Source organism: Paraburkholderia sp. GAS448, assembly GCF_050435685.1.
In the GTDB taxonomy this organism is placed as follows: Bacteria; Pseudomonadota; Gammaproteobacteria; order Burkholderiales; family Burkholderiaceae; genus Paraburkholderia.
The window spans coordinates 573,607-625,876 of the sequence record NZ_JBNDKT010000002.1; the positions used below are offsets into that span (position 1 = coordinate 573,607).

Genomic DNA, 52,270 nt, shown 5'->3' on the forward strand with positions numbered 1-52,270 from the left:
AAACGCCCCGCATGAAGCGGGGCGTTGGGCAATCGTGCTCGTCGGGAGGTTCGCGCTGTTCAGACGCGCGCGGCGCTGGCCGCATGAACGTCGATCCCGGCTTCAGCGAACGCCGCGCGGATGCGCCGCGCGAACGCGAGTGCGTGCGGGCCGTCGCCGTGCAGGCAGATCGTCTGGGGGTTGAGCGGAACCCACTGGCCGTCGACGGCCTGCACGCGCCGCTCGCGCACCATCGCGAGCGTGCGCTTGAGCACGACGTCTTCATCGTCGAGCAGGGCGCCCGGCTCCTTGCGCGGCACGAGCGAGCCGTCCGCGCGATAGCCGCGGTCGGCAAACACTTCTTCGATGGCGGTCAGGCCGGCTTCACGCGCTGCCGTTACGAGCTCGCTGTTGGCCAGCGCGAACATCGCCACCGACGGATCGAAGTCGTGAACCGCCGAGGCAATCGCATCGGCGATCTTCGGGTCGCGTGCGGCCTGGTTGTAGAGCGCGCCGTGCGGTTTGACGTGCGCGATGCGGCCGCCTTCGGCCTGCGCGATCGCCGACAGCGCGCCAAGCTGGTACAGCACACCGGCATAGATGTCGCCTGCCGGCAGGTCCATCTCCTTGCGGCCGAAATTCTCCGGATCGTTGAAGCTCGGATGCGCGCCGATCGACACGCCTTTCTGCACCGCCCAGCGCACGCACTCGCGCATCGCGTTGGCGCCGCCGGCGTGCCAGCCGCACGCGATGTTCGCCGAGCTGACAAGATCGAGCAGTGCCTCGTCGGATCCGCATCCTTCGCCGAGATCGGCGTTCAAATCGATTTGCATGGTGTTCCCCTACTTCTCCTGGAGTGCCGCCAGCGCCGGTTGGCGCGCGCAGCGTTCTTCGTGCATCGCGATCGCGGCATCGATCTGCCGCAGATATGCGCGTTCTTCGTACAGCGACTGGCGCGCTTCTTCTGGTGTGGTCGGGATGAAGCGCACGGCGCCGTTCAGCCGCACCTGCGCGAGCTTCCACATGTCGGCCTGGATCACGGCGCCGATCTTCGGATAGCCGCCCGTCGTCTGTGCGTCGCTCATCAGCACGATCGGCTGGCCGTTGGGCGGCACCTGGATCGTGCCCGGCAGCACCGCATGCGACAGCAGATCGGTCTTCTGTGTCCGTTTGAGCGCCACGCCCGCGAGGCGGTAGCCCATCCGGTTGCTGTTCGGCGTGACGAGCCATTCGTCGGACCAGAAGGTTTTCTGTGCTTCAGCGGTGAAGCTGTCGTACTCGGGGCCCGGCAGCACGCGGATCGGCACCGCCCACGGCACATTCGACGGATGACGTCCGCGCCGCAGCGGCTCGTTGACCAGCACGAACTTGCACCAGGCCGGCGCCTTCACGCCGAACTCGGGCGCGTCCGGGCTGAACCAGGAGCCGGGGCGCGTGAGCGGCGCGCCGACCGGCAGGCGGTCGCCGTCGCGCAGCGCGCGGCCGCCGAGACCGCCGAAGCCGGCGGCAAGATCGGTGCTGCGCGAGCCGAGCATCGGCAGCACGTCGATGCCGCCGGCGACGGCCACATAGCCGCGCATGCCGCGCTTCGCCGGCTGCAGCGCGAGTTCCTGGCCGGCCTGCACGGGCAGGCTCCACCATGAGTAGACCGGTTGGCCGTCGAGCGTCGCGCTGAAGTCTGTGCCGGTGATCGCGATCCGTGTCGCGCGCGCAAAGCGCAGCGTAACGGGGCCCAGGGTGATTTCGAGGCCGGCCGCGTCCGGCCGGTTGCCGACGAGGCGATTGCCGACTTCGAGCGACAGACGGTCGAGCGCGCCGCCCATCGACACGCCGAGATGCCGGTAGCCGTGCCGGCCGAGATCCTGAACCGTGGTCAGAAGACCCGCGCGGATGATGTCGATCATGCTTCCACCCCCGCGACGACGAAGCGTACCTGGTCGCCCGGTTGCAGCAGGGTGGGCGGCGTGCGCGCCGGATCGAAGAGCGGCAGGTGGGTGCGCCCGATCAGCTGCCAGCCGCCTGGCGAGTTCGCCGGATAGACCCCCGTCTGCGCGCCGCCGATCCCGACCGAGCCGGCCGGCACCTCGAGCCGTGGCTCCGCACGGCGCGGCGTATGCAGCTTTTCGTCGAGACCGCCCATGTAGGCGAAACCTGGCTGGAAGCCGAGAAAGAACACGATGTACTGGCCCGCCGCGTGCCGCTCGACGACTTCCTTGGGCGACAACCCTGTGTGCTTCGCGACGACTTCGAGGTCCGGCCCGGCTTCGCCGCCGTAGTGCACGGGAATGTCGACTTCGCGGCCGGGGGCGGGGGCGTCGCTGGCGGCGTCCCAGGCGGCGCGCAGCTGGGCGGCGAGCGCGTCGCGGTCGGCGGCGAGCGGATCGACGACCAGCGTCAGGTTGTTCATGCCGGGCACGACTTCGAGCACGTGCGGCCAGCCGCGCGCCGCCTGGGCGGCCGCCCAGACGCGCCGCTGGCAATCGAGCGTCGCAGGGGGCGCCGACTCGCAGACAAGCGCGTTGTCGCCCAATGGATAGATTCGTGGCTGGTTCATGAAAGACCTGGTTCGAGTCGGAAATCCGACCGCCCGCGCTGATGCGGAAAAGACAGCCGGTTTCGCGTCATGCAATCTGGATAGCCTACATTCTCAATAAATTATCTACAATTTATCAATAAGCGTTTTTGCCAGGCCCACATCGACGGGCCGGTGCCGTACACTTCCGGCACATTCCCAACCTGTATCGAGAACCTTCGCCATGTCGCGTCAGCCCACCAAGATCGTCTCCTCAGAACACCTCGTGTCTGAAACAAGCGCGGAGCTATCCGAGCTGGAGTACGCCCTTATCATGGCCGGCAACGCGTTCAACCGCTGGATGGTGCGCTGCATGTCGGCGGCGGGCGACAAGGACATGACCGCCATCGAAGTGTCGCTGCTGCACCACGTCAGCCATCGCGAGCGCCGCAAGAAACTGGCCGATATCTGCTTCGTGCTGAACATCGAGGACACGCACGTTGCGACCTATGCGTTGAAGAAGCTCGTAGCTAGAGGGTATGTAAAAAGCGAAAAGACCGGCAAGGAAGTGTTTTTCTCGGCAACCCAGGCGGGCCGCGACCTGTGCATGAAATATCGTGAGGTGAGGGAGAGTTGTCTGATCGCGACGCTGAAAGAGAGCGGCCTGACGAATCAGCAGATCGGTGACGCCGCGCAGTTGATGCGCAACGCCTCCGGGCTGTACGACACGGCGGCGCGCGCGGCGGCTTCGCTGTAGGGCGTGCTCAGGCTTTAGTCACGACCTGCGCGACCTTCGGGTAGCGGTCGACGTCGGTAACGATCGCGTCCAGCGGAATGTCGTGCGCTTCACGGTGCAGCGCGTCCGTGCGGCATGCTTCATAGGCGATGCCCACCGTCACCGGCCTTGTTTTGCCTGGCCATCTGGCCAGCGTGCGGTCGTAGTAACCGCCGCCATAACCCAGCCGGTAGCCGTCTTCATCGAAACCGACACAGGGGATCAGCAGCAGGTCGGGAATCACGGCGTGTCCCGAGTCCGGTTCCGGAATCCTGTGATGTCCGGTCCTCATCGTCATCTCCGGCGCCCATGCATGAAACGCAAGCGGCTCACCGACTGCGTGGATCACCGGCAATCCGGCCTGTCGTTGCGGATCGGACGCGAGCCATGCGGCAATCGCATCGCGCGCGTCGAACTCGCCTGCAAGCGGCCAGTAAAACCCCACGCAGGCAGGTTGATAGCGCACTAGCGTGTCGAGCACGTGACGTTTCAGCGCATCGTTTGCCGCCGGCTCGCGAGCCGCGTCAAGACGGGCTTCCAGCAGCGTTTTACGCAGTTCCTTTTTCGATTTTGGGATGGGGTTGCATGCTATGCTTGGGCTCAATTCGTGCTCCAGAAACAACGATGTCCAAACGCCTTTTTCGAGTATATCGCGCGGCCGGTTCGGCGCTGGCTGCTGCAGCACTCGTCGCATGTGGCACGGCCTCCGCCGTCCGCCCCATCCCGGTCTCCCAGCTGTCCCAGCTCTCCGACGCAGATCAGACCTTCATCCAGCTTCGCGAAGCCGCGCGTAATAATGATGCGCCGCGCGCCGCCCAGCTGGCGAGCATGATCCCGGATTATCCGGCGCCGGCGTATCTGGAGTATTTCCAGCTCAAGCCACAGCTCTTCGACAGTTCAGGCCATGCGCGCATCGACGCGCCCGACGCGCCGGTGCTGGCGTTCCTGCAAAAGTACGACGGCCAGGCCATCGCCGACCGCATGCGCAACGACTATCTGGTCGTGCTCGGCGCGCGCCACGACTGGCGCAACTTCGACGAGCAATACGCGCGCTTCGTGCTGAACGACGACACGCAGGTGAAGTGCTACGCGCTCGAATCGCGTGCGGCGCGCGGCGAAAATGTCGCCGATGCAGCACGCGCGTTGCTCGTCGATCCGAAGGTGTACGGCGACGGCTGCGTCGATCTGATCACGTCGCTCGCGATCAACCAGCAGTTCTCCACCGACGACGTCTGGCAGCAGATCCGTCTCGCGTACGAGCAAAACGACACCAACACCGGCAGCAGGCTGGTCGATGCGCTCGGCAACCGGCCGCCCGATCCGGTGTTGTTCAATCAGGCCGCGAATGCGCCGCCGCTGTTGCTCGCAGCGGGCGTCAGCGCCGATCCTCAGTCGCATCAGCTGGCGCTGCTGGCAATCACGCGCATGGCGCGCAACGATCCGGCGATGGCCGCCGCGACCTTCGGGTCGGTGGCGCCGTCGCTCACAGCGGCTGAACGCGGCATCGGCTGGGGCACGATCGCCTATCAGGCGGCGGCGAAGCAGATGCCGGCCGCCGTCGACTGGTATCGCCTGTCGGCGAACGCGCCGCTATCGAATCCTGCCTACGAATGGCGCACACGCACCGCGCTGCTCGCGGGTGACTGGACGATGGTGCGCTGGTCGATCGAGCAGATGCCGCCGTCGCTGCGCAACCAGCCGGCATGGGTTTACTGGCACGCGCGTGCGCTGAAGCAGAACGGCGACATCGTGCAGGCGAATCAGGAATTCGAGCAGATTGCGCAGGGCTACAACTTCTACGGCCAGCTGGCCGCCGAAGAACTCGGCCAGAAGATCACGGTGCCCCAGAAGACCACCGTGACGGACGCCGAAGTCGCACAGGCGGGCAACACGCCGGGCTTGCAGCTGGCGCAGCGGTTCTACGGGTTGAACCTGCGGCTCGAAGGCAATCGTGAGTGGAACTGGCCGCTGCGCAACATGACCGACCGCCAGTTGCTGGCTCTGGCCGAATACGCGCGCCGCATCGAGTTGTACGATCGCACCGTCAACACCGCCGACCGGACGAAGACCGAGCACGATTTCTCGCTGCGCTATCTGTCGCCGTTCCGCGATATCGTCGAGCGCGACGCGCAGGCGACTGGCCTCGACGTCGAATGGGCTTACGGGCTGATCCGCCAGGAATCGCGCTTCATCATGAACGCGCGTTCCGAAGTGGGCGCGAGCGGCTTGATGCAGTTGATGCCAGGCACCGCGCAACTGGTCGCGAAGAAGATCGGTCTTGGGCCCATCTCGCGTGCGCAGATGAACGACATCAACACCAATATCCTGCTCGGCACCAACTATCTATCGATGATCTACAATCAGTTCGATGGGTCTGCTGTACTCGCTACCGCTGGATACAACGCCGGTCCCGGCCGTCCGCGCGCATGGCGGGAGGGTTTGGCGCATCCGGTCGAGGGTGCGATTTTTGCGGAGACGATCCCGTTCCAGGAAACCCGCGACTACGTCAAGAATGTGTTGTCGAACACGGTCTACTACGCGGCATTGTTTGAAGGCCGTCCGCAATCGCTGAAGGCGCGTCTGGGCTACATCGCACCATAATTTCCAGCGCCCGCGCCACGCCGCCGCGCCTCATGCGGCGGCCGCCTCGCCAGCTGTTGCCGCGGCTTCCACAAGGGGAGTCGAAAATGCGACATCAAGCCATCGCGATCGTCGGCGGTTCAGGGTTTATTGGCAGTCATCTCGTGAACGCGCTTGTCGAACTCGGCAAGGACGTACGCATTGCCACCCGCCGACGCTACAACGCCCGTCATCTCACGCTATTGCCCATCGACGTGATCGAAACCGATGTGTTCGATCCGGTCGAACTCGCACGCTTTGTCGAGAACGCGGATGCGGTGATCAATCTGGTCGGCGTGCTGCATTCGAGCCGCGGCAATCCGTACGGCCCGGACTTTGCGAAAGCGCACGTCGAATTGCCGACGAAGATTGTCGCTGCCTGCGAAGGCAAGGGCGTGCATCGGCTGATCCATGTGAGCGCGATCGGCGCGGATCCGAAAGGGCCGAGCATGTACCTGCGCTCGAAGGGCGATGGCGAAAAGGCCGTGCGTCAGGCCGCGCTGGCGTCGACGATTTTCCGGCCGTCGGTGGTGTTCGGGCCCGAGGATGCGTTTCTCAACAAGTTTGCGTTCCTGCAACGCGTGTTTCCGGTGATTCCTCTCGCGATGCCGGATGCGAAGTTCCAGCCGGTGTTCGTCGGCGATGTGGCGAAGGCGATCGTCAACGTGCTCGATCTGGACGCCGCCGTTGGCCGTACGTACGAACTCGGCGGCCCGACCGTGTACACGCTCGAGCAACTGGTCAAGTTCTGCGGCGACACGATTGGCCGTCATGCGAAGATCGTACGCCTGCCGGAGGCGTTGGCGCGCCTGCAGGCGCTGACGTTCGAACTGGCGCCCGGCGAGCCGGTGATCACGCGCGACAACCTCGATTCGATGAAAGTAGACAGCGTGCTGAGCGGGCCGCTCGCGCCGGAACTCGGCATCGAGCCCGCCAGCATCGAAACGATCGCGCCGGTGTATCTGACGGGCGCGTCGATGCGTTCGCGGTTCAATACGTTCCGCGCGAATGCAGGCCGGTAAATCTGATTTTTTCACTCTCTCCTGGAAGCATGAAGCTCATCATTGGTGACAAGAATTATTCGTCGTGGTCGATGCGGCCGTGGCTGCTGCTGAAGCATTTCGGTATTCCCTTCGACGAAGTGCTGATCCCGCTCTACGAGGCGAACACGAAGGCCGCGATCCTGGAACATGCGCCTTCGGGGAAAGTACCGTGCCTCGTTGCCGATGACGGCTCATCCATGTGGGATTCGCTCGCGATCTGCGAGACGCTCGCCGAGCGTTTCCCCCAGCACGCGATGTGGCCGCGCGATCCGGTTGTCCGGGCACACGCGCGCAGTGTCAGCGCCGAAATGCATTCGGGCTTTGGCGATCTGCGTTCGAACATGTGGATGAATATCCGTGCATCGTTTCCCGGCAAGGGTGCGACGCCGGGTGCGCTGGCCGACGTCGCGCGTATCGATGCACTGTGGCGAGACTGCCTTGAAAGGCATGGCGGGCCGTTCCTGTTCGGCGAGTTCGGGATTGCCGACGCGATGTATGCGCCGGTCGCGATGCGATTCAATACCTGGCAGCCGGCTTTGTCGGAAGCGTCTGCCGCTTACGCCCAGCGCGTGACGGCGCATCCGGCGGTGCGCGCGTGGATCGACGATGCGCTGCGCGAGACGCATCGTGTGCCGGTTTACGACACCTGCGCATGAATATCTACGCGGTAGGCGGCGCGATCCGCGACGAACTGCTCGGCGCGCCGGTACAGGACCGTGATTACGTCGTTGTCGGTGCGACGCCCGAGCAGATGGTGGCGCAGGGATATCGGCCGGTGGGCAAGGATTTCCCGGTGTTTCTGCATCCCGACACGCACGAGGAATACGCGCTCGCGCGCACTGAGCGCAAGACTGCGGCGGGCTATCACGGCTTCCAGTTCTTCTATGCGCCGGACGTCACGCTCGAAGAGGACCTGGCGCGTCGCGATCTGACGATCAACGCGATGGCGCGCGAAGTCCGGCCGGATGGTGAGTTGACTGGCCCGGTGATCGATCCGTTCAACGGTCAGGCCGATCTGCGGGCGCGCGTGTTCCGGCATGTCAGCGATGCATTTCTCGAAGATCCGGTGCGGATACTGCGGGTGGCGCGGTTTGCGGCGCGCTTCGCCGACTTTACGGTGGCGCCGGAAACGCTGACGCTGATGCAGAAGATGGTCGCTGCGGGCGAGGTCGATGCGCTGGTGCCTGAGCGCGTATGGCAGGAAGTGTCACGCGGGTTGATGGAGAAAAAACCGTCGCGGATGTTCGAGGTGCTGCGTTCGTGTGGGGCGCTGGCGCGGGTGTTGCCGGAGATCGATGCGCTCTATGGAGTGCCGCAACGGGCGGACTATCACCCGGAGGTCGATACGGGCGTGCACGTGATGATGGTGGTGGATCATGCTGCCGCGCAAGGTTATGCGCTCGCGGTGCGGTTTGCGGCGTTGACGCACGACCTGGGGAAGGCGACGACGCCGGACGAAGTTTTACCGCGGCATATCGGGCATGAGGGGCGTAGCGTCGATTTGCTGAAGCCTTTGTGCGATCGCTTGAGAGTGCCGAATGAGTGCCGCGAGCTGGCGGTGCTCGTGGCGCGGGAGCATGGGAATATTCATCGCGTGATGGAGACCGGCGCAGCGGGGCTCGTGCGGTTGCTCGAACGGTGTGATGCTTTGCGCAAGCCTGCGCGGTTTGCTGAGGCGCTGCAGGCTTGCGAGGCCGATGCCCGTGGGCGCCTGGGGTTCGAGGCGCGGGAGTATCCGCAAGCTGAGCGGTTGAGAATGGCGCTGGTTGCTGCGCGGGCTGTTGATGCGGGGGCTGTTGCACAGCGGTTCGCCGGCAAGCCGGAAATGATCAAGGCTGCTGTGCAGCGAGAGCGCGTTCGCGCGGTTGCTGGTGCTCTGGGTGAGCAGGAGTGAGTTTTTGGTTGTTTGGCTGGTTTTGGTGCCTTTCCTTGTTTTGCTTCTGGTTTATTGGCGTTGCCCCTGTGCGGGGCGGCACCTACTTTTCTTTGTCTTGCCAAAGAAAAGTAGGCAAAAGAAAGGCGCCGAAAGCGCGTCTTTTCTCAATGTGTCGCTGACCGGGAATGGCAACCCATGAAGTGTCGCCCTCGCAGGGGACACGACATGGGTCCGACACCAGACCATCCCTCGCACAGTACCGCCCGTGACAAAGGGCTCATTCATCCCGCTCCGCACTGCGTGTGTCGCGGAGCGGTCTGAATCGCGATGGTATGCCTTCAGCTGTGGGGGGAATCACTGCGGCGCATTTGCATCGATGGGCGCGCATGTTCGCGGGTAGGGTGGACTGGATTGATCGACACCCCGATGCGATTGGCGTGCTCGTTGCGTGAAGCAGTCAATCCGCGGCATGGTGCGAGCATGCCGTCATCAGTGCGTGCAGCTATGCCTGAATGACTACGCGATCATGCGGCTTCGCGCGCGGCCCAATTTGCCCACGCGACTGCGCAATACGTGGAAACACAGTCACGAGAGGTTTCGCAGAAGGTGCTCTGCCGCACTGCGACGCTTCGCGAGCCGCTGCCGCCTCAAATGCCACAACGATGCAAGCCATTCCGCGACGCACACAGTGCGGAGCGGGATGAATGAGCCCTTTGTCACGGGCGGTACTGTGCGAAGGACGGTCTGGCATCGGACCCATGCCGCGTCCTTTGCGAGGGCGACACTTCATGGGTTGCCGTTCCCGGTCAGCGACACATTGAGAAAAGACGCGCTTTCGGCGCCTTTCTTTTGCCTACTTTTCTTTGGCAAGACAAAGAAAAGTAGGTGCCGCCCCGCACAGGGGCAACGCCAATAAACCAGAAGCAAAACAAGGAAAGGCAAAAAAACCAGCCCAAAACAAAAACCAGCCCAAAACAAAAAAACTCAAATCACCCGAGCAATTGCCGACAAAACCAAAGACAAAATCAGAGTAGACATAAAAGGAAACGAATACTCTTTCCCAAACACCCGAAGGGTAATATCCCCTGGCATCCGCCCGATGCCAATCTTCCTTAGCCAGGGCCAGCAACTGGAAAGAATCGCGACCGCGATAAAGGTAGTGAGCAGCCAGCGGATCATGACAATGACCTCAAAGCGAGTACGACCGGTCGCCGCGGGCAAACGCGGCAATCCCGTCATCGATTCCGCGCGAAAAAGCGATCACCTTGAACAACTCGCCCATCTCGGCTTCGGAGAGCAGCTTCTGCACAGCATTCGCCGCAGGCAAAAACCGCACGGCGTCTGAAGGATCGAGGCCAGCCAGCGCCTCGGTAATCCCGGCATTCAACAGAAACCGCGCCTGCGACGTATAGCCCAGCAGATCAGCACCCGTCTCGACTCCCGCTTCCGCCACGCCCGAAAACTCGACATGCGCCGTAATGTCCTGCAGCCCGGGATAAACAAACGGATCGCCATGCGCACGATGCCGGTAGTGACACATCAGCGTCCCCTGCGCCCGTTGCAGGTGGTAATACTCGTGCCGCGGGAAACCATAATCGATGAAGAATGCCGCACCTCGCGTCAGCATCGTGCAGATCGTGCGCGTGAACGCAAACGCGGCTTCATGCGTCTCCGTCACGTAATCGCCGTCCACTTCGATCGAGGCCAGAAACGCTGCATCTGCCGCCGCGCTCACCGGCCGGTCATCGAAAGCGATCGCGCCGTCGCGCCACGCCACACCGCGCTCGTGCCACGCGCCATCGACATGCGCAAAGAGCCGCACCGGCATCGCGTCCAGCACTTCATTGCCGACCACCACGCCTTCGAACTGCGTGGGCAGCGCATCCAGCCACCGCACGCGCCCAGCAAGCAGAGGCGCCTCGGCTTCGATCGTTTCGCGCTGGCGCTCGCGTAGTTCCCCGGACAGATCAACTATCGAATACGTCTCGAACTCCGTGCCCTGCGCCACGAGCGCACTCAACAGCCCCGCGGCAAGTTTCCCGGTGCCGGCGCCGAATTCCATCACGTGGCGCGTCCCGCTCGCCTCGAGCGCTTCCGCAACAGGGTGCGCCAGCGTCGCGGCAAAGAGCGGCGACAGTTCCGGCGCCGTCACGAAGTCGCTGCCGTCCTCGGCCCGGCGGCCAAACTTGATGGCTCCGCCGCTGTAATAACCCAGCCCGGGTGCGTAGAGCGCGCGCTCCATGTAGCGATCGAACGGCAGCCAGCCGCCATTTGATGCGATCTCCGCGCGGATCTGCGCGACCAGCGCTTCCGACTGCGCAAGCGCGGTTGGGCCGGGAGCAGGTAAACTATCGGGTTCGTGAGCTTTCGGATTCATCCGCATATTGTAAATGACCGCCTCTTCCGACACTCCCGCCGACAGCCGAAGCCAGGCCGCGCCCGCGCGCGTCGTGCTGATCACCGGCGCCGCCCGGCGGATCGGGCGCGCGCTGGCGCTCGGCTTCGCGGCGAAAGGGTGGGACGTGGCGGTGCATTTCGGCGCGTCACGAGAGCATGCTGACGAAGTGGTCGCTCAGATCGTCGCGCTCGGACGCCGGGCCGTGGCGCTGCACGCGGATCTAGCCGTCGAGGCGCAGGTCGCCCGGCTCGTGCCGGACTGTATGGCTGCGCTCGGCCGGCCGGCGTGCATTGTCAACAATGCGTCCCGGTTCGAGGAAGACACGGCGCAGGATGTCGGCTACGGGCGTCTCCTGAATCTGACGGCGATCAATCTGGGCGCGCCGCTGGTGCTCGCACGCATGCTCTATGAAGCGACGCCCGAAGCGGCTCGCAGCGACGAAACGCTGCGCGGGGTCGTCGTCAATGTGCTGGACCAGAAGCTGTACAACATGAATCCGGATTACCTGTCGTACACACTGTCGAAGGCCGCGCTGCAGACGGCGACCGTTGCGCTTGCCCAGGCGCTGGCGCCGAAGGTGCGCGTCGTCGGTCTGGCGCCGGGGCTCACGCTGCAATCGGCCGACCAGACGCCGGAAAGTTTTGCCGCGGCTCATCAGGTGACGCCGCTTGGCCGCGCGTCGCGGCCTGAGGATATCGTCGCTGCAGCGCTGTATCTCGCTGACGCAGCGGGCGTGACCGGAACGACGCTGGTCGTCGATGGCGGTCAGCACCTCGTGCCGCTGCCACGCGATGTAATGTTTTTGAAGGGCGCCTGAACGCGCGCGGCCGCCTTGTCTTGCCACGGCCCCCACGCGAAACGCCCCTTGCGTGCCTGCCACGCTTTTATCGACTGGAATGAACATGTTTGCCGCTCTCTCGCATCCCCGACTCGCCGATTGTCGCCGGCTCTTTCTGCGCAATTACGAAGTGCACATCAACATCGGCGTGCATGACTTCGAAAAGCGCGGCGAACAACGCGTCGTGATCAACGTCGAACTGTTCGTGCCGCTCGCCTTGTCGACGCCGGTCGCCGACAGGCTGAGCGAAGTCGTCGATTACGATTTCATGCGCTCGACCATCGCACGCCGTGTCGAGCAGGGCCATATTCACCTGCAGGAAACGCTGTGCGACGATCTCGTGAAAACGATGCTTGCGCATCCGCAGGTGCGCGCGGCTCGCGTGTCGACTGAGAAGCCGGACGTCTATCCGGATTGCGACGCGGTGGGCGTCGAAGTCTTCCGCATCAAGGAGGATTGAGCCATGAACGCTCCTGACATCCTTGGCGCCGCCGCTGCCGAAGCCACAGTAACCGATGCATCCGCCGAAGGCACGGGCCGCAAGGTTGCACTCACGCGCCGCGAGCAGAAAGACGCATACGAGAACAACAAGCTGTTCAAGCGGCTTGCACGTCTGGTCGGCCAGGCGATCGGCGACTACAACATGATCGAGGACGGCGACAAGGTGATGGTGTGCCTGTCGGGCGGCAAGGACAGCTACGCGATGCTCGACATCCTGATGCGCCTGCGCGAGCGTGCGCCGATCAACTTCGACATCGTGGCGGTCAATCTCGACCAGAAGCAGCCCGGCTTTCCGGAGCACGTGCTGCCGGAATACCTGACGCAGCTCGAGATCCCGTTCCACATCGAGAATCAGGACACGTACAGCATCGTCAAGCGCCTCGTGCCGGAAGGCAAGACGACGTGCTCGCTGTGTTCGCGTCTGCGGCGCGGCATCCTGTATCGCGTGGCCGGCGAACTCGGTGCGACGAAGATCGCGCTCGGCCATCACCGCGACGACATCCTGCAGACGCTGCTGCTGAACCTGTTCTACGGCGGCAAACTGAAGGGCATGCCGCCGAAGCTGCAATCCGACGACGGCAAGAACATCGTGATCCGTCCGCTTGCATACGTGAAGGAAACGGATCTGGAGAAATACGCCGAACTGCGCGAATTCCCGATCATTCCGTGCAACCTGTGCGGCAGCCAGCCGAACCTGAAGCGCGCGGAAATGAAAGCGCTGATCCGCGACTGGGACAAGCGTTTTCCGGGGCGCGTCGAGAACATGTTCAATGCATTGTCGAATGTCGTGCCGTCGCATCTGATGGATCACCAGCTTTTCCCGTTCGGCAGTCTGCGCGCGAGCGGTGAAGCCGATCCTCAAGGCGATATCGCATTCGACGAAGAACCGTGTTCGACCGGTGCAGGTGATGCGGCGACGCAGAATGCGTCAGCGCAAACGATTTCGATCGTGCAGTTTGACGATATCTAACCTCTCGAGTGACGCCGGAAGCCTTCTGCCGCAGGCTTCCGGGCGCTTTCGGCGCGGGCGTCTTCCTGAATTCGTCGAGGTGCCCATGCTAGAATCGAACGCTCCAAACTCGACCCCCTAGTCGGCGCCATGAACATTGTGATTTTGGCGGCAGGCACCGGTAAGCGCATGCGTTCTGCGCTGCCCAAGGTGCTGCATCCCCTGGCCGGCCGGCCGCTCCTGTCTCACGTCCTCGATACTGCGCGCACGCTTGAACCGACCCGGCTCGTCGTCGTGATCGGCCATGGCGCGGAAGCGGTGCGCGCGGCTGTAGCCGCACCCGATGTGCAGTTCGCGGTGCAGGAACAGCAACTCGGCACCGGACACGCGGTGCAGCAGGCGCTGCCGCTCCTCGACCCATCGGTGCCCACGCTCGTGCTCTACGGCGATGTGCCGCTCACGCGCGCCAGCACACTCAGGCGCCTGACCAACAAGGCAGGGCGGGGCGGTTACGGCGTCCTCACCGTGACGCTCGACGACCCGACCGGTTACGGCCGCATCGTGCGCGATGCAAACGGCAAGGTGCTGCGCATCGTCGAACAGAAAGACGCGACGCCTGACGAGCAGAAGATCGCCGAGATCAACACCGGCATCATCGTCACGCCAACCGCGCAGCTGACCGGCTGGCTCGCGTCGCTGAGGAACGACAATGCGCAGGGCGAGTATTACCTGACCGATGTCGTCGAACTCGCGATCGAGGCGGGTCTCGATGTCGTGACCGCGCAGCCGGACGAAGAGTGGGAAACGCTGGGCGTGAACAGCAAGCAGCAACTGGCCGAACTCGAGCGGATTCACCAGCACAATGTGGCTGAGGCGCTGCTGGTTGCGGGTGTGACGCTCGCCGATCCGGCGCGCATCGACGTGCGCGGCACGCTGGAGTGCGGGCGCGACGTGTCGATCGACGTCAACTGCGTGTTCGAAGGCAAGGTCACGCTCGCGGACAATGTGACGATCGGCCCGAACTGCGTGATCCGCAACGCGACGATCGGTGCAGGCACGCGCGTCGATGCCTATACGCATATCGAAGGCGCCGAAGTTGGCGCGCAGGTGGTGCTCGGGCCGTATGCGCGGCTGCGCCCCGGCGCGACATTGAAGGACGAGTCGCACGTGGGCAACTTCGTCGAGGTGAAGAACGCGGTGCTCGGTCACGGCTCGAAAGCGAATCACCTCACGTACATCGGCGATTCCGATATCGGAGCCAGAGTGAACATCGGTGCGGGCACGATCACGTGCAACTACGACGGTGCGAACAAGTTCCGTACGATTATCGAAGACGATGTGTTCGTCGGCTCGGATACGCAGCTAGTGGCGCCGGTGCGAATCGGGCGCGGCGTGACGATCGCGGCGGGCACGACGGTATGGAAGGACGTCGAAGAAGGTCTTCTCGTGCTGAACGAAAAGACGCAGGTCGGCAAGACCGGCTACGTCCGCCCGACCAAGAAGAAGAGCTGAAGGCAGCCGGGCGCGCGCCCGGCGCTCCAAACCTGCAAAGGACCAAGAATCTATGTGCGGCATTGTCGGCGCAGTTGCGCAACGTAATATCGTCCCCGTCCTGATCGAAGGACTGCGTCGCCTCGAATATCGCGGCTACGATTCCTGCGGCGTCGCCGTGCTGGCGAAGGGCGAGCCGCGTCGCGCGCGCAGCGTCGCGCGTGTCGCCGATCTCGACGAGCAGGTGCGCGAAACGCATCTGGAAGGCGTCACGGGCATTGCGCACACGCGCTGGGCGACGCACGGCGCGCCGGTGACAGATAACGCACACCCGATCTTCTCGCGCGATGCGCTCGCGCTCGTGCATAACGGCATCATCGAAAACTACGAGTCCCTGCGCGAAATGCTGCGCGGCAAGGGCTACGAGTTCGTCTCGCAGACCGATACCGAAGTGATCGCGCACCTGATTCACAGCCTTTATCGCGGCGACCTGTTCGCGGCGGTACGCGAGGCCGTGAAGCAGCTGCATGGCGCGTATGCCATTGCCGTCGAACACAAGGACCAGCCGCATACGGTCGTCGGTGCGCGACAGGGTTCGCCGCTGGTGGTGGGGCTCGGCGAGGGTGAGAACTTCCTCGCTTCCGACGCGCTGGCGCTGGCGGGCAGCACCGATCGTTTCATCTTTCTCGAAGAGGGCGACGTCTGCGAGCTGACGCTCGAACGCGTGCGCATCGCCGATCGCGACGGCACGGACGTGCAGCGCGAAGTGCGCACGGTCACGGCATATGGCGGCGCGGTCGAACTTGGGCCGTATCGTCACTTCATGCAGAAGGAAATCTTCGAGCAGCCGCGCGCGATCGGCGACACGATCCCGAAAGCCGATGCCTTCGACGCCTCGCTCTTTGGCGAAGGTGCCGCGAAGGCGTTCGGCGAAATCGACAACCTGCTGATTCTGGCGTGCGGCACGAGTTATTACTCGGGGCTGACGGCGAAGTACTGGCTCGAGTCTGTCGCGAAGATCCGCACGCAGGTGGAGATTGCCAGCGAATACCGGTATCGCGACTCGGTGCCGGACCCGAAGTCGCTGGTGGTGGTGATTTCGCAGTCGGGCGAGACGGCGGATACGCTGGCTGCGCTCAAGCACGCGCAATCGCTTGGCCACAGGCACACGCTGGCCGTGTGCAACGTCGGCACGAGCGCGATGGTGCGCCTGACCGAACTGTCGTTCCTCACGCATGCGGGACGGGAGATCGGCGTGGCGTCGACGAAGGCGTTCACCACGCAGCTCGTCGCACTGTTCATCCTCGCGGCGACGCTTGGCAAGATTCGCGGGCATGTGAGCGTGTCGCAGGAAGCGGACTATATCCGCCAGCTGCGTCACCTGCCGGCGGCGTTGAATAGTGTGCTTGCGCTGGAGCCGCAGATCATCGCGTGGTCGGAAGAGTTCTCGCGCAAGGAAAATGCGCTGTTCCTCGGGCGCGGACTGCACTATCCGATCGCACTGGAAGGCGCACTGAAGCTGAAGGAAATTTCATACATCCACGCCGAAGCCTATCCGGCCGGTGAACTGAAGCACGGGCCGCTCGCGCTGGTGACCGAGGCGATGCCGGTGGTGACGGTCGCGCCGAACGATACGCTGCTCGAGAAGTTGAAGTCAAACATTCAGGAAGTGCGGGCGCGCGGCGGTCAGCTTTATGTGTTCGCGGATGCGGATACGCGGATCATCAATGAGGACGGCATACACGTGATCCGGATGCCGGAGCACTACGGGTTGCTGTCGCCGATTCTGCACGTGGTGCCGCTGCAGTTGCTGGCCTATCACACGGCGTGTGCGCGTGGGACCGATGTGGACAAGCCGAGGAATCTGGCGAAGTCGGTCACTGTTGAATGAAGTAAGGTGACTGCGCGACTTGTGTGTGTGCTGAGTTGCATTAATTTCGGTGACGAGGCATCGATTTAGTTTTGGTTACGGGGGCTGTGACCAGCCGCGCTGCCTTACCTGACAAGGCGTAACCAGAACTAAAGTCAAAGGGGCGCTGGAGCATTTTTTCAGCGCCCTTTTTTGCAATTGCACCTCAGATTTCTGGATTCGCGTAGGCTGGTCTGTTACGCCTTGATGTCGCGAGGCACTCAACACTCGTGTCGTCCACGTGGCTTCTTTTTATGGCTCTATCGGGCCAATCAGCCGGCGACGTCAACCGTTAGCCCGGCGCTCCGCAGACCTTAATTCAGAAGTCACTTCGCACGCACCGTGTGAGCTTGCTGATTCGGGGCGCATGCGCTGCCCCCTTTCATCCAGACGGAGCGGGGGACGCGCTTGAGAGGAAACCACGCCCCGGGCCCGTCGGGGAGCAGTACAACTGCTTACAAATCTCGTTGCCGCCAGGTGCACCGGTTCGTCGGCTGCGGCGTTCTTGCTGATACACATCAACGGAGCGCGACATGAGCACCAACTTGACTTCCAGTTCACCGCAGCGCAGTCGCATTCACCCTCTGGTCGCGGGTGCGGCCGTGGCGGTCATCCTGGCCAGCGCCACGGGTATCGCGGCGATGACCGGACTTCTTCCGACGTCCCGCGCGGTGACTGCGCCTCCGACGCAAGCTGTAGCGGCCGCCGCCCCAGTCGCCAGCGCGCCGGTCACTTCGCCGCAACCGTACGTTGAACAACGCGCGACGCAGGACGCGCCAGCCCAGCCGCGCGTCCGTCATCACCGTAGCGCTCCGGTTGAGCAGGCTCCGAGGTATGCGAACAACGATACCTATCAAAGTCAGGCTCAACCCGCTCCAAGGCCAGTAGCAGTTGACCCGAATGCCGGGGAGGTTGTCGCCGTCAACGCAGTCCAGGAATCCGAGCCGACGACGGGGCTCGGAGCCGTAGGCGGCGCTGTCGCCGGCGGGCTGTTGGGAAATCAGGTCGGTGGGGGACGTGGTCGAGTTTTGGCAACGATTGCTGGCGCAGTTGGTGGCGGGCTCGCGGGCAATGGTATAGAGCATGCGGTGCGCAAGGCGACGAGCTATCAGGTGCAGGTCAGGATGCAGGATGGCAGCTACCGGAATTTCACGTACTCGACGCAGCCGACGGTCCAGGTCGGCGAACGCGTCCATGTCTCGGGCGACTCCCTGACCGCGTCGTAATCGTTATCGGAACCGGCAGTACCTCACAGTGGGTTACTGCCGGTTACAGAATTGACATTTCAGCCGCACCTGCTTTCGCGCGCCACCTCTAAAATCCGCGTCGTCCGCCAATGTCTGGCACCCGCCAGAAGTGAGCAGGGCAGGAGAATTCCATGAAACGCGCTACCCTTTTTCTGGCGGTGGGCCTTTCCGCTACGTGCGCATCCAGCGCGGCTCTCGCTCATGCGGACATCGGAGTGTTTCTGGGTGTTCCGGGCCCCGTCTATGTCGCACCACCGCCGGTCGTGTACGAGGCGCCGCCAGTGGTCTACGCGCCAGCCCCGGTCTATGGCTACGGTTACCGCTATGAAGGGGATTACGACGAGCGCAGGTGGCATGACCACGGTCGCCACCGTGGATGGGAACACCATCATCATGGTGACGATGACGACTGATTCACCGATGGCTGCGCCCGATAGCGACTGTATGCTCGCGGACGAGTTTCGACGCACCCAAATCGGGTGTTCATCCTGTCAGCGCAAGCTCAAGCGCGTTCGAATTCCTCCTTGATGCGCGTTCGTCGGCATTGACCAGGCCGTCATTTGCCGCCGTGTTTCGCCTGCCATCTCTGCATAAAGCCAATTTCGTCGTGCTGGGCGTTGATGATATTTGTGGCCAACCGCTACAGCTCGGGGTCCTTGCCATATTTCAGTTCAATCTTTGCCATCTCGATGGCGCCCTGATGATGGGGAATCATGTGGGACACGAAATCCTTATCGGCGTCTCCCGTGCCGAAAACTACCTCGGCGCATAGACAGTCAGGTCGACACCGTGCTGCCTGGTGACGTGTATCGCCGCACTGATGAGGAACGTGGCAAAGGACGCCACGCCAAGGGAAGAAGCGTCCCTCTGCCGTTGAACAAGGGGAGCGAAACTGTAAGACCGGAGGTGTAGATGACTTCTGGGGCTCGGGCCCGGCGGGTGCGGTCCCGTAAAGCAAATTATTTTAAAAGCTTCGATACCGAAGCTGACCTCGCGTGCGCAAACATCGTTCGCGACACGAGCCGTCGTTTCGGCCTGGTAACTCTTTGATTTATCGAGGATGTTTGGCCGTAAACAGAATTGTCGACTACCCCGTATATCGAACTGATCCAACGGAGCGTGTGCGCGCCACCGTAGTGCATCGTCGAGGACTGCGTCCGCGATCCCTTCCGGCGCCGCAACGGTTCTACAATGCATGCCATTCGATGCTACGTAGCCTGCGTTTTCCGATCATGTCCATCCCGTTTTCCAAAGTCACCGCCGCGACGCTGCTGCTGGGACTCGTCGCGCTGACGGGCTGCTCCAGCACGCCACAGCCGAAGTTCCAGCAGGAGCAGTTCGACACGGGCGCGAGCCCCTACGCGCGCAATTTCAACGCGAGCAGCACCGACACCTGCGAAGCGGCGCGTCGCGCACTGCTGAGCCAGGGGTATATGACGACGATGACCCGCACCGACACCGTCGACGGTACGAAGAATTTCCAGCCGAGTGGCGATTCGCATGTCGTGGTGGAATTTCACGTCGTCTGTACGCCGGGCGAAGAGGCGAGCGATACGAGCATCGTCTATGTGAATGCGGTGCAGAACGGCTTTGCACTGAAGAAGAGCGATACGTCGGCGAGCGTCGGGCTCAGCGTGCTCGGTTCGCTGTCGTTGCCGATTCGCTCGAATAGCGATGCGATGGTGAAGATTTCGAGCGAGACCATTCCATCGGGCAAATTCTATGACCGCTTCTTCGGCCTTGTGGATCACTATCTCCATACGGTGGTGCGCACGTCGCCGGTCGCACCGAACAATGTCGTGAGCCGCGTGATTCCGCCCGATCCGGTCAACGTGATTCCGGCCGATCCGGCCAACGCGGCTCCGGCCGATCCAATCAGCGCAATGGCGACCGATCACGCTGACGCGACGACGGCAGCGAGTGACGCCTCGGTCAATCGATAACCTGTAAGCGCTCGCAGCGTCGGAATCGGACGGTTCCCACGCTGCCCAAAGGCGACGTTACGCCAGCGCGGCTGGCGCGCCTATTGGCCTCGCTCGTTCAGAGCCGTTGGCGGCAGACGCGCGCGAAAGGCGTCCAGCGCGCCCAAATGCTATTTATCAGGGGCGGCATCGGCTGCCTTGCGCGGGCGACGGCTGCGGGTAGCGGTCTTGCGCGCCGTTTTGGCCGCCTTCGCTTTCGGGGCCGGTTGATCGGCTTGCGGCGGCGGCTCCAGCGGTTCCACCTGCGCCGCCTGTGCGGTTTCTGCAGACGCCCACACTGCCACTTCAGTCAGCACTTCTGCTACTTCCCTGGCTTCTTCGGGCGTAGTCGCTTTTGCTTTTTTCTTCTCCGACGGCTTGCGGCTTCCGCGACCCTTGCGGCGCGTTGCAACGGGTTCCGCCGCCACTTCCGGTTCGGTCGACACTTCCGGCGCAACAACTTCGGGTGCAGGCTCTTCCGGCGCGGCCTGCTTCGGCCCGGCCTGCCTCGGCGCGGACTGCCTTGACGCGGGAGCGCGCTCGCTCACCGGTTCGGCACGAGACGCGCCGACGGTCGGGCGATAGACATAGGTGCCCGATTTTTCGTCACGGCCGACTTCCAGCAGACCGCGCGCCTGTGCCTCTTCAAGCAGATTGCCGAAGGCGCGAAAGCCGTAGTACGACTCGCTGAAATCGGGCTTGCGGCGCTTGATCGCGTCCTTGAGGGCGGAGGCCCACACCTTGCCGCTGTCGCCGCGTTCGGTGACGAGGGCATCGAAAGTCTGCACGGCCATTTCGATGGCTTCGAGCCGGCGCGCCTCCAGTTCTTCCTTGCGACGCCTTTCTTCATCGGGCGAGCGTCTTGCGGCCGGCTGGGTTTCGCGCGTCTCGCGTTTGGCCACCGCACGCTGACTTTCACGCGCGAGGTCGTCATAGAAGATGAATTCGTCGCAATTGGCGATCAGCAGGTCGGACGTCGATTGCTTGACGCCCACGCCGATCACCTGTTTCGCGTTCTCGCGCAGCTTCGATACGAGTGGCGAGAAATCGGAGTCGCCGCTGATGATGACGAACGTGTTGACGTGCGACTTCGTATAGCAGAGATCGAGCGCGTCGACGACGAGCCGAATGTCGGCCGAGTTTTTGCCGGACTGGCGCACATGCGGAATCTCGATCAGTTCGAAGTTCGCTTCATGCATCGCGGCCTTGAAGCCCTTGTAACGCTCCCAGTCGCAGTACGCCTTCTTGACGACAATGCTGCCCTTGAGCAGCAGACGTTCAAGCACGAGCTTGATATCGAACTGATCGTACTTTGCATCGCGCACGCCGAGTGCGACGTTTTCGAAATCACAGAACAGCGCCATGCTGAGCGTGTCACTGGCTGAAGTCATATCTTTGTTCTCGCGTGAGAGTTCGGCCGCATGCAGGTATAACCCGCAGCATAACGGTCTTTTTACCGCGGAAGAGACAGCTGGGCGCCGCCTACCGCAGCCCGATCGACGACGAAGCCTGCCTCCGGCTTTCCCAGGCCGGCATCACCTGACACACGATCAGGCCCGCGAGCATCAGGCCGCATCCCACGAGCGAGCGCGACGACAGCGTCTCTCCCAGCACCAGCCAGCCGGCCAGCGCGGCGAATACGCCTTCCATGCTGAAGATCACTGCCGCATGCGCGGGCGCGGCATCTTTCTGTGCGACTACCTGAATCGTGTACGCAATGCCAACCGACAGCGCGCCGCCATAGATGATCGTCGGCGCGGCCCGAACAATATCGGCCAGACGCAACGGCTCGCATACGACGCCGACGGCGAGACACACCACGCCGCACGTGACGAACTGCACGAGCGCGAGCTTGAGCGGATCGTGCCGGCGCGCGAACCGGCTCACGAGCATCACCTGCGCCGAAATCACGAACGCCCCGGCAAGCTGGTACCAGTCGCCATCGAGAATCACGAATTGCTCGTTGACGCTCAGGAAATACATGCCGAGCGCGGCAAGCAGTGCACCGAGCCATGTTCCGGTAGCCGTCTGATGCCGCATCAGTACGCCCAGCAGCGGGACGATCACGACATAGAGCGAGCTGATGAAGCCGGCATTGGCGATCTTCGTGTATTGCAGGCCAATCTGCTGCATCGAGATGGCGGCGGCGAGCAGCAGACCAAGCACCGCGCCCGACATCAAAAGGGCGTGCGAGCCGCCAGTCGCGCCGGCAGCGGGGCTTGGGTCCGCGATACGGGCGCGCGCCGGACGCAGGCACGCGAGCAGAACCGTCACGACAGCCGCGCCGAGCAGAAAGCGCAGTCCGGTGAACAGGAACGGCCCGATCGCGTCGAGGCTAAGGCGTTGCGCGACGAAGGCGGAGCCCCAGATCAGGGCGGCAAGCAGCATCAACAGGTTGGCGCGAAGATGTTTGCGGGTATCGGATTTCAAACGAACGATTCTCTCGGTGTGGGTTTCTGACGGCTCGTTCCCCTGGAGACGCCAGCCTGGCTCAGGCTCACGGCCGGTGGACAGCGAATGACCACGCTCCGGTCAGGCCGCCCCGGCTGGATAACCGCGTCGGATCGCGTCACATGATACGCGGGCGCGCCGCATGCGATGGCAAACACGCCGGACTTCGTGGAAAACGCTGAGTCGATCTGCGTTCCGTTCGCGCGATAATCGCGCGACACGGGCGCACCGCAGGGGCGCTTTGATCCCGCACAGGTGGAGACGATGGACGACAAGGACTGGATTGCCGGGGCCGCGAAGGCACTCGCGATCATCGAGGCATTCGACGAAGAACACGCCCGCATGACGCCGACGATGGTAGCCGGACGGGCGGCGCTTTCGCGCACGGCTGCGCGCCGCTACCTGCTGACGCTGCACGAACTGGGTTATGTCGATACCGACGGCAAGCTGTTCTGGCTTGCGCCGCGTGTGCTGCGGCTCGGTCAGTCGTATCTGGATTCCGCGCGCCTGCCGCGCACCGTACAACCGTTCCTTCAGCGGATCACGGGGGTGGTGCAGGAAAGCGCGCTCGTTGCGATTCTCGATGAGGACGACGTCGTGTACGTCGCACGCAACGGCGTGAATCGCGCGACCGCGGTCGGCTTCGTGCTTGGCTCACGGGTGCCGGCGCCGTTGTCGTCGGCGGGGCTGGTGTTGCTGGCGGCGCGCGCGCCCGAAGAGATCGAGCAATGGCTCGCGTCGTATCAGATCAAGGTGTTCACGCCGTACACGTACGCCAGCATCGACCAGCTTCGCGACGTGCTGAAAGACGCCCGCCGCAATGGCTACGTCGTCACCGACCAGCAGCTGGAACTCGGCATGCGCGGCGTGGCCGTGCCGCTGCGCGACCGGCACGGCAACATCGTTGCGTCCATCAGTGTCAGCATGTCGATCGGTCAGGAGTCGCAGAACGGCGCATTGCACCGCGTGCTGCCCGTGCTTCAGGAAACCGCGAGCCTGCTGCGAAATCTCGTCTGAACAAAGGCTATGGCGCGCTGTTCAGGCCGGCAGAAAATGCTTAAAAGTCGATTGAAAGCTTAAGGAAAGGAACGTGTCTCCCGGAAAATACATATCGACTTTTATGGGATGACAAACCGCCTACGGTGCGTGATACTCCCCGCGGGGAACTTCCTGGCGACGCCGTCGTTCAGCGTTTTTCACCGTGTTGTCCTTATTCATTCACATTGATCAAGTCGTTCAGGTTTGGGGAATAACTCACTATGAAGAAGATCATCGCCTCGCTCGTCGCAGCCTCGTTCGCACTCGTGTCGTTTCAGGCTTTTGCACAAGACGCTTCCGCACCGGCAGCTGCCAGCGCAGCCAAGCCGAAGCACACGCACAAGCAACTGAAGACGCACGGCAAGAAGGCTCATGTTTCGGAAGCCGCATCGGCAGCCGGCACGAACGACAAGGGCACGCAGAACTAAGCGTTGCTTTGTGCAGGCGGACAGGCCGGAAATGGTCTCGTCTGTCAGCGAAAAAGCCAGGGTGTATGCCCTGGCTTTTTTGTTTGTGCGGCGGTGCTTTCGCCGCGGTGGCCGTCGCCTTCAGCGGCGCTCATCCGCACCAGGGCGGCTCTTGCCGGAGTCAGGCGTCGGCTGCGAGGCCGCGCTTCAGCACTTCGGTGAGGAGGCCGGTCATGCCGTCAGGATGCGCCGCGGCCCGCTCTTTGAGCTGGTCCACCAGTTCCGCGTTCAGCTTGCACGCGAACGGCACGAGGCCTTGCTCCTGATCGAGCTTGCGCTGCGCGCGGCGGTCGAGTGCCGGCTGCGCGGCAGGCTTGCCGAAACGCTCGGCAGTGGCCTTTTTCATGTCGTTTGTCAGCTTGAGCGCCTTGTTCTTCTCAAGGTCGGTTTTTTTCATCGCCATGCGTTCGTGCCTCTGCGGAAATAGGAATAGGTCAACAATCCTGCATTGTACGCATCGCGCGGCGCACACCCGCCGCAGCGGGTCACGCGGGATCGGGCGACGCGTCTGCTCGCCGTTCGCCCGCAACCTGGTCCATCAACGCCCGCATCCGTTGCCAGTGGGTGCCTTCCCAGAACACGCGCTGGCAGATGTCGCAGGTGACGAAGCGTTTGTGCCGCTCGAGCACGCCTTCCGGTGCCCGGCCGATCACTTCGTCTCTGGCAATGCGCCGCAGCGGCGCGTTGCACGCGAGGCACAGTCGGAACGGCTGCGCGCTGCCCGCCAGATCGAGCCGGTCGAATATCTCGCGCAGCTGCTGTTCCGGTTTCAGCGCGCGGACATAGCAGCCGTGCGTAATCGTGCGACGTTTCAGTAATTCACGGTCGCGCGTGAGCACGATGCGATGTTCGCTGGCGGCAAGCGCTTCGATGTCTTCGTCGGGATAGTGGTTGTCGTAGAGCGTGTCGAAACCTGCGAGCCGCAGCAACTGGGCGAGGCCGCCAAGGTGCGCGTCGGCGATGAAGCGCGTGACGCGTAGCGGCTTTTCGCGCACGCGCAGCAGTGGCTGGATATCGAGCGATTCGAACTTCGGATAGACGGCGACGCGATCGCCATCCGCCAGCGGATGCTCGAAGCCGACCGATTCGCCATTCACCAGGATCAGCTCGACTTCGGTATGCGGCACGCCGAGTGCCTCGATCATGTGCTTCGCCGTGGCGTCGCGCGCGCAGACGCAACTGAACGAACTGCGGCGCAGCGGCCGCGCGATAAAGTCGTTCAGCTCTTCGTAAAACCGGAATGTCGCCGTGACCATCGCACCAGTATCGCACCGCGCGCGGTGGTGTGCTGTTATGCACGTGTCGCACGGCTGTGGTCTACTTCCGTTTCATTCAGGACGGAGGAGGTCCAGCATGGACATCGGATTTATCGGGCTCGGCGAGATGGGCGCCGTGATGGTTGCAAACATTCTGAAAGCCGGCCACAGCGTGCGGGTGTGGAACCGCTCGCCGGAACGCGCGCAGGCGCTTGCCGCTCAGGGCGCGCAGGTGGTCGCCACGCCGGCCGCAGCCTTTACCGGCGACGCGGTGTTCTCGATGCTCGCGGACGACGACGCGGTCCGCGCGGTGATCGACGCCCGCCTGCTGGAAAGCGCGCCGCGCGGCCTGATTCACGTGAACATGGCGACGATTTCGGTCGCGCTCGCGGAATCGCTCGCGCACGCGCACGCGGAGCGCGGCCTGAACTACGTGGCGGCGCCGGTGCTCGGCCGGCCGGACGTGGCTGCCGCCGCGAAGCTGACGATCGTTGCAGCCGGTCCCGCCGAGGCGATCGACCGCGTGCAGCCGGTTTTCGACGCGATCGGCCAGAAGACCTGGCGGATCGGCTCGCTGCCGCAGCAGGCGAACGTGATGAAGCTGGCGGTGAATTTCATGCTGGCTTCGGCGGTCGAGACGCTCGGCGAGGCGTCCGCGCTGCTGACCGGGCACGGCGTCGCGACGCAGGATTTCCTCGACGTGATCACGAACAGCGTGTTTCCGGGACCGGTGTATCAGGGGTACGGGAAGATGATTGCCGAGCAGCGTTATGAGCCGGCGCTCTTCAAGGCGCGGCTTGGACTGAAGGACGTGCGGCTTGCGCTGGCGGCGGCTGATACCGTGTCCACACCGTTACCGGTGGCAAGCGTGGTGCGCGACAGCCTGCTCGAAGCCGTCGCGCACGGCGACGGGGACAAGGATTTCGCGGTGCTGGGGCAGGTCGCGGCGCGTCGGGCCGGGCGCTGAAGTGTCCTGCTGGGGGAGTCGGCTAACCCGTTGATTCCTCGCAAAAGTGCGCGTGTCAAAGGCATAATGGCCGTCCCTTTCGTTTTCCGTTGTCGTTCGTCATGAGTCTGCACACCTGGTGGCTGTTCGTCGCCACCGTTTTTGTCGTTTCCGCCATCCCCGGTCCGAACATGCTGCTCGTGATGACGCACGGCGCACAGCACGGCCTGCGCCGTTCGGGCGCCACGATGGCAGGCTGTCTGTCGGCACTGGTGCTGATGCTCTCGGTTTCGGCGGCCGGGCTCGGTGTATTTCTCGAAGCGTGGCCGGCCATGTTCAACGCGTTGCGGCTGATCGGCGCGGCGTATCTGGTCTATCTCGGCATCAAGGCATGGCGCGCCCCGGCCGACGAGACCGCTGCCGGGCAAGCCGACGCGGGCGCCGTCACGAAGGCGGGACGCTCGCGCACGGCGTGGTCGATGTTCCGCAATGGCTTTCTGGTCGCGGGCAGCAATCCGAAGGCGATCCTGTTCGCCGCCGCGCTGCTGCCGCAGTTTATCGACGCCAGCCGGCCGACGCTGCCGCAGTTTGGCATGCTCGTCGCGACGTTCGCGGTAATCGAGGTGAGCTGGTATCTGGTCTACGCGGGCTTCGGCACACGCATCGGCGGTAAGCTGAGGAGCCGCAATGTGGCGCGGGCGTTCAACCGGCTGACGGGCGGCGTGTTCGTCGGCTTCGGCGCGATGATGGCGCTGGTGCGGCACTGACCTCAGGGTTCGCGGGCTCGGCATCGGCCTCGTGTCGCCCAAAATGCTGGAGCGCTCGCCGCATCGCGAGGCGTTCCAGATTATCGATGTGTCCGATTTCCGCACCGGCGTCGATGTGTTGTTCGTGCACGGCTCTTTGGCGGGCCGGCTTACCCGGCCGCCGACCTGCTGCGCAGCGCACTCGCCGAAAGCGGCCTCGCCATGCATCCGGAAAACCCCGTGGCGGGTCTTCGCCGGTCGCCCGGCTGAGGCAAATCCTGCGCGAGCCATTTGATGCATTGCAAGAAGCGCGACCAGATTTATCTAAAGAATGAAATTTGATCGCTGAAATGCGGATCAAAGCACATAAGTGACGCTCGAATCTGTGCGAATCTCGACGGCGCGCCCCAAATAGTGGGCACATCACGCCGCAGCACAGTCGATGACGCCGCAAAACCTCGCTGGAGACAGCAATGTGCACGCGCATCCTGCTTGCCGATCATGACGATGAAGCATTGACCGGTTTTGCGAATCTGCTTGAAGGCATGGGCTACGAAGTCGCGCCCGCACGCACCCGCGAAGAGACACTCGACGCCATCGCGCGCTACAGCCCAGACGTGGTCATTGTCGAGTGCGAGATGCCAGGCATGGACATCTCCGGCACTGCGCGCGAGTTGCGCGCCCGCAGCGCAGACCATCCACTGCTTCTGATTGCGTTGACCGGCTGGGGGCGGCCTCAGCAGCGGGACCTGATGCTGGCGGCCGGCTTCGACGTCCATCTCGTCAAGCCGGTGAGCATCGACGAGCTGCGCTTCATTCTTTCCATGACCGACGCCTGAGTGTCGCGCGAACGCAACTCTGAGTGTTTCCTCTAGTTGCGATGTTGCATCGCACCAAATGTTTTGCTACATTTACTCCTGTCTCCTCCATGTCTCCTCTGATATGGATTCAGCCCGCCCTCGTTGGTGGGCTTTTTTTTGCCCTCAACTACCCCTCGCGCTTTCGCCTGATATCCGGTGATCGACGGCACGCGCCGCTCTCCGTCAAAACTTGCGTCAAAACCGGTATGACACCGCAAGGGATCGGCCTTCGGCTCGGCTTTGGGATCGATCAAATGGAGGGATGTAGAAAAGTAATCCGGGCTATTACTGATTAATTGCCGGATTGATAATCGCGTAACACAAATGAAAGAAATAAAAAAGCCGGCTTCGAGAAAGCCGGCTCCGGGGTGTTCCAAACGCGGGACGGCAGGTGCCGTCTGCGGGGCAGGAAATCAGCGCTTCAATCCGCTTTCTTCAGGGGCGCCGATCGCCAGGTTCATGCACTGGATCGCCGCGCCCGACGCACCCTTGCCGAGGTTGTCGAGTCGCGCGACGGTGACAAAGCGATCCGCGTTGCCGAACACGAACAGATCGACGCGGTTCGTGTCGTTGTTCGCTTGCACGTCGAAGAAGCCGCTATCGAGGTTGTCGTCGGCATCGAACGGTGCGACGTGCACGAAAGCCTCGCCGGCGTAGTACTCGGCGAAGAGCGCCTGCACGTCCTGCGGTGTCGCCTGGCGTGCGAGTTGCCCGGGCGAGAAGAAGGTCGTGACGGCGAGGCCCTTGTAGAAGTTGCCGACGATCGGCGTGAACACCGGTGCCGACTTGAGCCCCGTATGCGCCGCCATCTCCGGCAGATGCTTGTGCGTGAGGCCCAGCGCGTAAGGACGCGGGCTCGAGAGCTTCGCGTTGCCGCCGGCTTCGTAGTCCGCGATCATTTTCTTGCCGCCGCCGCTGTAGCCGGTGATCGAATAGCTGTGCGCGGCGAAGTCGGCGCTGACGAGACCCGCATCGACGAGCGGGCGCATGGCCAGCACGAACGCCGACGCGTGGCAGCCCGGCACAGCAATGCGCTTCGCGGTGCGCAGGCGCTCGCGCTGCGCGCGAGCCAGTTCGGGCAGGCCATAGGCCCAGTCGGCGCTGGTGCGAAATGCGGTGCTCGCATCGATCAGCACAGTGTGGTCGTTGTCGACGAGCGAGGCCGATTCGCGCGAGGCCACGTCCGGCAAACACAGGAACGTTACGTCCGACGCATTGATGAGGCGACGGCGCTCGTCGAGGTCCTTGCGCTTCGCTTCTTCGATACGCAGGATCTCCACGTCGGCGCGTTGCGACAGGTATTCAAAAATCTTCAGGCCGGTCGTGCCTTCCTGTCCGTCGACAAATACTTTCGTGCTCATCTCGATCTCACTGGCTTGCTGGAATACGGGGGCGCCTCTGCGCGCCGGAACGCCATTTTAAGACCGTATGGCGGCGAGCGTGCACAAGCGTCGGTGAAAAAAGACGTTGCGCCGCGTAAATGACGTCGGAATGACGGCGTTGCAGATGAGATGCCTGCCGATGAAGACCGATTGAATACGCATAGGCCGGCGCGTTCAGCCGGCGTCGGTCCAGCCCCTGAGGCGCGTCAGCCTGGGCGTCGCCAGGAACAACGCGCAGGGGCAGGCTGCCCGGGTCAGCGATTGGCGGTCCAGCGGGCGGTGACGGCGGCGACGCGCGCGCCGAACACTTTTGCCGTGTCGAGGTCGCCTTGCGGCGGCGCTTCCTCCGGCGACGCATCGGCCGGGGACTGGGCCAGCAGCCCCGTGAAGCCCCCGACGTAGTTCAGGTCGTTGCGGGTCGCCGCCCTGGTGTTGGCTGGCATCATGCCCGTGCCTGCCCAGATCATGCTGTGCTGCATTGCAAGCGTGACGAAATACTGGATCGTCGAGAACTTGTCGCCATTCATCGACGCCGAGTTAGTGAACCCTGCGGCGACCTTGTCTTTCCAGTCCTGCGTGAACCACTGCTTCGAGCTTGCATCGGCGAACTTCTTGAAGTCGGCCGACGGACCGCCCATGTAGGTAGGGGCGCCGAAGATGATGCCGTCGGCGGCGTTCAGCTCCGCCCAGCCGGCATCATCGAGATCACCGACAGCAATGAGCCGCGCGTCCGCACCGGCGTCGAGGGTACCGGCGAGCACGGCTTCGGCGAGTTTTTTCGTGTGGCCATAACCGCTGTGATACACGATGACGATCTTCGACATGAGTAAGCTCCAGGAGAGAGTCGAACGGTGCGTCCCAGCCGGCGGACGTGGGCTCGACGGTTGGGCATTGCATCATATTTAACCACCGCGCTTCTCCGGCGACGCCGCTTTTGGGATAGCTGCGGGGGATGACTGAATTTCGCCTGCCGCGACAATCGGTGCTGTTTCTGCGCCGATCCGGTGCGGCGACTCAGTGAGCGACGTCCGTGCGCAAGGCCGGCCCGCCGGCGCTTCTACGCCAGACGGACGGGCTAGCGACCATATGTGACAACCATCTTTGCCGAACCGAGCGTCGCCGTGCCGATCTCGTGATCGAACATCAGTGGCGGCCGGCCCTGCGCGAGCCGCAGGTTCGAGGTGCCGAGCGCATACACGGTCACGACATAGTGGTGTGGTTTGCCAGCTGGCGGACACGGGCCGCCGTAGCCGTCGGTTTCGAAGTCGTTGCGTGCCTCAACGGCGCCGAGCTTTTGAAGGTAGCCCGACGCGCTGGCGTTCTCGGGCAACCGGTCGACGCTGGATGGAATCCCGGCAACCGCCCAGTGCCACCAGCCGCGACCGGGTGCATCCGGGTCGAGCATCGTGACGGCGAAGCTGCGCGTGCCGGCGGGCGCATCGTGCCAGGACAGTTGCGGCGAGCGGTTACCGCCTTTGCAGTCCTGGTCGAACACCTGAGCCAATGCGACGGTCCCGCCGTCATGGAAACTGGTGCTGGCCAGTCCGAATGTGCCCTCGGCGCGCGCGTGCAGGCCGGGGGCAATGACGAGTGCAATGCTGGACATCGCCAGCGCGAACGACGACAGACGGGGGCGGAGCGAAGCAGGCGATACCACGAGGCAACGCGAGCGCATGTACCGGTTCTCCTGTCAGGGTAGCGACATGGTCGCCGTCACAAGGATGATTGTCCCTATTTTGTGCCCTGGCGTCGGTTCAAGTCCAATATCCTGTTTCTTTGTGGCGATTCATTCCCCTAAAGGGCCGCCGGGCAAGGAAATCGGCTATATTCAGACGAATTGCGCTGCCGACAGAATCGCAAGCAACCCTAACCAATCAAGAACACGTGAAATGACCGGTAAATCGGCGTCGAGTGTCAGTCGAAAGGAGCGTAATGCAGGAGCAAACCAGAGTCGTTGTGGCCGATGATCATCCCGTCATCCTGTTCGGTGCCGAAACCGCATTGCTCAAATTTCCGGATATTCAGGTGGTCGCGCGCGCGCGGCAATCGACGGAACTGATCAGGATTCTGCACAGTGTGCCCTGCGACGTCCTTATCACCGACCTCGCCATGCCGGGCGGCCAGTTCGGCGACGGCCTGCCGCTGATCGGGTACCTGCGCCGCAATTTCCCCACGCTGCCAATCGTCGTACTGACCATGCTCGAGAACGCCGCGCTACTCAAGCGTCTGAGCGAACTCGGTGTCGAGTCGGTGGTGAACAAGTCGGATGATCTGGGCCACATCGGATTTGCTGTGCAACACGTCAGCCGCAGGCAGGAATACATGAGCCCTTCGGTGCGGGCGTCGCTTGAATCGTTGCGCGTCAACGCCAGCGGCAAGACAACCGAAGTCATGCTGTCGCGGCGGGAACTGGAGGTGGTGAGGCTGTTCGTGTCCGGTATGACGATCAAGGAAATTTCTGAGCAGTTGAGCCGCAGCATCAAGACAATCAGCACGCAGAAAAATACGGCGATGCGCAAGCTGGGCCTCGAGCGCGATTCGGAACTGTTTCAATATGCGCAAAGCAACGGCTTGATGAATCTGTCTTCCTACACGCCGGACGAGCACGACGCAGCCTTGTAGCCCGACCCATTGTGGAGGTGCCGCGGTATGGGCGTCGGATAACAAAAGCCGCCTGTCTGCAAGACCGGCGGCTTTCTTGTTTCTTCATGCAGGCGCGGGGTGGCCCGGCCAGAGCGAAGCGCTGCGGCGCTTACTGCGGGGCGGCCGTTGCGCCACCATGCGCGGCGGACCATTCGGCCGGTGCGTGCAGGAATTTCTCGACTTCGTCGAGCGTCTTCGTCTCGAAGTAGCCGGATTCCTTCGCGACGCGCAGCACATCCCACCACGTGGCGAGCGCGTGCAGGTCAACGTCGATGTCTTTCAGCACCGACACGCTTTCCTTGAAAATGTTGTAGTGGAACAGCACGAAGCAGTGGTTCACCTGGGCGCCGGCCGTGCGCAGCGCGTTGATGAAGTTGATCTTGCTGCGGCTGTCGGTGGTCAGGTCTTCAACCAGCAGGACGCGCTGCCCTTCAGTCAACAGGCCTTCGATCTGTGCGTTGCGGCCGAAACCCTTCGGCTTCTTGCGCACGTACTGCATCGGCACCATCAGACGGTCGGACAGCCACGCGGCGAACGGGATACCGGCGGTTTCACCACCCGCAACGGCGTCGATCTGCTCGTAACCGACGTCGCGCAGAATGGTCGCTTCGGCCATCTCCATCAGGCCACGGCGCACGCGCGGATACGAAATCAGCTTGCGGCAGTCGATGTAGACCGGGCTCGCCCAGCCGGACGTGAAGATGTACGGTTTTTCCGCGTTGAAGTGCACGGCCTGCACTTCGAGCAGCATTTTGGCGGTCGTGTCGGAGATCGTCTGGCGATCGAAGCCTGTCATGGGCGGATCCTTGGGTGTGAGCGGGGAGGGCGGGCGCACGGCCCGGTGGCGCAGCAAGCGGGGTATTTCGTGCCTTGACGGGCGGCTCGTCACGGACAACTCACCGCGTGCGACTCGTCATTCACGACTCATCGCTCACGACTCGTTACTCACGACTCGTTCTCACGAAATACGCAGCCGGGCAGTTGGAACAGGCCGGTTTGCTGCGCGCGTAGCCCAATATTTTACCCGATCCGGGCCGTTCCGAGGAGTCCCGGAACGCAGGATCGCGTTCCGGGGCATTCCAGGGCGTACCGAGGTGGCTTTCGTCGCGTATCCTGGCTTTTTGGCCAGCTTGTGACCCGCAAGGGCCGCCTTTACACTCACGCGATTTTCCGGTTTGGCCGCGTGATTCTCCGCTGCGCCGAAGCTGCCGGCGCGGCTGCGTTGCACCCGGGGCCAGCGCGACCGGATTGGCGGTCCTTCCGGCCGCAAGCCTGAATTTGCCTGTTTGACGAGAACGCCCAATGAACGTCGCTTCTTCTTCCCCCGTTTCCACGATGCCCGAACGGCGCGGCTATGCCGGCCGCGCGCTGCTTGCGTCGCTGCTCGGTTACGCGATGGATGGCTTCGACCTGCTGATCCTCGGTTTCATGCTGCCGGTGATCGCCGCCGACCTGAACCTTTCATCGACGCAGGCCGGCTCGCTCGTTAGCTGGACGCTGATCGGCGCGGTTGCAGGCGGGATCATCTTCGGCGTGCTCAGCGACTACCTTGGCCGCGTACGCATGCTCACATGGACCATCCTGATCTTCGCGGTGTTCACCGGTCTTTGCGCGCTCGCGCAAGGCTATACCGACCTGCTCGTGTACCGGACGATCGCCGGGATCGGCCTCGGCGGCGAATTCGGCATCGGCATGACGCTCGTGGCCGAAGCGTGGCCGGCGTCACAACGGGCGCGCGCGTCGTCGTATGTCGGGCTGGGCTGGCAGCTAGGCGTGCTCGCCGCAGCGCTGCTGACGCCGCTCCTGTTACCGGTCATCGGCTGGCGCGGCATGTTCGCACTCGGCCTGCTGCCGGCGATCGTGTCGTTCGTCGTGCGGCGGCGCGTCGAGGAGCCGGCGATTTTCAACGAGCGCGTGGTGCATGCGGCTGCCGGTCGAAACCGCAGGCTGCCGCTGAAACTGCTGGTCGCCGATGCACGCACCGCTCGCGCGAGCCTGGGTGTCACGATTCTCTGTTCCGTGCAGAACTTCGGCTACTACGGGCTGATGATCTGGCTGCCGAGCTATCTGTCGAAGACGTTCGGTTATTCGCTGACCCGGTCGGGTCTCTGGACGGCGGCGACCGTCGTGGGGATGGGGCTCGGCATCTGGCTGTTCGGTATCGCCGCCGACCGCTTTGGCCGCAAGCCAGCGTTCCTGTTCTATCAGGCGGGCGCGGTCGTCATGGTGTTCGTCTACGCCCATCTCGCCACGCCGTACGCGCTGTTGATCGGCGGCGCGGTGATGGGCGTGTTCGTCAACGGCATGATCGGCGGTTACGGAGCGTTGATCTCGGAACTCTATCCGACAGAAGCGCGAGCGACGGCGCAGAACGTGCTCTTCAATATCGGCCGCGCGGTGGGTGGTTTCGGGCCGGTCGCGGTCGGCGCGCTGGCCGCCAGGTTCTCGTTTGGCGCGGCACTTGGTGTGCTTGCATCGATCTACGTACTCGACATTCTGGCCACCCTTTTCCTGATCCCTGAGCGTCGCGGGGCGGCGCTCGACTGACGCGCTTCAGGTGTCCGATCCCGCAGAGGAGATGCCGCGCCGCAACATGCTGGCGCCTTTCCCAGTCTGTGTTTCGCCTATGGTTAGCTGTGTTTACCCCCACGCGTAACGCCTCCCGTGGGGTGTACACTAATCGCCCCGCGAAACGTTCTACACCGTCTTGCCCTCTGCTCAGGTTCGACGCCGCGCCCAACCGGCGCGTGTGAAACCGCCGCTGTCGATTACCCATTCGATCCAGGCGAGCGATATCCACGGTGTAGCGTATCCGGCCCAATTACCAACGTCTCGCAGGCCAGAAAATGGACGAACAACTTAAGCAAAGCGCTCTCGCATATCACCAGAATCCGAAACCCGGCAAGATTTCGGTCACCCCGACCAAGCCGCTTTCGAATCAGCTCGACCTGTCGCTAGCGTATTCGCCGGGCGTCGCAGCCGCGTGTATGGCTATCTTCGATGAGCCGCTCGACGCGCAGAAGTACACGTCGCGCGGCAACCTGGTGGGTGTGATCACGAACGGCACCGCGGTGCTGGGTCTCGGCAACATCGGGCCGCTCGCAGCCAAGCCGGTGATGGAAGGCAAGGGCTGTCTCTTCAAGAAGTTCGCGGGCATCGACGTGTTCGACATCGAGCTCAGCGAGTCCGATCCGGACAAGCTCGTCGAAGCGATCGCGATGCTCGAGCCCACCCTCGGCGGCATCAACCTCGAAGACATCAAGGCGCCCGAGTGCTTCTACATTGAAAAGAAGCTGCGCGAGCGCATGAAGATTCCGGTCTTCCACGATGACCAGCACGGCACTGCGATCATCGCGTCGGCGGCGATCCTGAACGGCCTGAAAGTGGTCGGCAAGAAGCTCGACGAAGTGAAGCTGGTCTGCTCCGGCGCGGGCGCGGCGGCGATTGCCTGTCTGGACCTGCTTGTGAACCTCGGGCTGTCGAAGAAGAATATTCTCGTCACCGATTCGAAGGGCGTCATTTACGAAGGCCGCGGCAGCCTCGATCCGTCGAAGGAACGCTACGCGGCCAACACCGAACATCGCACGCTCGCCGACGCAATCCGCGGCGCAGACGTGTTCCTCGGCTGTTCCAGCGCCGGCGTGCTGAAGCCGGAGATGGTCGCGGAAATGGGCACGCAGCCGCTTATCCTCGCGCTCGCCAACCCGGATCCGGAAATCCGCCCGGAAGAGGCGAAGAAGGTCCGCCCTGATTGCATCATTGCGACTGGCCGTTCGGACTATCCGAACCAGGTCAACAACGTGCTGTGCTTCCCGTTCATCTTCCGCGGCGCGCTGGATGTCGGCGCGACGACGATCACCGAAGAAATGAAGCTCGCGTGTGTGCGCGCGATCGCCGAGCTGGCCGAAGAAACCGACCAGGGCGATGAAGTTGCGAAGGCATACGAAGGCCATTCGCTCGAATTCGGTCCGGAGTATCTGATTCCAAAGCCGTTCGATCCGCGTCTCATCATCAAGATTGCGCCGGCGGTGGCGAAGGCTGCGATGGACTCGGGCGTCGCGACCCGTCCGATCAAGGACATGGACGCGTACCGCGAAGAGCTCGGCGCGACGGTGTATCGCACGGGCATGGTGATGCGTCCGGTGTTTGCTGCTGCGAAGTCGCAGCCGGCACGCATCGTGTTTGCGGAAGGCGAAGACGAGCGTGTGCTGCGTGCGGCGCAGTTCGTGCTGCTCGAGAAGATCGCGAACCCGATCCTGATCGGCCGTCCGTCCGTGATCGAGATGCGTCTGAAGAAGATGGGCTCGAAGCTGAAGTGCGGCGAAGACTTCGTGATCGTCAATCCGGAAGATGATCCGCGCTACCAACAGTGCTGGCAGGAGTATCACGAGATCGGCGCGCGCGAAGGCGTCACGCCGGAAGTCGCCAAGGCGGCGCTGCGCAAGTTCAACACGCTGATCGGCTCGATCCTGGTTCGCCTTGGCGAAGCGGACGGCATGATCTGCGGGATGATCGGCCAGTACAACACGCATCTGAAGTTCATCGAACAGGTGCTGGGCAAGGCCGAGAACGTCGCTAACTTCGCGGCGATGAACCTGCTGATGCTGCCGGGCCGCAACCTGTTCATCTGCGATACGTACGTGAACGAGACCCCGACCGCCGAACAGCTCGCCGACATGACGATGCTGGCCGCAGGCGAAATCGAGAAATTCGGCATTACGCCGAAGGTCGCGCTGCTGTCGAATTCGAACTTCGGCAGTGTGCCGTCGGCGTCCTCGGAACGCATGGCGGCAGCGCGCAAGCTGATCGTCGAGCGTGCGCCGCATCTGGAAATCGATGGTGAAATGCACGGCGACGCGGCGCTGTCGGAAGTGGTGCGCAAGGCTGCGTTCCCGGGCACGACGCTTTCCGGTGAAGCGAACCTGCTGATCATGCCGAACGTCGAAGCAGCGAACATCGCGTACAACCTGCTGAAGATGATCGGCGGCGAAGGCGTGACGGTCGGGCCGTTCCTGCTCGGCGCGGAAAAACCGGTGCACATCCTGACGTCGGCGGCGACGGTGCGCCGGATCATCAACATGACGGCGGTGGCTTCGGCGAACGCGAACGTCAATAAAGCTGCGGCGGCGCGTTAAAGCGGCACACTCCGGTCTGCCTGCTAAAAAAAAGAAAAAAGCCCCGCACCCGAAAGAGTGCAGGGCTCACAGGCAAGCTGGAGAGGGTTTTTTAAAGGCACGACGTTTTTACCTCGTCGTGCCTTTTTATTTACGTCGAGCTTTGCCCGCGCAGTGCTGAATCAAGCGACGTGCCGCTCGGCGCCGCCTTCGGGCGCTCGCCATTTCGCGAGCAACGCGGACCACTTCGTCCGTACGCCTTTCAGGTTGTTTTCCTTGACGTGGCCGTATCCGCGAATGCCATCGGGCAGACTTGCGAGCTCGACCGCGAGGGCCCGCTTGCCGGCCGTCAAGCCGCTGATCAGTTCACGCACCAGCGCTTCATATTCGCCGATCAGTTCGCGTTCCGTGCGGCGTTCCTCCGTCTTGCCGAACGGGTCGAGCGCCGTGCCGCGCAGGAACTTGAGTTTCGCCAGCACGTGCATCGCCTTGAACACCCACGGGCCGTATTGCTTTTTCACCAGATGACCGTGGGCGTCCTTCTTCGAGAACGCCGGCGGCGCGAGATACAGCTTGAGCTTCCAGTCGCCCTCGAAATTCGCCTTCAGTTTTTCGATGAACGCGGGATCGGCGTAAAGACGCGCGACTTCGTATTCGTCCTTGTACGCCATCAGCTTGTGCAGGTTCTTTGCGACCGCCTCGGTGAGCGGCATCTGGCCGTCGCCGACATCGAGCGCCGTTTCCGCCGCACGCACGTCCGCCACCAGCTTGCGGTAGCGCGCCGCGTAAGCATTGTTGTGATACGCGGTGAGGTAGGCCGCGCGCTTGTCGATCAGCGTGTCGAGCGCCTTCGGCGTGTGCAGCGAGATGATCTTGCCGCCTGCCGCCGATTCGGGCGTGTCGCCTTGAGCGGCCGATTGCGCGAGCTTGCGTACCGCTGCGAGATCGTGTGCCGCGCGACGGCCCCATTCGAACGCCGAGCGGTTCTTTTCGACCTGAACTGCGTTGAGCTCGATCGCGCGCATGAGCGACTCATGCGTCAGCGGCAACCAGCCGCGTTGCCAGGCGTAGCCGAGCACGAACGGGTTCGTGTAGATCGCGTCGCCAAGCAGCGCGACGGCGAAGTGGTTGGCATCGACCGTGTCGACGCCATCGTTGCCTGCCGCAGCACGCACGTCCGCTTCGGAACTGAGGCCCGGGAAGCGCCAGTTCGGGTTCTTGATGAACTCGGCGGTCGGCGTCGGCGCGCTGTTCAGCACGACGCGCGTCCGGCCGGCCTGCATCCTTGACATGCATTCGTCGCCGGCGGTTACGATCGCGTCGCAGCCGATGACGAGACTCGCTTCGCCCATCGCGATGCGGGTGGCATGGATGTCGGCGGGGTGGTTCGCGATCTGCACATGACTCATCACGGCGCCGCCTTTCTGCGCGAGGCCGGTCACGTCGAGCACCGTCACACCCTTGCTCTCCAGGTGCGCGGCCATGCCAAGCAGAGCGCCGATCGTGACGACACCCGTGCCGCCGACGCCCGTCACCAGCACGCCGTAGGGTTTGGCTAGTGTGGGAATCTCCGGTTCCGGAACGGGCGGCATCGCATCGCCCGCCACGCCCGACACCTTCGGCTTGCGCAACTGCCCGCCTTCCACGGAGACGAAGCTCGGGCAAAAGCCCTTCAGGCACGAGAAGTCCTTGTTGCAGGTCGACTGGTTGATCTGCCGCTTCGTGCCGTATTCCGTTTCCAGCGGCTCGACCGACAGACAGTTCGACTGCACGGAGCAGTCGCCGCAACCTTCGCATACCGCCTCGTTGATCACGACGCGTTTTGCCGGATCCGGATAGGTGCCGCGTTTGCGGCGGCGACGTTTTTCGGTCGCGCAGGTCTGCTCGTAGATCAGGATCGACGTGCCCGCAATTTCGCGAAGCTCGCGCTGGATCTCGTCGAGCTGGTCTCGGTGATGGATCGTCACGCCGGGCGCGAGCTGCGTCGTACCGTGGTATTTGTCCGGTTCATCGGTGACGATGACGATCTTCGCCGCACCTTCGGCGGCGAGCTGATGCGTGATCTGCGGCACGGTCAGCACGCCGTCGACCGGCTGGCCGCCCGTCATCGCGACCGCATCGTTGTAAAGAATCTTGTAGGTGATGTTCGCCCTCGACGCGATCGCCGCGCGAATGGCGAGCAGGCCGGAGTGGAAGTACGTGCCGTCGCCGAGGTTGGCGAACACATGTTTGTCGTTCGTGAACGGCGCCTGGCCGACCCACGCGACACCTTCACCGCCCATCTGGCTGAACGTGCTCGTGTTGCGGTCCATCCACACGGTCATGTAGTGGCAACCAATGCCGGCCATCGCGCGCGAACCTTCCGGCACGTTTGTCGACGTATTGTGCGGGCAGCCGGAGCAGAACCATGGCTTGCGCTCCGCTTCCACACGCGGCTTCGCGAGCGCTCGCTCCTTCGCTTCGATCACGGCGATGCGCGTCGCGATGCGCGCGCGCACATCCGATGGCAGGTCGAGCTTGTCGAGCCGCGTGGCGATTGCCTTCGCGATGATCGCCGGCGACAGTTCATAGTGCGCGGGCAGCAGCCAGTTGCCCATCGGCACCGACCATTCGCCACCTGCGCCGTCCTTTTCGTCGAACTTGCCGTAGACGCGCGGACGCTGGCCATCCGGCCAGTTGTACAGCTCTTCCTTGATCGCGTATTCGAGGATCTGCCGCTTTTCCTCGACCACCAGAATCTCTTCGAGGCCGCGCGCAAATGCGTGCGCGCCTTGCGCTTCGAGCGGCCATACGCAGCCGACCTTGTACAGACGGATGCCGATGCGCGAACAGGTTTCGTCATCGAGGCCGAGATCCGTCAGCGCCTGACGCACGTCGAGATAGGCCTTGCCCCCCGTGATGATGCCGAAGCGGGCGTGCGGCGAGTCGATCTCGACACGATCGAGCTTGTTCGCGCGCACGTAGGCGAGCGCGGCGTACCACTTGTAATCGAGCAGACGCGCTTCCTGCACGAGCGGCGGATCCGGCCAGCGGATATTGAGGCCGCCTTCGGGCATGACGAAGTCAGTCGGCAGGACGATCTCGGTGCGATGCGGATCGATATCGACCGAAGCCGACGATTCGACCACGTCGGTCACGCACTTCAGCGCGACCCACAGGCCGGAGTAACGGCTCATTGCCCAGCCGTGCAGCCCGAAGTCGAGATATTCCTGCACGTTCGACGGGAACAGCACCGGAATGCCGCATGCCTTGAAGATATGTTCGGACTGGTGGGCAAGCGTCGAGGATTTCGCCGCGTGATCGTCGCCGGCGAGCACGAGGACGCCGCCATGTGGCGACGAGCCCGCCGAATTCGCATGCTTGAACACGTCGCCGGTGCGATCGACACCCGGGCCCTTGCCGTACCACATCGAAAATACGCCGTCGTATTTCGCGCTGGGGTAGAGGTTGACCTGTTGCGAGCCCCACACGGCGGTGGCGGCGAGATCTTCGTTGACGCCCGGCTGGAATACGATCTGGTGCGCGGCGAGGTGCTGCTTCGCCTTCCACAACGACAGGTCGAATCCGCCAAGCGGGGAGCCGCGATAGCCGGAGATGAATCCGGCGGTATTGAGCCCGGCGGCCTTGTCGCGCTCCTGCTGCAGCATCGGCAGACGCACCAGCGCCTGGATGCCGCTCATGTAAGCGCGGCCGCGTTCGAGCGTGTATTTGTCGTCGAGTGTGACGGAAGATAGAGCGGCTTCGAGCGAGGCTCGCTGACCGGCGTCTAGCGGGGCATTCATTATGTGTACTCCTCCACCCAGTTTGGGATCGCCAAAACTTCTGTGCCTCGGCATCTTGTGAATGCTTCGGCCGGGGTCGCCATATTGACGGTTTTTCACCGATGTTAGCACTGGTGAAAACCCGTCGCATGGCGCGACGGATACCTGTTGGCGTCAGGCGGGCGCGTATGTTTCACCCGGTGTTCCACGCTGACCGTCACTTCAGGCCGAACGCTGTAACAAGCTGTAAAAGCTTCTCATTGGCGGAACTGGTCTTGAAATGTCGGTCTAACAGCCCACCTGTGCACAGTCTGCGCAATGCTCTACACACGGTAGAGCTTCAGGACAACAGGCAGTCAGAAAAGGAGTACGCATGAACACTCGTAACATTCAGACCTTTTTGATGGTCTCCGCTGCATTTTTCGCCATGAGCGCGCCGGTTCGGTCGAATAGCGCCAGCGTGCTCGCGACCGCGGTTAGCCGCACGACGCAGGTTGCATCGGCATGTCGGGACGCTGACGCGTTGCAGGCGGCCACTCAGGCCGAAGAGAACACCAGGCGTTCCTGACAAGCCGCCGGGCGGCTCTCATCCATTTCGCGCTGCGGCCTCCATACGGCGGTAGCGTAACGAAAAAAGGGCGAGGATCGACGATCCTCGCCCTTTTTTAACTTCCGGGCGTGCGTTGTATCGGTCTCAGGCAGCCCTTTTGCAAACGGGTTGGCTGAGACCGACCTGGAGCGTTCAGGGCTTATCCTGCACGACGCCACGGCGAATCTGATCCAGTTCGATCGATTCGAACAGCGCCTTGAAGTTGCCTTCGCCGAAGCCCTGATTGCCCTTGCGCTGGATGATCTCGAAGAAGATCGGTCCGATCTGGTTCTCGGTGAAGATCTGCAGCAGCAGGTCGTCTGGTGCGCCATCGATCAGGATCTTGCCCTTGCGAAGTTCGGCAAGCGGCTCGCCGTGGTTCGGCACGCGCCGGTCGACCAGTTCGTAATACGTGTCGATCGTATCGAGCAGCGCGATGTTCGACGCGCGCAGGCCGTCCACCGTCCGGTAGATATCGTTGCTGCCAAGCGCGATGTGCTGGATGCCTTCGCCGTGGTATGCGTCGAGATATTCCTGAATCTGACCCCCCGTCTCCGAGCCTTCCTCGTTGATCGGAATGCGGATCTTGCCGCAGGGCGACGTCATCGCCTTCGACTTCACGCCGGTCACCTTGCCTTCGATGTCGAAGTAACGCACTTCACGGAAGTTGAAGAGGCGCTCGTAGAACAATCGACCGCCGTATTCTGGCGATCCTGCAGGAGAATGGCCGGCTCTCGAACCAGGAGATCGCGGAGCGGGTGAGTCTGTCGCCAAGTCCTTGTCTGCGGCGGATTCGGCGGCTTGAAGAGAGCGGGGTGATTCGCGGGTACGTGGCGCTGCCTCGATGCGCAGCAGCTCGGGCTCGATCTGCTCGCGTACGTCAACGTGCGGCTGGAGAAACGCGGCAGTCCGCTAGCGGGCGCGCGCGGCGAGAGCACGACGACTGCGCGTCCGGGCGCGACGCACGCCGATCTCTTTCGCGCGGCCGTGCAGACATGGCCGGAAGTCGTGGCTTGCCACGCGATGACAGGGGAAATGGACTACCTGCTGCGTGTGCAGATGGAAGATATGGCGCACTTTTGGCGTTTTGTGCAGGATCAGCTGCTGCACCATCCGTCGGTGATCGACGTGAAGACGAGCTTTTCTCTCGAAAAGATCAAGGAAACGACCGCGCTGCCGATTCGCTGAGGGCGCGCCAGTTTCGGTCAGGTGCACACCTCGCGGATGGATGAAAAAGGGCGGCCAGGCCGCCCTTTCGCTTCTGGCGCCGTTACGCCATTCAGGCGGCGGCAGCAGTTGGTATCAACGATTCGAAAATCTTCGATGCGTTACGTGCCTGACGCTTGAGCGCGTAGTCGAACACGGCAGCCTGTTCCTGCAGCATCTCAGCGATGATGCTCGACTGATCGGCGGGCCTGAGCGTCAGGTAGGCATCGGCTTCGCCGTACGCGTACTCGATCTTCATGCCGGACTTCTTCGCGATGTGCATCATCGTCGAATTCCGCGACAGGCAGTGCATGTAGAGCATCGTGATGTGCGTATTGCGGCTGCGGATCGCAGCGCGCTCGAACAGCTTTGTGCCGATGCCCTGGCCGCGGGCACTTTCCAGAACGGACACGCCGAATTCCGCAGTGCGCTTGTCGCCTTCAGCCGGCAGATAGGCCAGATGGCCGACGCCGACCAGTTGCAGCTGATCGTCGAAGACGCCGAAAACGGTGTCGCGTGAAAAATCGATCGCGCGAACGTAGTTCTCGATCACACGATCCGGGACGATCTGGCCAAACCGCAGCAGCCGGTCGTCTGCGTCGAGCGCGAGAAAGTGGGTGAGCAGGCGTTCACGATCGACTGGGGTAAGTTCCCGGACAAGAGCAGGCGCGCGACCGGCAGCTGGCAGCAGCCGATCGGATGTCTCGATCAGCTCGTTGGTGCGGTTAGTGGTCTGGGTCATGTTGGGTTCTCCTTTTCGTCAGGCGGCATGATGCGCCGCAAAACGAATTCTATCGGAAGCGCAAGCCGATCACTAGGGAAAACCCGTATTCCTGTTCGAGGGCAAGTTCTAGTCCGGTTGAGACCTTAATTTATCTATTTGATTATTAACGATAATTAATTTGAACGGTCGTGCGAGACTGTGTTGTTTTGTCGCGCAGTGCTTCAATCGCCGCTATTGTTGCCGTGCGGGATCATTCGACGGAGCGCAGGCCCCGATCGACGACGTCGACAACCTGCTCCGCAAATTCCGGATATCCCAGGCGGCCGCCGGGCTTGAGCCAGGTGAAGGTCCAGTTGATCATCCCGAACACCATCATCGTGAGTGCGGTCTGGTTTTCCTTCGTTGCGCGGTCCGGGTAAGCGCGGGAAAGCTGTCGCGCAAATGCCGCGACGACATCGCGCTGGCGGTTCAGGATGATTTCGCGCTGCGCATCGACGAGATATTTGACGTCGTTCAGTAGCGCAACGTGGCGGCTGTGCGACGTTTCGTACTCGGCGAGAAAGGCCCGGATCAGTTCGGCGAAGGTTTCGCGTTCGCTCAGGCCGCGCCGCTGGCTGGAGCCTTCGACTTCCGCGATGATCAGCATCAGCCGCTTCGTGTAGCGGTCGAGCAGATCGAACAGGATCGCTTCCTTGCTCTCGTAGTAGTGGTAAAGACGCGCCTTCGACGTGCCGCTGGCTGCGGCCAGTTCGGCCATCGATGTGCTTGGGTAGCTCGTCTGCGCAAATTTTTCGGCGGCCAGGTCGAGGATCTGGTCGCGCTGGGTTTCGTGGTCTGGGGCTCGGGTACGGGCCATGATTAGCGGCAGAGAGTGGGCAACTCGGTGATGAAGAAGGGCCGCTCGCCAACCGGAACAACGTTCCGGTCGCGAGCGGCCCTTAGTGTAAGCGGATCGCGGGCAGGCTGAAAGCGGGTTGCGGTGGGCTTGTGCGGTGCGACCACCGCGACCCGCGCGCCGGACTTCCGCCGAAATCCGGCAGCGTCACGACCCCCGGCGCCACCTATCGTTCATCGTAGCTCACGACCACCCGGTCGCTCACCGGATGACACTGGCATGTCAGCACGAAACCATCGCGAATTTCGTGCTCTTCCAGGGTGTAGTTCTTCTCCATCTTCACCTCGCCCTCCAGCACCTTCGCGCGGCACGTGCAGCACACGCCGCCTTTGCACGCGTAGGGCAGCGCGAGTCCGGCGCGCAGACCGACGTCGAGCACGCTCACGCCCTGATACGGCAGGCGCAGCTTGCGCTTCTTGCCGTCGAGCACGATTTCGAGGTCGGCGGCGGGCGTGTCGTCGGTAATTTCGACAGGCGGCACGCCCGCTTGCGGCAGCGGCGTTCCGAAACGCTCGACGTGCACGTTCGCCGACGGCACGCCTGCCGCTTTCAGCGCCCCTTCGGCGGCGTTCATCATGGGCTCGGGGCCGCAGATGAATGCTTCGTCGATAGAAGCCACCGGAATCAGTGTCTCCAGAAATTCCGCGCACTTTTGCTGGTCGAGCACGCCGTTGAACAGTTCGACGTCCTGGAGATCGTCAGACAGCACGTGATACAGGACGAACCGGTTCATGAAGCGGTTCTTCAGGTCTTCGAGTTCCTCGGCGAACATGATCTGGTCGACGCTGCGGTTGCCGTACACCAGGGTGAACGTGCTGCGCGGCTCGATCTCGAGCGTCGTCTTGATAATCGCGAGCACCGGCGTGATGCCCGAGCCGCCCGAGAACGCCACATACTGCTGGCCTTGTTCTGCGTTCAGATGCGTGAAAAAGCGGCCGTCCGGCGTCATGACGTCGATCGTGTGACCGGGCTGCAGCGTGTCGAACGCGAAGTTCGAGAAGCGGCCGCCGCGCACGCGCTTGATGCCGATGCGCAGTTCGCCGTCGCGATCATAGTCGGTGACACCGACACAGATCGAGTACGAGCGGCGCGTTTCTTCGCCGTCGATATGCGTTTTCAGCGTGACGAACTGCCCTTGCGTGAAGCGATACTGCTCGCGCAGCTCGACAGGGACTTCGAAGGCGACCGAAACCGCGTCGGCGGTTTCGGGCCGCACTTCCCGGATGCGCAGCGGATGAAATTGCGGGGTAGCCATATCAGTATGGTTTGAAGTAGTCGAAGGGTTCGCGGCAGTCGATGCAGCGGTACAGCGCCTTGCAGGCCGTCGAGCCGAATTGCGCGAGCCGCTCGGTATGCGCCGAACCGCAGCGCGGGCAGGCCGGTGCGGCCATGGGACGGGGCGCGAATCGGATGACCTTTTCGCCGGCCGCGGGCGTGCTTGCGCAATTGCCGGTCGGCGGCGCGATGCCGTACGCGCGCAGTTTTTCGCGGGCGTCGGCGGTCATCCAGTCGGTGGTCCAGGCGGGCGCGAGCACCGTTGCGATCCGGTGCGGCTTAAGACCCGCTCCATCAAGCACCATGCCGATGTCCTCGGCAATCTGCGACATCGCCGGGCAACCCGAGTAGGTCGGCGTAATGACGACTTCGAGCACGCCGTCGGCAGCCCGGCGAACGTCGCGCAGGATGCCCAGTTCGCGTATCGACACGACCGGAATTTCCGGATCGGGCACGGCTTCGAGCACGGACCAGGCATGGTCGAGCGCGGCGTCCGTGGCATCCGTCGGATCGGGGCGGGCGGCGAGGGTGGCGGTCATCGTCAGGGCTCCAGGGTGGTTTGTCGATGCTTACCAGGTCGCGCCGGGATGCTGGCGCGCAATGCTTTGCATCTCAGCCAGCACGTAGCCCATATGCTCGGAATGCTCGCCGTGCTTGCCGGTGGTGATGTGTTTCACCGGTTCGGGCAGCGTCAGCGTGGCTTCGTCGAGTGCCTCGCGGACGTCGTCGAGCCATGCGGCTTCGAAGTCGGCCGTCTTAGGGCCGATGCCGGCGGCGGCGATGCTGTCTTCGACGTCATCGATGCTGAAGAACTCGCGTGTGTAGGGCAACAGATAGTCGAGCGCGGCCTGTGCGCGGCGATGCGACTCGTCGGTGCCGTCGCCGAAGCGGATCAGCCACTCGCGCGAGTGATGCAGGTGGTAGCGCGTTTCCTTGATCGACTTCGCGGCGATCGCGGCGAGCTGTTCGTCCGTCGAAGCGGTGAGCGCCGTCCACAGATGGGCCATCAGCGATGCGTACAGGAAATTGCGCACGATCGTGACCGCGTAATCCTTGTCCGCGTGCGCTGTGCCGGAGAGCGGGCCGTAGTGCGGCAACTCGGCGAGCGTGTAGTTCGCGAATTCGCGTTCGGCGCGGAAGTAGGCGTAGTCGTCCTCGGTGCGCGCGCGGCCGGTGAGCGACTTTTCGAGTTCGGCGGCGTGGGAGTAGAGCAGGCGCGCCTGGCCGATCAGGTCGAGGCTCATGTTGGCGAGCGCGATGTCCTCTTCGAGGATCGGGCCGTGGCCGGTCCACTCGGCATTGCGCTGACCGAGGATCAGCGCGGTGTCCGCGAGACGCAGCACGTACGAAAGATGTTGGGGCGTGATGTCCATGTCCGCGCTTACATGTGGTTGACTTCGTCGGGGAGCGTATAGAACGTCGGATGGCGATAGATCTTGTCGCCAGCCGGTTCGAACAGTTCGGCCTTCTCGTCGGGGGCGGACGCCGTGATCGCCGACGACGGCACCACCCAGATGCTCACGCCTTCCTGGCGGCGTGTATACACGTCGCGCGCCATGCGCAGCGCCATTGATGCGTCCGACGCGTGCAGGCTGCCGCAGTGCTTGTGGTCGAGTCCCTGCTTGCTGCGCACGAACACTTCCCAGATCGGCCATTCCTTGTTTGCTGACTTGTCCATTGCGGATCTCCTGAATCCTTGCCGGCGGTATGCCTGCGTTGATCTGTTCTCTGGCGCCGCGTTCAGGCGGCGTGCTGCTGTGCGCGCTGGCGCTGCTTTTCCGCGTGGGCGAGCGCGGCTTCGCGGACCCATGCGCCGTCGTCATGTGCCTTGACGCGGGTCGCGAGGCGTTCGCGGTTGCACGGGCCGTCGCCGTTCACGACGCGCCAGAATTCCTCCCAGTCGATCGCGCCGTAGTCGTAGTGGCCGCGTTCCTCGTTCCATTTGAGGTCGGGGTCCGGCAGCGTGACGCCGAGCACCTTCGCCTGGTCGACCGTCGCGTCGACGAATTTCTGGCGCAGATCGTCGTTCGAGATCCGCTTGATACCCCATTTCGACGACTGGTTGCTGTGGATCGAATCCTTGTCGCTCGGGCCGAACATCATCAGCACCGGCCACCACCAGCGGTTCACCGCCTGCTGGACGAGTTCGCGCTGGGTGTCGGTGCCTTTCATCATCGACAACAGTGCGTCGAAGCCCTGCCGCTGGTGGAACGACTCTTCCTTGCAGATGCGGATCATGGCGCGTGCGTACGGGCCATACGTGCATCGGCACAGCGGAATCTGGTTCATGATCGCCGCGCCGTCGACGAGCCACCCGATCACGCCGACATCGGCCCACGTGGGCGTCGGGTAATTGAAGATGCTCGAGTACTTTGCCTTGCCGCTATGGAGCGCATCGACCAGCTGGTCGCGCGACACGCCGAGCGTTTCGGCGGCGCTATACAGATAAAGGCCGTGGCCGGCTTCGTCCTGCACCTTCGCGAGCAGGATCGCCTTGCGTTTCAGGCTGGGCGCGCGCGTGATCCAGTTGCCTTCGGGCAGCATGCCGACGATCTCGGAGTGCGCGTGCTGTGAAATCTGCCGCACGAGCGTCTTGCGATAGGCGTCGGGCATCCAGTCCTGCGGCTCGATCTTGCCATCGGCTTCCATGACGGCATCGAAGCGGGATTGCTCGGGCGAACTGGCGGCGGCGTCGAGCGGGGCGACGTTGCCGGGAATGTCGAGGGATTGCGTGTACATGGTCTTAACGCTCTCGTCCTAAGTTGTGCATGTCCGGCAGTATAAACCAACCGACCGGTCGGTTAATAAATATTTTGAAGAAGGGTATGGATCGATGTCGCGGGATGCTCACGATCCCGGTTGACTCCCTCTTCGAGGGCGACATGCAAATGGGGGCCGGCATCCGCGATGGATCCCGTTTTCGGGCCGATCGCAACGCCGGTCGGGAGTATCGTGAGAGCAAAACGGATCTCATGCCATGCGTGGCGACCCTGCACGGCGGGTGTTTTCGCGTGTCCCTTTGCAAGGGTCCGTTATTTGCCTCGCTACCGGGATTACTTTGGCGGACGCCTCCGGCGTCTGCGGGTTGCAACCCATAGAATTCGTCCGCGCGTTCCAAGGGAGTACCGGACTGTCTCCGCCTCAATGGCTGTTCCAGCGTCGCATCCATCGGGCGCTGGAGTTGCTGCGCGATCCCAACCGTTCTTTCGTCGAGGTTGTGCTGCTGGCAGGGTTCTCCGATCAGGGCACTTTTGCCCGCGTATTTGTCAGGAAGACGGGGCCGAGCCCTGAGGTCTGGCGGCACAGACTGGCGTCGCGCCGCTGATCGCCCGGAGCCGCTGCCGCCACGGCGTGTCCATGAACCTATAAAATCATGGATTGGTCGCGATTGCGCGGCCCCCGCATCCCTGGTACTCATGTTACGTCTAAGCGAAGTCAAACTCCCGCTCGATCACACCGAAAGCGAGCTCGAAGCCGCGATTCTCAAGCGTCTCGCAGAACTCGGAGTGGCGGCAGACGGGCTCACCCGTTACACCGTGTTCCGTCGCGCACACGATGCGCGCAAGCGTTCCGACATCAAGCTGACGTATATCGTCGATGTCGAAGTCAGGGACGAAGCCGCTGTCATCAAGCGGATGGCCGGCAAGCCGCACTGCGGCGTGACGCCGGACATGACCTACCGCTTTGTCACCCGGGCGCCTGAGCGCAGCACGGCATTGCGGCCGGTCGTGATCGGCATGGGGCCATGCGGGCTGTTCGCGGGTCTGATCCTCGCGCAGATGGGTTTCCGTCCGATCATCCTTGAACGCGGCAAGGCGGTGCGTGAGCGGACCAAGGACACGTTTGGGCTGTGGCGCAAGAGTGTGCTCAACCCCGAATCCAATGTGCAGTTCGGGGAGGGCGGGGCCGGTACGTTTTCCGACGGCAAGCTGTACAGCCAGATCAAGGATCCCCGGCACTACGGCCGCAAAGTGCTCGACGAGTTCGTCAGGGCGGGAGCGCCGGAAGACATTCTCTATCTGAGCCGGCCGCATATCGGTACATTCCGTCTCGTCAGCATGGTGGAAAAAATGCGCGCCACCATCCACCAGCTGGGCGGTGAAGTGCGCTTCGAGACCCGGGTCGACGACATCGAAATCGAACAGGGCAAGGTGCGTGGGCTGGTGCTGTCGAACGGCGAGACCCTGCGCTGCGATCATGTGGTGCTGGCCGTGGGACACAGCGCCCGCGATACCTTCGAGATGCTGCACGGCCGTGGCGTTTTTATCGAAGCAAAGCCGTTCTCGCTGGGTTTTCGGATCGAGCACCCACAAGGACTGATCGATCGCAGCCGCTTTGGCAAGTTCGCCGGTCACAAGGAACTCGGCGCGGCGGACTACAAGGTCGTCCATCATTGCAGCAACGGGCGCTCGGTCTACAGCTTTTGCATGTGCCCGGGCGGCACGGTGGTCGCTGCAACCTCTGAGCCTGGCCGTGTGGTGACCAACGGCATGAGCCAGTATTCCCGGGCTGAGCGTAACGCCAATGCCGGGATTGTCGTCGGCATCACGCCGGACGACTATCCGGGCGGCCCGCTTGCGGGCATCGCGTTCCAGCGCAAGTGGGAAGAGCGGGCGTTCGAGTTGGGCGGCGGGAATTACTGTGCGCCGGGGCAGCTGGTCGGTGACTTCATAGCGGGCCGGCCGTCCACATCGCTGGGCTCTGTGGTGCCGTCCTACAAGCCGGGCGTCCATCCGACCGATCTCAGCACCGCGCTGCCCGATTATGTGATCGAAGCCATCCGCGAGGCGTTGCCTGAAATCGACAGGAAGATCTCCGGCTTCGCCATGCACGACGCTGTGCTCACGGGTGTGGAGACCCGGACTTCATCGCCGATCCGGGTCCGCCGGAAAGACAATTTCCAGAGCATGAATGTTGAAGGGCTGTATCCGGCTGGCGAAGGTGCGGGATATGCCGGTGGCATTTATTCGGCGGCCATCGATGGGATTGAAGTGGCGGAAGCGCTGGCGCTGGACATGATGTCGGCGTCGTGAATCGAGCCTTTCATGCCCGGTAGCGCGGCGTCGGATGGGGCGGCCTGCGCAGGGATGGACCACTTAGGCATGTCGTTTTTCGTCCGGCAGCTCTTTTCGTGACGTGATCGCGCCGCTGCGCCGTCGGGCCGCGGCCGATCGGGCACAATGGGCGCTTTGCTTTCGACCGATCATCCGAATGAGCCTCCGTACGCTGGTTGCCGCCTGTGGCGCCGTTCTGCTCTCCCAGTTTGCAATCCCCTCAGTCTCCGTTGCCGCCGATACCCCCGGGCATTGGGTCACCGCCTGGGCTACCGCGCTTCAGCCGATTCCCCAGCGAGCCGACTTACCACCCTTGTACCGCGCTCCGGACGTCGCGGGGCGCACGGTAAGACAGATCGTTTATCCGACGCTGTCCGGGAGCGCCGTTCGCTTGCACATCAGTAACGAATACGGCAAGGAACCCCTCGTCATCGAGGATCTGCGGCTCAGCCGTTCGGCCGGGGGCGCCGCGGTGCAAGGCGGCGGCGTTCGTGTCACCTTTGGCGGAAAAACGTCGGCGAGTGTGCCCGCCGGTGGTGCGATGGAGAGCGATGCCGTGCCTGTCGATATCGTCGGTGGCGCGCCGTATGTGATCAGCTCGTACATGGGGCCGGACCAGCGGCTCGCAGCGTGGCATCGCGTTTCAAACCAGGTCAATTACGTTTCTACGCCGGGCAATCATGCGGGCGATTCGGCGGGCGATGCGTTTCGTGCGCGGTTTACGCAATATGCGTGGGTGACGGGCCTGTCGGTGGATGCGCCGGCGGCCGTTGCTGTTGCAGCGATCGGCGACTCGATCACCGACGGAATGCGTTCGAGCCTGAACCTGAACCGCCGCTGGCCGGATGCGTTTGCGCGCAAACTTGCCCACTCGGGTGACCGGTCGGTCGCGGTCGTCAATCTTGGTATCAGCGGAAATCGCTTGCTTAGTGACTCACCGTGCTACGGTGACGCTTTGGTCAAGCGATTCGACCGCGATGTGCTCGAACGCCCGGGAGTAAAAACGGCGATCGTGCTGGTCGGCATCAACGACATCAATTTTGCCGCCATGCCGCCTCGCGCCGGACTGGATTGTGATTCTCCTCACACGCCGGTGAGTGCCGCCGCTTTGATCGATGGTTATCAGAGGGTTATCGCCGCAGCTCACCAGCACGGCGTCCGGGTTTTTGGGGCCACGCTGACGCCGGCCGCGCTTCCTCCGCAGCGGGAAAGCATCAGGCTGGCTGTCAATCAGTGGATCCGGGCGGGGCACGCGTTCGACGGTGTCGTTGATTTCGACGCCGCATTGCGTGACCCGGCGCGACCTGAAAGCCTGCAACGCACTTACGACAGTGGCGATCACATTCATCCGAGCGATGCTGGCTACGCGGCGATGGCCGATGCGATGCCGATCGAGGCGGTCATGAGTGCGGCGCGGAAATGAGGGGCAAAAAAGATTTGCCTTATTCGCTTGTCGTCAGGGGGATGTTCGCCTACTATTCGCCTCCTCGTTTGCGAACGAGAGCCGCTGCGGAAACCAGCGGCCGCAACGTCATCAGGTTTTAAGCGAAAGCAAAAAATGTTGTTGACGAAGCGAAAGAGTTGCTACATAATCTCGTTTCTCTGCTGCTGATGCAGCGACGCAGGGCGGGGCGGTGCCGGAGGGTGGTCTGACCGGTGCGGCGCGCGACGCGGATCGATCTTTAAAAATTAACAGCCGATAAGTGTGGGCGCTTGATGGCGGCGCGCTGGCGGGCTCTTCGGGGCCGGTCAGGACAGGCGAAGG

48 protein-coding genes and 3 pseudogenes are annotated in these 52,270 nt (G+C 63.0%); 26 read left to right on the forward strand and 25 right to left on the reverse strand.

What is annotated here, in order from left to right; all coding sequences use genetic code 11:
- Nucleotides 1-59: 59 nt before the first annotated feature.
- Genes pxpA through pxpB form a run of 3 tightly spaced genes read right to left on the reverse strand, consistent with a single transcriptional unit; the run spans nt 60 to nt 2,533 of the window.
- Nucleotides 60-812 carry a 5-oxoprolinase subunit PxpA gene (gene pxpA, locus P3T23_RS06185; RefSeq protein ID WP_429315288.1) on the reverse strand — a complete coding sequence of 251 codons (753 nt, stop codon included), beginning with the start codon at nt 810-812 and terminating at the stop codon, nt 60-62.
- Nucleotides 813-821: 9 nt separating this feature from the next.
- Nucleotides 822-1,883 (reverse strand): biotin-dependent carboxyltransferase family protein, encoded by a 1,062-nt coding sequence (locus P3T23_RS06190; protein ID WP_429315289.1) that lies wholly within the window; start codon nt 1,881-1,883, stop codon nt 822-824.
- Nucleotides 1,880-2,533 carry a 5-oxoprolinase subunit PxpB gene (gene pxpB, locus P3T23_RS06195; RefSeq protein ID WP_429315290.1) on the reverse strand — a complete coding sequence of 218 codons (654 nt, stop codon included), beginning with the start codon at nt 2,531-2,533 and terminating at the stop codon, nt 1,880-1,882. Before pxpB ends, P3T23_RS06190 begins: the two co-directional genes overlap by 4 nt.
- 202 nt (nt 2,534-2,735) lie before the next feature.
- Here pxpB and P3T23_RS06200 point away from each other — a divergent pair, with 202 nt between their 5' ends.
- Entirely contained in the window at nt 2,736-3,248 is a 513-nt protein-coding gene (locus tag P3T23_RS06200; protein ID WP_429315291.1) for a winged helix DNA-binding protein, read from the forward strand.
- A 7-nt stretch (nt 3,249-3,255) separates the two neighbouring features.
- On the opposite strand, the gene P3T23_RS06205 is transcribed toward P3T23_RS06200, so the two are convergent.
- On the reverse strand, nt 3,256-3,870 hold the full coding sequence (locus P3T23_RS06205; protein ID WP_429315292.1) for a 5-formyltetrahydrofolate cyclo-ligase: 615 nt from the start codon (nt 3,868-3,870) through the stop codon (nt 3,256-3,258).
- A 20-nt stretch (nt 3,871-3,890) separates the two neighbouring features.
- Here P3T23_RS06205 and P3T23_RS06210 point away from each other — a divergent pair, with 20 nt between their 5' ends.
- The 4 genes from P3T23_RS06210 to P3T23_RS06225 all read left to right on the forward strand — a co-directional run bounded on the left by P3T23_RS06210 (nt 3,891) and on the right by P3T23_RS06225 (nt 8,822).
- Complete coding sequence (locus tag P3T23_RS06210; RefSeq protein WP_429315293.1) at nt 3,891-5,867, forward strand: transglycosylase SLT domain-containing protein; 1,977 nt, start codon at nt 3,891-3,893, stop codon at nt 5,865-5,867.
- 86 nt (nt 5,868-5,953) lie between these two features.
- Nucleotides 5,954-6,907: a complex I NDUFA9 subunit family protein gene (locus P3T23_RS06215; protein WP_429315294.1), complete on the forward strand. Its 954-nt coding sequence runs from the start codon at nt 5,954-5,956 to the stop codon at nt 6,905-6,907.
- Between the two features lie 29 nt (nt 6,908-6,936).
- Nucleotides 6,937-7,584: a glutathione S-transferase family protein gene (locus P3T23_RS06220; protein ID WP_429315295.1), complete on the forward strand. Its 648-nt coding sequence runs from the start codon at nt 6,937-6,939 to the stop codon at nt 7,582-7,584.
- A complete protein-coding gene (locus tag P3T23_RS06225; RefSeq protein ID WP_429315296.1) occupies nt 7,581-8,822 on the forward strand; it encodes a multifunctional CCA addition/repair protein in 1,242 nt (413 codons plus the stop codon). The genes P3T23_RS06220 and P3T23_RS06225 overlap by 4 nt, the downstream gene beginning before the upstream one ends.
- Before the next feature lie 966 nt (nt 8,823-9,788).
- Here P3T23_RS06225 and P3T23_RS06230 read toward each other — a convergent pair.
- Nucleotides 9,789-9,983, reverse strand: a complete 195-nt coding sequence (locus P3T23_RS06230; RefSeq protein WP_429315297.1) for a DUF2905 domain-containing protein — start codon at nt 9,981-9,983, stop codon at nt 9,789-9,791.
- Between the two features lie 10 nt (nt 9,984-9,993).
- Nucleotides 9,994-11,181 carry a class I SAM-dependent methyltransferase gene (locus P3T23_RS06235; RefSeq protein WP_429315298.1) on the reverse strand — a complete coding sequence of 396 codons (1,188 nt, stop codon included), beginning with the start codon at nt 11,179-11,181 and terminating at the stop codon, nt 9,994-9,996.
- 13 nt (nt 11,182-11,194) lie between these two features.
- On the opposite strand from P3T23_RS06235, the gene P3T23_RS06240 reads away from it, so the two are divergent.
- From P3T23_RS06240 to P3T23_RS06270, 7 genes are all read left to right on the forward strand, one after another.
- Nucleotides 11,195-12,019, forward strand: a complete 825-nt coding sequence (locus P3T23_RS06240; protein WP_429315299.1) for an SDR family oxidoreductase — start codon at nt 11,195-11,197, stop codon at nt 12,017-12,019.
- 85 nt (nt 12,020-12,104) lie between these two features.
- Nucleotides 12,105-12,500, forward strand: a complete 396-nt coding sequence (locus P3T23_RS06245) for a dihydroneopterin aldolase (RefSeq protein WP_429315300.1) — start codon at nt 12,105-12,107, stop codon at nt 12,498-12,500.
- Nucleotides 12,501-12,503: 3 nt separating this feature from the next.
- Nucleotides 12,504-13,511, forward strand: a complete 1,008-nt coding sequence (ttcA, locus tag P3T23_RS06250) for a tRNA 2-thiocytidine(32) synthetase TtcA (protein WP_429315301.1) — start codon at nt 12,504-12,506, stop codon at nt 13,509-13,511.
- 129 nt (nt 13,512-13,640) lie between these two features.
- A complete protein-coding gene (glmU, locus tag P3T23_RS06255) occupies nt 13,641-15,002 on the forward strand; it encodes a bifunctional UDP-N-acetylglucosamine diphosphorylase/glucosamine-1-phosphate N-acetyltransferase GlmU (protein WP_429315302.1) in 1,362 nt (453 codons plus the stop codon).
- Between the two features lie 52 nt (nt 15,003-15,054).
- Complete coding sequence (gene glmS / locus P3T23_RS06260; protein ID WP_429315303.1) at nt 15,055-16,872, forward strand: glutamine--fructose-6-phosphate transaminase (isomerizing); 1,818 nt, start codon at nt 15,055-15,057, stop codon at nt 16,870-16,872.
- Between the two features lie 551 nt (nt 16,873-17,423).
- Nucleotides 17,424-18,116: a glycine zipper 2TM domain-containing protein gene (locus P3T23_RS06265; RefSeq protein ID WP_429315304.1), complete on the forward strand. Its 693-nt coding sequence runs from the start codon at nt 17,424-17,426 to the stop codon at nt 18,114-18,116.
- Nucleotides 18,117-18,268: 152 nt separating this feature from the next.
- The gene (locus P3T23_RS06270) at nt 18,269-18,550 is read left to right on the forward strand and encodes a hypothetical protein (RefSeq protein ID WP_429315305.1); all 282 of its coding nucleotides are present in this window, start codon (nt 18,269-18,271) and stop codon (nt 18,548-18,550) included.
- Between the two features lie 143 nt (nt 18,551-18,693).
- Here the strand turns inward: P3T23_RS06270 and copM are convergent.
- A pseudogene (gene copM / locus P3T23_RS06275) lies at nt 18,694-18,885 on the reverse strand (CopM family metallochaperone); the annotation flags it as partial.
- Between the two features lie 484 nt (nt 18,886-19,369).
- Between copM and P3T23_RS06280 the strand changes: the two are divergent.
- Nucleotides 19,370-20,080 (forward strand): DUF2242 domain-containing protein, encoded by a 711-nt coding sequence (locus P3T23_RS06280; protein ID WP_429315306.1) that lies wholly within the window; start codon nt 19,370-19,372, stop codon nt 20,078-20,080.
- Nucleotides 20,081-20,229: 149 nt separating this feature from the next.
- On the opposite strand, the gene P3T23_RS06285 is transcribed toward P3T23_RS06280, so the two are convergent.
- Together P3T23_RS06285 and P3T23_RS06290 are read right to left on the reverse strand one after the other, a co-directional pair.
- Complete coding sequence (locus tag P3T23_RS06285; RefSeq protein WP_429315307.1) at nt 20,230-21,489, reverse strand: NYN domain-containing protein; 1,260 nt, start codon at nt 21,487-21,489, stop codon at nt 20,230-20,232.
- A gap of 91 nt (nt 21,490-21,580) precedes the next feature.
- A complete protein-coding gene (locus P3T23_RS06290; protein WP_429315308.1) occupies nt 21,581-22,528 on the reverse strand; it encodes a DMT family transporter in 948 nt (315 codons plus the stop codon).
- Nucleotides 22,529-22,813: 285 nt separating this feature from the next.
- Here P3T23_RS06290 and P3T23_RS06295 point away from each other — a divergent pair, with 285 nt between their 5' ends.
- Together P3T23_RS06295 and P3T23_RS06300 are read left to right on the forward strand one after the other, a co-directional pair.
- Nucleotides 22,814-23,566 (forward strand): IclR family transcriptional regulator domain-containing protein, encoded by a 753-nt coding sequence (locus tag P3T23_RS06295; RefSeq protein WP_429315309.1) that lies wholly within the window; start codon nt 22,814-22,816, stop codon nt 23,564-23,566.
- A gap of 242 nt (nt 23,567-23,808) precedes the next feature.
- A complete protein-coding gene (locus P3T23_RS06300) occupies nt 23,809-24,015 on the forward strand; it encodes a hypothetical protein (RefSeq protein ID WP_429315310.1) in 207 nt (68 codons plus the stop codon).
- A gap of 160 nt (nt 24,016-24,175) precedes the next feature.
- Here the strand turns inward: P3T23_RS06300 and P3T23_RS06305 are convergent, their stop codons facing one another.
- Together P3T23_RS06305 and P3T23_RS06310 are read right to left on the reverse strand one after the other, a co-directional pair.
- A complete protein-coding gene (locus P3T23_RS06305) occupies nt 24,176-24,457 on the reverse strand; it encodes a hypothetical protein (RefSeq protein WP_429315311.1) in 282 nt (93 codons plus the stop codon).
- 82 nt (nt 24,458-24,539) lie between these two features.
- Entirely contained in the window at nt 24,540-25,310 is a 771-nt protein-coding gene (locus tag P3T23_RS06310; RefSeq protein WP_429315312.1) for a Mut7-C RNAse domain-containing protein, read from the reverse strand.
- 37 nt (nt 25,311-25,347) lie between these two features.
- Here P3T23_RS06310 and P3T23_RS06315 point away from each other — a divergent pair, with 37 nt between their 5' ends.
- The 3 genes from P3T23_RS06315 (at nt 25,348) to P3T23_RS06325 (ending at nt 27,841) form a co-directional block, all read left to right on the forward strand.
- Entirely contained in the window at nt 25,348-26,277 is a 930-nt protein-coding gene (locus tag P3T23_RS06315; RefSeq protein WP_429315313.1) for an NAD(P)-dependent oxidoreductase, read from the forward strand.
- 101 nt (nt 26,278-26,378) lie between these two features.
- Nucleotides 26,379-27,023: a LysE family translocator gene (locus P3T23_RS06320; RefSeq protein WP_429315314.1), complete on the forward strand. Its 645-nt coding sequence runs from the start codon at nt 26,379-26,381 to the stop codon at nt 27,021-27,023.
- A gap of 452 nt (nt 27,024-27,475) precedes the next feature.
- Nucleotides 27,476-27,841, forward strand: a complete 366-nt coding sequence (locus tag P3T23_RS06325) for a response regulator (RefSeq protein ID WP_429315315.1) — start codon at nt 27,476-27,478, stop codon at nt 27,839-27,841.
- 434 nt (nt 27,842-28,275) lie between these two features.
- On the opposite strand, the gene argC is transcribed toward P3T23_RS06325, so the two are convergent.
- From argC to P3T23_RS06340, 3 genes are all read right to left on the reverse strand, one after another.
- On the reverse strand, nt 28,276-29,223 hold the full coding sequence (argC, locus tag P3T23_RS06330) for an N-acetyl-gamma-glutamyl-phosphate reductase (protein ID WP_429315316.1): 948 nt from the start codon (nt 29,221-29,223) through the stop codon (nt 28,276-28,278).
- Between the two features lie 275 nt (nt 29,224-29,498).
- Entirely contained in the window at nt 29,499-30,068 is a 570-nt protein-coding gene (locus tag P3T23_RS06335) for a flavodoxin family protein (RefSeq protein WP_429315317.1), read from the reverse strand.
- 251 nt (nt 30,069-30,319) lie between these two features.
- Nucleotides 30,320-30,919 (reverse strand): YbhB/YbcL family Raf kinase inhibitor-like protein, encoded by a 600-nt coding sequence (locus P3T23_RS06340; protein ID WP_429315318.1) that lies wholly within the window; start codon nt 30,917-30,919, stop codon nt 30,320-30,322.
- Between the two features lie 257 nt (nt 30,920-31,176).
- Between P3T23_RS06340 and P3T23_RS06345 the strand changes: the two genes are divergently transcribed.
- Nucleotides 31,177-31,866 (forward strand): response regulator, encoded by a 690-nt coding sequence (locus tag P3T23_RS06345; protein WP_429315319.1) that lies wholly within the window; start codon nt 31,177-31,179, stop codon nt 31,864-31,866.
- Nucleotides 31,867-31,996: 130 nt separating this feature from the next.
- Here the strand turns inward: P3T23_RS06345 and P3T23_RS06350 are convergent, their stop codons facing one another.
- Nucleotides 31,997-32,683 carry an orotate phosphoribosyltransferase gene (locus P3T23_RS06350; protein ID WP_429315320.1) on the reverse strand — a complete coding sequence of 229 codons (687 nt, stop codon included), beginning with the start codon at nt 32,681-32,683 and terminating at the stop codon, nt 31,997-31,999.
- A 506-nt stretch (nt 32,684-33,189) separates the two neighbouring features.
- Between P3T23_RS06350 and P3T23_RS06355 the strand changes: the two genes are divergently transcribed.
- Both P3T23_RS06355 and P3T23_RS06360 read left to right on the forward strand, forming a co-directional pair.
- Entirely contained in the window at nt 33,190-34,434 is a 1,245-nt protein-coding gene (locus P3T23_RS06355; protein ID WP_429315321.1) for an MFS transporter, read from the forward strand.
- Between the two features lie 299 nt (nt 34,435-34,733).
- A complete protein-coding gene (locus P3T23_RS06360) occupies nt 34,734-37,022 on the forward strand; it encodes an NADP-dependent malic enzyme (protein ID WP_429315322.1) in 2,289 nt (762 codons plus the stop codon).
- Between the two features lie 161 nt (nt 37,023-37,183).
- Here the strand turns inward: P3T23_RS06360 and P3T23_RS06365 are convergent, their stop codons facing one another.
- Nucleotides 37,184-40,783 carry an indolepyruvate ferredoxin oxidoreductase family protein gene (locus tag P3T23_RS06365; RefSeq protein ID WP_429315323.1) on the reverse strand — a complete coding sequence of 1,200 codons (3,600 nt, stop codon included), beginning with the start codon at nt 40,781-40,783 and terminating at the stop codon, nt 37,184-37,186.
- Nucleotides 40,784-41,135: 352 nt separating this feature from the next.
- On the opposite strand from P3T23_RS06365, the gene P3T23_RS06370 reads away from it, so the two are divergent.
- Nucleotides 41,136-41,330 carry a hypothetical protein gene (locus tag P3T23_RS06370; protein WP_429315324.1) on the forward strand — a complete coding sequence of 65 codons (195 nt, stop codon included), beginning with the start codon at nt 41,136-41,138 and terminating at the stop codon, nt 41,328-41,330.
- Between the two features lie 174 nt (nt 41,331-41,504).
- Here the strand turns inward: P3T23_RS06370 and P3T23_RS06375 are convergent.
- Nucleotides 41,505-42,038: pseudogene (locus P3T23_RS06375) on the reverse strand (VOC family protein); the annotation flags it as partial.
- Between the two features lie 2 nt (nt 42,039-42,040).
- Between P3T23_RS06375 and P3T23_RS06380 the strand changes: the two are divergent.
- A pseudogene (locus P3T23_RS06380) lies at nt 42,041-42,539 on the forward strand (Lrp/AsnC family transcriptional regulator).
- A 91-nt stretch (nt 42,540-42,630) separates the two neighbouring features.
- Here P3T23_RS06380 and P3T23_RS06385 read toward each other — a convergent pair.
- The 7 genes from P3T23_RS06385 to paaA form a co-directional block, all read right to left on the reverse strand.
- Nucleotides 42,631-43,299, reverse strand: a complete 669-nt coding sequence (locus P3T23_RS06385) for a GNAT family N-acetyltransferase (protein ID WP_429315325.1) — start codon at nt 43,297-43,299, stop codon at nt 42,631-42,633.
- Nucleotides 43,300-43,531: 232 nt separating this feature from the next.
- The gene (locus P3T23_RS06390; RefSeq protein ID WP_429315326.1) at nt 43,532-44,137 is read right to left on the reverse strand and encodes a TetR/AcrR family transcriptional regulator; all 606 of its coding nucleotides are present in this window, start codon (nt 44,135-44,137) and stop codon (nt 43,532-43,534) included.
- A 205-nt stretch (nt 44,138-44,342) separates the two neighbouring features.
- Nucleotides 44,343-45,431 (reverse strand): 1,2-phenylacetyl-CoA epoxidase subunit PaaE, encoded by a 1,089-nt coding sequence (gene paaE, locus P3T23_RS06395; protein ID WP_429315327.1) that lies wholly within the window; start codon nt 45,429-45,431, stop codon nt 44,343-44,345.
- 1 nt (nt 45,432) lies between these two features.
- The gene (gene paaD / locus P3T23_RS06400; RefSeq protein ID WP_429315328.1) at nt 45,433-45,990 is read right to left on the reverse strand and encodes a 1,2-phenylacetyl-CoA epoxidase subunit PaaD; all 558 of its coding nucleotides are present in this window, start codon (nt 45,988-45,990) and stop codon (nt 45,433-45,435) included.
- 30 nt (nt 45,991-46,020) lie between these two features.
- A complete protein-coding gene (gene paaC, locus P3T23_RS06405; RefSeq protein ID WP_429315329.1) occupies nt 46,021-46,824 on the reverse strand; it encodes a 1,2-phenylacetyl-CoA epoxidase subunit PaaC in 804 nt (267 codons plus the stop codon).
- Between the two features lie 8 nt (nt 46,825-46,832).
- A complete protein-coding gene (gene paaB / locus P3T23_RS06410; protein ID WP_133661226.1) occupies nt 46,833-47,129 on the reverse strand; it encodes a 1,2-phenylacetyl-CoA epoxidase subunit PaaB in 297 nt (98 codons plus the stop codon).
- A 62-nt stretch (nt 47,130-47,191) separates the two neighbouring features.
- On the reverse strand, nt 47,192-48,190 hold the full coding sequence (paaA, locus tag P3T23_RS06415) for a 1,2-phenylacetyl-CoA epoxidase subunit PaaA (RefSeq protein ID WP_133661225.1): 999 nt from the start codon (nt 48,188-48,190) through the stop codon (nt 47,192-47,194).
- Nucleotides 48,191-48,428: 238 nt separating this feature from the next.
- On the opposite strand from paaA, the gene P3T23_RS06420 reads away from it, so the two are divergent.
- The 3 genes from P3T23_RS06420 to P3T23_RS06430 all read left to right on the forward strand — a co-directional run bounded on the left by P3T23_RS06420 (nt 48,429) and on the right by P3T23_RS06430 (nt 51,928).
- A complete protein-coding gene (locus P3T23_RS06420) occupies nt 48,429-48,776 on the forward strand; it encodes a helix-turn-helix transcriptional regulator (RefSeq protein ID WP_429315330.1) in 348 nt (115 codons plus the stop codon).
- Between the two features lie 91 nt (nt 48,777-48,867).
- Nucleotides 48,868-50,484 (forward strand): NAD(P)/FAD-dependent oxidoreductase, encoded by a 1,617-nt coding sequence (locus P3T23_RS06425; RefSeq protein WP_429315331.1) that lies wholly within the window; start codon nt 48,868-48,870, stop codon nt 50,482-50,484.
- A 178-nt stretch (nt 50,485-50,662) separates the two neighbouring features.
- A complete protein-coding gene (locus P3T23_RS06430; RefSeq protein ID WP_429315332.1) occupies nt 50,663-51,928 on the forward strand; it encodes an SGNH/GDSL hydrolase family protein in 1,266 nt (421 codons plus the stop codon).
- 111 nt (nt 51,929-52,039) lie between these two features.
- On the opposite strand, the gene P3T23_RS06435 is transcribed toward P3T23_RS06430, so the two are convergent.
- A partial coding sequence (locus tag P3T23_RS06435; protein ID WP_429315333.1) for a hypothetical protein occupies nt 52,040-52,270 on the reverse strand: 231 nt, incomplete at its 5' end.

Excerpts from the sequence above, each read along its gene's own strand:
- P3T23_RS06235 (WP_429315298.1), bottom strand. The coding sequence starts at position 11,181 with ATGAATCCGAAAGCTCACGAACCCGATAGTTTACCTGCTCCCGGCCCA.
- P3T23_RS06360 (WP_429315322.1), top strand. The coding sequence starts at position 34,734 with ATGGACGAACAACTTAAGCAAAGCGCTCTCGCATATCACCAGAATCCG.
- P3T23_RS06355 (WP_429315321.1), top strand. The coding sequence starts at position 33,190 with ATGAACGTCGCTTCTTCTTCCCCCGTTTCCACGATGCCCGAACGGCGC.
- P3T23_RS06220 (WP_429315295.1), top strand. The coding sequence starts at position 6,937 with ATGAAGCTCATCATTGGTGACAAGAATTATTCGTCGTGGTCGATGCGG.
- P3T23_RS06370 (WP_429315324.1), top strand. The coding sequence starts at position 41,136 with ATGAACACTCGTAACATTCAGACCTTTTTGATGGTCTCCGCTGCATTT.
- pxpB (WP_429315290.1), bottom strand. The coding sequence starts at position 2,533 with ATGAACCAGCCACGAATCTATCCATTGGGCGACAACGCGCTTGTCTGC.
- paaB (WP_133661226.1), bottom strand. The coding sequence starts at position 47,129 with ATGGACAAGTCAGCAAACAAGGAATGGCCGATCTGGGAAGTGTTCGTG.
- P3T23_RS06200 (WP_429315291.1), top strand. The coding sequence starts at position 2,736 with ATGTCGCGTCAGCCCACCAAGATCGTCTCCTCAGAACACCTCGTGTCT.
- P3T23_RS06265 (WP_429315304.1), top strand. The coding sequence starts at position 17,424 with ATGAGCACCAACTTGACTTCCAGTTCACCGCAGCGCAGTCGCATTCAC.
- P3T23_RS06385 (WP_429315325.1), bottom strand. The coding sequence starts at position 43,299 with ATGACCCAGACCACTAACCGCACCAACGAGCTGATCGAGACATCCGAT.
- argC (WP_429315316.1), bottom strand. The coding sequence starts at position 29,223 with ATGAGCACGAAAGTATTTGTCGACGGACAGGAAGGCACGACCGGCCTG.
- P3T23_RS06285 (WP_429315307.1), bottom strand. The coding sequence starts at position 21,489 with ATGACTTCAGCCAGTGACACGCTCAGCATGGCGCTGTTCTGTGATTTC.
- P3T23_RS06210 (WP_429315293.1), top strand. The coding sequence starts at position 3,891 with ATGTCCAAACGCCTTTTTCGAGTATATCGCGCGGCCGGTTCGGCGCTG.
- P3T23_RS06335 (WP_429315317.1), bottom strand. The coding sequence starts at position 30,068 with ATGTCGAAGATCGTCATCGTGTATCACAGCGGTTATGGCCACACGAAA.
- P3T23_RS06215 (WP_429315294.1), top strand. The coding sequence starts at position 5,954 with ATGCGACATCAAGCCATCGCGATCGTCGGCGGTTCAGGGTTTATTGGC.
- P3T23_RS06420 (WP_429315330.1), top strand. The coding sequence starts at position 48,429 with ATGCGTGGCGACCCTGCACGGCGGGTGTTTTCGCGTGTCCCTTTGCAA.
- P3T23_RS06390 (WP_429315326.1), bottom strand. The coding sequence starts at position 44,137 with ATGGCCCGTACCCGAGCCCCAGACCACGAAACCCAGCGCGACCAGATC.
- P3T23_RS06295 (WP_429315309.1), top strand. The coding sequence starts at position 22,814 with ATGGACGACAAGGACTGGATTGCCGGGGCCGCGAAGGCACTCGCGATC.
- glmS (WP_429315303.1), top strand. The coding sequence starts at position 15,055 with ATGTGCGGCATTGTCGGCGCAGTTGCGCAACGTAATATCGTCCCCGTC.
- P3T23_RS06430 (WP_429315332.1), top strand. The coding sequence starts at position 50,663 with ATGAGCCTCCGTACGCTGGTTGCCGCCTGTGGCGCCGTTCTGCTCTCC.
- P3T23_RS06365 (WP_429315323.1), bottom strand. The coding sequence starts at position 40,783 with ATGAATGCCCCGCTAGACGCCGGTCAGCGAGCCTCGCTCGAAGCCGCT.
- P3T23_RS06300 (WP_429315310.1), top strand. The coding sequence starts at position 23,809 with ATGAAGAAGATCATCGCCTCGCTCGTCGCAGCCTCGTTCGCACTCGTG.
- paaE (WP_429315327.1), bottom strand. The coding sequence starts at position 45,431 with ATGGCTACCCCGCAATTTCATCCGCTGCGCATCCGGGAAGTGCGGCCC.
- P3T23_RS06240 (WP_429315299.1), top strand. The coding sequence starts at position 11,195 with ATGACCGCCTCTTCCGACACTCCCGCCGACAGCCGAAGCCAGGCCGCG.
- P3T23_RS06350 (WP_429315320.1), bottom strand. The coding sequence starts at position 32,683 with ATGACAGGCTTCGATCGCCAGACGATCTCCGACACGACCGCCAAAATG.
- paaC (WP_429315329.1), bottom strand. The coding sequence starts at position 46,824 with ATGGACATCACGCCCCAACATCTTTCGTACGTGCTGCGTCTCGCGGAC.
- P3T23_RS06270 (WP_429315305.1), top strand. The coding sequence starts at position 18,269 with ATGAAACGCGCTACCCTTTTTCTGGCGGTGGGCCTTTCCGCTACGTGC.
- P3T23_RS06190 (WP_429315289.1), bottom strand. The coding sequence starts at position 1,883 with ATGATCGACATCATCCGCGCGGGTCTTCTGACCACGGTTCAGGATCTC.
- P3T23_RS06320 (WP_429315314.1), top strand. The coding sequence starts at position 26,379 with ATGAGTCTGCACACCTGGTGGCTGTTCGTCGCCACCGTTTTTGTCGTT.
- P3T23_RS06225 (WP_429315296.1), top strand. The coding sequence starts at position 7,581 with ATGAATATCTACGCGGTAGGCGGCGCGATCCGCGACGAACTGCTCGGC.
- ttcA (WP_429315301.1), top strand. The coding sequence starts at position 12,504 with ATGAACGCTCCTGACATCCTTGGCGCCGCCGCTGCCGAAGCCACAGTA.
- P3T23_RS06280 (WP_429315306.1), top strand. The coding sequence starts at position 19,370 with ATGTCCATCCCGTTTTCCAAAGTCACCGCCGCGACGCTGCTGCTGGGA.
- P3T23_RS06425 (WP_429315331.1), top strand. The coding sequence starts at position 48,868 with ATGTTACGTCTAAGCGAAGTCAAACTCCCGCTCGATCACACCGAAAGC.
- paaA (WP_133661225.1), bottom strand. The coding sequence starts at position 48,190 with ATGTACACGCAATCCCTCGACATTCCCGGCAACGTCGCCCCGCTCGAC.
- P3T23_RS06230 (WP_429315297.1), bottom strand. The coding sequence starts at position 9,983 with ATGATCCGCTGGCTGCTCACTACCTTTATCGCGGTCGCGATTCTTTCC.
- P3T23_RS06315 (WP_429315313.1), top strand. The coding sequence starts at position 25,348 with ATGCACGTGTCGCACGGCTGTGGTCTACTTCCGTTTCATTCAGGACGG.
- P3T23_RS06345 (WP_429315319.1), top strand. The coding sequence starts at position 31,177 with ATGCAGGAGCAAACCAGAGTCGTTGTGGCCGATGATCATCCCGTCATC.
- paaD (WP_429315328.1), bottom strand. The coding sequence starts at position 45,990 with ATGACCGCCACCCTCGCCGCCCGCCCCGATCCGACGGATGCCACGGAC.
- glmU (WP_429315302.1), top strand. The coding sequence starts at position 13,641 with ATGAACATTGTGATTTTGGCGGCAGGCACCGGTAAGCGCATGCGTTCT.
- pxpA (WP_429315288.1), bottom strand. The coding sequence starts at position 812 with ATGCAAATCGATTTGAACGCCGATCTCGGCGAAGGATGCGGATCCGAC.
- P3T23_RS06340 (WP_429315318.1), bottom strand. The coding sequence starts at position 30,919 with ATGCGCTCGCGTTGCCTCGTGGTATCGCCTGCTTCGCTCCGCCCCCGT.
- P3T23_RS06310 (WP_429315312.1), bottom strand. The coding sequence starts at position 25,310 with ATGGTCACGGCGACATTCCGGTTTTACGAAGAGCTGAACGACTTTATC.
- P3T23_RS06305 (WP_429315311.1), bottom strand. The coding sequence starts at position 24,457 with ATGGCGATGAAAAAAACCGACCTTGAGAAGAACAAGGCGCTCAAGCTG.
- P3T23_RS06245 (WP_429315300.1), top strand. The coding sequence starts at position 12,105 with ATGTTTGCCGCTCTCTCGCATCCCCGACTCGCCGATTGTCGCCGGCTC.
- P3T23_RS06325 (WP_429315315.1), top strand. The coding sequence starts at position 27,476 with ATGTGCACGCGCATCCTGCTTGCCGATCATGACGATGAAGCATTGACC.